Raw genomic sequence first — 53,939 nt, 5'->3', positions numbered from 1 at the left:
TCGGCAAGCTGGCGCGCCCGCCGCGCCGTGCCGTCGGTGTCGGCAATCCTTCGCCTTGCCGCCTCGTCGCTTCTTATCGTGAGACGCGGCGACAAGACCTTTATCGGCTTTGCGACAGGACTGACTGCAACTGTCGGGACATCCGGTGTTCTTGCGGAGTTCATGACTCTCTTCCTTCCATTGCTAGATAAATACAAATGCCGGAGGAATTTTTTCGGAAGTTCTTCAAACAATTTTTGAGGTGCACCGGGACCGTATCATCGTTCTGCGGATAACTATAGAAAAGTAATTTGACGTTGGTAGGGGTAAGAGGCCGAAAACTTCTTGAATAAGTCGTATTTTCAGACTAGAGGTATGAAACCGTTTGGGTCATGCTTGGCCCCGCGGTGTCAGGGATTCTCGGCCCGCCAAACTTATCCAAATCGCCGACACCTGGTACCGCAATGCAGGCTCCGCTTCCGGGGCAGGCCGGAAAGAAACTTCAAGGCACGAGAACTTCAAGGCACAAGCGAGAACTTCGAGGCGCACAAGAATGTCTGCTCGCACCACCCATTCCATAGCGCATTTCGCGGCACCTTTCGTGCTTGGCGGGCTGGATGGCATGCAGCCGGCCGGCGACTATGACATCGACCACGACGAAGAACTGATCGACGGCATGTCCTGGCCTGCCTGGCGCCGCGTCGCCACTTTCATCCATCTGCCGGCAAGGACAGTGAAAAGCGCGACCAGCCAGCTTGTCGCCATTGACCATGCCGAGCTCGACGCAGCGCTTCGGCACGACCAGGAGAATGTCACATGATCCGCTTCCAGCAGAATGCGCGGCGCACGGACACGCCGGCGCATATCTTCACCGTCGGCCAGACCGTCCGCATGAAGAGCCGCACCGGCCTTGCCCAAAAGACCGCGGAGCTGTTCCAGATCAAGAGCCGGCTGCCGGTCAAGGACGGCTCGCCGCAATATCGCATCCGCAGCGATCAGGAGACCTATGAGCGGGTCACCACGGAAGACAATCTCGAACCGGTCGACAACCCGGCCAACTGAGCCGACGCGCCACAACGCTGCTTCACATGCTGATAATGCCGCAGATCCGCATCTCCAACGGGAACGGCGCTGAGCTCTACGCCGGCCCCCAGATGGTGCTTATCCGGCCAGGCTGTAGGTCGGTGCGCTAGCAGGGCCCGTCATCGACGACGCGATAATCCGCCGCGCGGGCTTCGCATTCGTTGGGGAATGTGCGCAGTTCGCCATGGCGACGGGCACAGACTGGGCGGTATTCGCGGGTGCAGAATGTCTGCTCCTCACCGCCACCACCACCGCCGCGGCACTCGCCCTCGCGAATGATGCGGTATCCGGCCCGTTCGGCAAGGCAGGCATTGGCGAAGGTCTGGCGGTCGCCGCCGCGCCGGGCACAGACCGGGTCATATTGCCTAGTGCAGAATTGCGGCCCCGGCCGTGGCGGGCGCGGCCCCGGCCCCTCATCATCCACCACGACGGTGCAGGCTGCGAGAATTGCCGACAGGAACAGGATGGAAAAAACCTGCCGCGGAAAGATTGCCGCAAGAAACCGCATGAATGTTCTCTCCCTCGAAACTCCGGCCCGCACAAATGGTGCCTGGGTCAGGCCGATCCTCGTCATTCCGCTGCCAGATGCAACCCCTGTTTGCAACTGGCGAGCCAGAGCGGTATGCCGGCGCAAGCCAAGACAGCACCTGCCCCGCTTGCTGGACCATGCCTGGGTGAAGTCTGGCCGATGACCGCGCAGCGAACCCGGACTATCGGTGCGATGCGTCGGGATGCGCCTGTTGGGGCCGCCCGCGGCTGTGTCTTGCAAGCATCACGTTTCCGTGCGATAAATTTTGTGTTCGGGCATTTGCGACCCGGAGAGCGGAACGTTTTGGACGACCTTTCCCCGATACTGTGAATCTCTGACAGCCCCGTTTTCGGCGGGGGGTTTTACCATGCGCCAATGCATGACTGCCGAAGCAACCACCGGGACTTGCCCACGGCGCCAGGCGGCGGGCGGAACCACCAAGACTGACACGGGTGAAGGAGTTTCCCCAATGGCCCAGACCGGCACCGTTAAATTCTTCAACGCTACCAAAGGCTTCGGCTTCATCACGCCCGATGGCGGCGCCAAGGATGTGTTCGTCCACATCTCGGCGATCGAGGCTTCCGGGCTGCGCACGCTCGTCGACGGTCAGAAGGTCACCTTCGATGTCGAGCCCGACCGTATGGGCAAGGGTCCGAAAGCGGTCAATCTCCGCGCCGCCTGAACGGCGGCGTTCCGCGCGTCCTTTCGGGGTGTGAGGATGCTGCAAGGCTTTTGAGTGAACTTGAATTCTGTAAAGGCGCGGCGGTTTTCGTCGCGCCTTTTGTGTTCCGGGATGCTTGCCGGCACCCGCAAAACTTTCTCTTGCCGATGGCACTAAAATAAAGGACAAATTTCCGTCCGGGCATTTGCCGGCCCGAGACTGGACTTGTGGGATCAAAGGAGCTTCCCATGCCGCAGACCGGCACCGTCAAATTCTTCAATCACGCCAAGGGCTTCGGCTTCATCACGCCGGACGACGGGGCAAAGGATGTCTTCGTCCATATTTCGGCCGTGCAGGCGTCGGGTCTTCCCGGTCTCGAGGATGGGCAGAAAGTGACATTCGACACCGAGCCGGACAAGCGCGGCAAGGGTCCGAAAGCCGTCAACCTGTCGATCGGCTGAACCACCCCCGGGCAGAATGGACGTGGGCCGGTCTGGCCTGCGGTATTTGCCGCACGCTTGAACCGCCCAGTTAGATGAACCGCCTGGCCAAATTTCGTTCAGCCCCCGTTCAGCCACGGTCGCATATTAATCTTCGTTAAAGCCGGACCGCATCCCCCGAAACGACCCGGGCCGGCACGAAGGAGACTGACATGAACCGAATTTTCAAGACTGCCATCCTGTCCGCCGCGGTCGTTGCGACCACGCTTGCGACCTTGCCCGCGGCCAATGCCGACGAATGGCGCCATCACCGCCGCCACCACGGCCACGGCGACGCCGTTGCGGCCGGCGTGCTCGGCCTTGCGGCCGGTGCCCTGATCGGCGGTGCGCTCGCCAGCCCGCAGCCCCGCTATTACGACCCGGCCTATGATGATGAATACTACAGGCCTGCCCCGGTGCGCCGTTATTACGTGCAGCCGCGAGTGGCCTATGCCGAAAGCTATGCGGAGCCGTGGACCCGCGGCTGGTACGAATACTGCTCGGACCGCTACCGGAGCTTCAACGCCCGTACCGGCACGTTCACCGGCTATGACGGCGAACAGCATTTCTGCACCGCCAATTAGCGGAGGCAGTTTCCCGTCGGAAAAAAGCGCGGTCGCACAGGCCGCGCTTTTTGTTTCCGGCAAGCGGTTTCAGACCAGAAAAGGATTGCTCCGCCGCTCCTCACCAAAACGGCCGCCGGGACCATGGCCGCAGATAAAGCCGATGTCGTCGCCCAACGGCAAAAGCTTCTCCTTGATCGAGGCGATCAGCGCGGCGTGGTTGCCGCCCGGCAGATCGGTGCGGCCGACCGAACCGCGGAACAGCACGTCGCCGACATGGGCGAACTTCGCAGCCCGGCTATAGTAGACGACGTGGCCGGGTGCATGGCCCGGACAATGGAGCACCTCGAACACGTGCGAGCCGAACGAAACGGTCTCGCCTTCGGCAAGGAACCGGTCGGGGACACAGTTGCGCACGGGATCGGTGATGCCGTAGCGCTTTGCCTGGTTCTCGAGATTGGCGAGCAGCGGCCGGTCGGCGGCATGCGGACCGATGATCTCGATACCGAGCGCCTCCTTCAACTCCATGGCCCCGCCGGCATGGTCGATATGGCCGTGCGTAATCCAGATCGCGCCGGCAGTGATCGCATTGTCCTCGAGCGCCGCCAGCACCTTGTCGATGTCGCCGCCCGGATCGACGACAACGCCTTGCCTGTCGTCCATGTCGAAGAGGATGGTGCAGTTCTGCTGGAACGGCGTGACCGGCACGATGCCGGCGTTGAGCTGACCCATATTCGTCCTTTCACGCTGTCGGAGCGCTGCGCGTCCCCTCGAACGCGTCAGGAGAGCTCCAACCTTGAACCAGGCCCTGATGTAGAGACACACGCGAACGGCGTCCACCGCTCCCACAAACGGCAAACGAAATGGGCGGCCGAAGCCGCCCATTTGAAAACCTGAAACGTCAAAGCTTATTTCTTCATCGCGTTCATGACCGCACCGATGATGCCGGTCAGGATGGCGCCGCCGCCGGCACCGCCAACGATATTTGAAATGTTCAACGCGCTGCCGGCCCCTGCCGCCGTGGCGGCGGCTGCCGGATCGACCGAGCCACCCAGCAGACTGTTGAGGATGGCCGCACCGCCGACGCCGCCGACAGCGCCGCCCAGGATTTTGGTAAGCTGCCCCATCGCCGCAGTCTTGATAGCCGCGCCAACCGCCTGACCACCGATGATACCCGTAATCACCTGAATAATGATCGGAAGAAGCGTGTTCATATCCATATTTCCAGTCCCTCCATAGCTGCCAGCCTCCCGGGCCGACCCCATCATGAGACGCCGAATTGTGTGAAAGTCAAATGCAGAAGCGCTTAAATAAAAGGGGCGGCCCGAAAACCGCCCTTACTAGTTAAAAAAGCTGTGACTTTCGTTATTCTGCAGCGATTGCGTGCTTGGGCTGAACGGCCGCAGAATAGTCATTCATCAGCGTCTTGGCGATTTCGCCGACCTCGAATCGGTATGGACCGATCTCCGAAACCGGCGTCACCTCGGCTGCCGTCCCGGTGAGGAAGCACTGCTGGAAGCCTTCAAGCTCATCCGGCATGATGGCGCGCTCGATCACCTCCAAACCGCGGTCCTTGGCAAGGCCGATAACCGTGCGGCGGGTGATGCCGTCGAGGAAGCAATCAGGCTTGGGCGTATGGATCTTGCCGTCCTTGACGAAGAAGATGTTGGCGCCTGTCGCTTCCGCCACCTGGCCACGCCAGTCGAGCATCATGGCGTCGGCATAGCCCTTTGCCTCGGCGGCATGCTTGGACATGGTGCAAATCATGTAGAGGCCGGCCGCCTTCGATTTCGACGGTGCGGTGCGCGGGTCGGGGCGGCGCCATTCGGCCATGTCGAGGCGGATCCCCTTGAGCTTCTGCGCCGGGTCGAAATAGCTTGGCCACTGCCAGATGGCGATGGCGCAGTTGATCCGACTGTTCTGTGCGGAAACGCCCATCTGTTCGCTGCCGCGCCACGCGATCGGCCGGACATAGGCGTCCTGGAAACCTTGCTTCTTCAACAGCGTGCGGCAGGCGTCGTCGATCTCGGCGACCGAGTAGGGTATCTTGAAGCCAAGCAGGCGCGCCGATTCATGCAGGCGTTCGGTGTGGTCGGTCAGCTTGAAAATTTCGCCCCCATAAGCGCGCTCGCCCTCGAATACCGCGCTGGCGTAGTGCAGCCCGTGGGTCAAGACGTGGATCTTGGCGTCGGCCCATTTGACGAATTCGCCGTTCATCCAGATAAAGCCGTCCAGTTGGTCGAAGGGAACGGATGCCATGGTAACCTCCCGCGGGCGGCAGCCCGCACATCATTGTGTCGTTGCGTGTTTCGCCTCGGCCGCTGCGGGCGGCCATTGTCTCAAAGCGTAGGCGGATATTTAAGGTCTGGCAAACTCAGGAAGTTCCGGAAAAAACGGCTTCGCTTGCCTTTTCGTTCGCAATCCGCCGAAAAGCTTGCCAAAAATTACCATCGCGCGGAAAATACGTCAATAGTGCTGACATAATTTCCTGCTTCACACGGAGAAAAGATGACGAGCCACGCAGCCGCAGAGCCGATCAGGACAGCGATCACCGACGAGGACGGCATCGATTTCGCCATCATCGAGTTGTTCTTCTTCGCCTATCGCGACTTTACCTCCGATCCGGACCAGATCCTGGCCGATTACGGTTTTGGCCGCGCCCATCATCGGGTGTTGCATTTTGTCAATCGCCGGCCCGGCCTGACGGTCGCCGAGCTCCTCGATGTGCTCAAGATCACCAAGCAGAGCCTGGCGCGCGTGCTCAAGCAACTGATCGACACCGACCATATCGTGCAATTGCAGGGCCCCCGCGACCGCCGCCAGCGCGAGCTTTATCCGACGGCCAAGGGCCGTGCTCTGGCGCTGGCACTGGCGCGGCCACAGTCGCGCCGCATCCATGCTGCATTGGAAGATTCCGGAGCCACCGAACGCGCCGTTATCGAACGGTTCCTTGAAGCGATGGTAAATCCGGAACTAAGGGCGCAGATCGACATTGTGCCCGCAAAGATGTCAGGGAAAAACCATGGAGACCATTGAGAGGGTTGATCATCCGACAGCACCGGAAGACGACGCGCCGCATCTGCTGGTGGTCGACGACGACACCCGTATCCGCAATCTTCTGAAACAGTATCTGACCGAAAACGGTTTTCGCGTCACCGTCGCCGGAAATTCTGGCGAGGCGAGGCGCAAGCTCGCCGGCCTCGACTTCGATCTGATCGTGCTCGACGTCATGATGCCGGGTGAAAGCGGCGTCGATCTCACCAAGGCGCTGCGGGCCGAGAAAAACGTGCCGATCCTGATGCTCACCGCACTGTCCGAAACCGACAGCCGGATCACCGGGCTCGAGGCCGGTGCCGACGACTATCTGCCTAAACCGTTCGACCCGCGCGAGCTGATCCTGCGCATCAACAATATCCTGCGCCGCGGCGGCCCCGCGACGACGCCCAAGGTCGAACAGCTGGTCTTTGGCCCCTATACGTTCCAGATCGCCAGGCGTGAGCTGAAGCGCGGCGGCGAGGCGCTCAAGCTGACCGACCGCGAGCAGGAAATCCTGGCGATCTTCGCTGCGCGTGCCGGCGAAACGATACCGCGGCATGAGCTTGTCGGCGATGAATCCGAGGTCGGCGAGCGCACGATCGACGTCCAGATCAACCGGCTGCGCCGCAAGATCGAACGCGATCCGTCCAATCCGGTCTGGCTGCAGACCGTGCGCGGTATTGGGTATCGGCTCAGCGTGGAATAGAATGCCGCCGACAGCGGCCCTTTGCCGGGTCCCGGTGAGCGAAAGGACGAATGGCGACCACGCAACTCGAACGGCCGGGAGATGGCGGCTTCAGCGCCCGCGCGACGCGGGCGCTCAAGGCCGTGCCGCGCGCCTGGAACCGTTTCTGGCGCCTGGTGTCGCTTTACATGCCGAAGCGGCTCTATGCCCGCTCGCTGATCATCGTCATCGCGCCAATGATCATGCTGCAGTCGGTCGTCGCCTTTGTCTTCATGGAGCGCCACTGGCAGACCGTGACGCAACGCCTGTCGCAGGCCACGGTGCGCGACATCGCCGCCATCATCGACCTGATAGAGACCTATCCTCACGACGCCGACTACGCCAACGTCATCCGCATCGCCCAGGATCGCATGCAGCTGAAGGTCGACCTCCTACCGCCCGACCCGCTGCCGCCTCCCGGGCCAAAGCCGTTCTTCTCGATCCTCGACGAGATCCTCTCGTCCGAGATCACCCGCCAGATCAACCGTCCGTTCTGGATCGATACGGTCGGCAATTCCAATATCGTCGAGGTCCGTGTCCAGCTCGAGAACAAGGTGCTGCGCGTCTTCGTGCGCCGCAGCCAGGCCTATGCATCGAACACCCATATTTTCCTGATCTGGATGGTCGGCACCTCGCTGGTGCTGCTGATGATAGCCATTCCCTTCCTGCGCAACCAGATCCGGCCGATTCTGACGCTGGCCGAGGCGGCCGAGAGCTTCGGCAAGGGCCGGCCGATGCCGCGCGATTTTCGCCCGCGCGGCGCGGAGGAAGTCCGCCGCGCCGGCTTTGCCTTCATCCAGATGCGCGAACGCATCGAACGCCAGCTCGAGCAGCGCACCGCCATGCTGACCGGCGTCAGCCACGATCTGAGGACCATCCTCACCCGCTTCAAACTGCAATTGGCGCTTGCCGGGACCAAGGCGGCCGATACCCAGGCACTCGACCAGGACATCGACGACATGCAGTCGATGCTGGAAGGCTACCTTGCCTTTGCACGCGGCGAAGCTTCGGAAGACGCCGGTCAGTTCGATCTCGAAGCCTTCTTCGACAAGCTTCGCGAGGAAGCCGCGCTGCGCAAGCGCAAGCTGTCGACCGTGCTTGTCGGCGATCCGCATGTGCACGTGCGCCCCAATGCCTTTGCCCGGCTGCTGTCCAATGTCGTCGGCAATGCATTCCGCTATGCCAAGACGGTGGAGATCAATGCCAATCATGGGCGCGGTTCGCTGCTCGTCACCATCGACGATGACGGCCCGGGAATTCCGCCCGAAAAGCGAGAGGATGTATTCAAGCCGTTCGTGCGGCTGGACGAGGCCCGCAACCTCGACGCCAGCGGCACCGGCCTTGGCCTCTCCATCGCACGAGACATTGCCCGCAGCCATGGCGGCGACATTGTCCTCGAACGCAGCCCGCTCGGCGGCCTTCGGGCGGTGATCAAGGTCCCCGCTTGACGGCAGCGACACCCGGCCTTCATCGGCCCGTCATGAAACCATGGTGAAGAGCGCCAATGAAGCGCGCGATCCTGATTGATTCGGCCCTGCGGCCTCATTTCGACCCCGCGCCTGCCCAGGTGCGCTGGTGCGACGCCCGAGCTGCGGCGTGGTCGCCGCTCAGGCGTCGCGGCGAGGCAATCAAGCTTGCCGCCAAGGGACCGCCATGCGCATCCTGATGGTCACCGACGCCTGGCGCCCGCAAGTCAACGGCGTCGTCCACACGCTAGAGCGTCTCTCGGAGACCCTGAAATCCTTCGATATCGAGACGGACTTCCTGACGCCGAATATCTTTCGCACCCTGCCTCTGCCGACCTATCCCGATATCAGGCTGGCGCTGACGACGCCGCACCGCGTGGCGCAGCTGATCGAGGCACGCAAGGTGGACCACATCCATATCGTCACCGAAGGACCGCTCGGCATTATGGCCCGGCGCTACTGCCGCAACGCCGGCCGCCCGTTCACGACCAGCTATCACACACGTTTTCCGGAATATCTGAGCGCGCGCCTGCCGGTGCCTGAAGCATGGGCCTATCGCTGGCTGCGTGATTTCCACAATTCAGGACAGGGCACGCTGGTTGCCACCCAGTCGCTTGCCGACGATCTTGCGGCCCGCGGCTTCACCAAGCTCCGGCCGTGGACGCGCGGCGTCGACACCGATCATTTTCGGCCGGACAAAAGAAAGGACCTGGGATTTCCCGGACCGATCTTCCTCTGCGTCGGCCGCGTCGCGATCGAAAAGAACCTGCCGGCCTTCCTAGACCTCGACCTGCCCGGCAGCAAGTTGGTCGTAGGCGAAGGGCCGGAATTGGCGAAGCTGAAGGCCAGATATCCCGATGCCCATTTCGTTGGCCATCGTCCGAACGACGAACTGGCCGAGATCTACGCCTCGGCCGATGCTTTCGTCTTCCCCAGCCGTACCGACACGTTCGGCAACGTCATCATCGAGGCGCTGGCCAGCGGCACGCCGGTCGCAGCCTATCCCGTCACCGGACCCATCGATATTGTGGGTGACGGCATCGGCGGCGCGGTGTCGGACGACCTGCGGCAAGCAGCGCTCGCCGCCCTTCACGTCGACCGCGCCGAGGCGCGGCAACGCGCAATGCGCTACAGCTGGAAGACCTGCGCGGAAATGTTCATGGAAACGGTCGAAGAAGCGCTGGGTACCAGGCGTAAACTGGCTGCGTGAACAACAGCGCAGCTAGAACAACCTGCCGCCGTCCGGCACTTTGCGTTCGATTGCCCCAAGCACCACCGCGCCCTCTTCATCGGGAAAGCCGAGCGTCAGCACTTCCGACATGAATGGCCCGATCTGACGCGGCGGGAAATTGATCACAGCGAACACCTGCCGGCCGATCAGGGCTTCGGGCGAATAGTATTTCGTGATCTGGGCCGAGGATTTCTTCACCCCGATCACGGGACCGAAATCGATTTTCAACTTGATCGCCGGCTTGCGCGCCTCGGGAAAAGGCTCTGCCTCGACGATCGTGCCGGCGCGGATGTCGACGCGGTCGAAATCGGCAAAGCTGATCTCGGGTTTTCGCGCGTTGCTCGAAACCATCGACGGTCAGGCGTTTCCGTAGGTTTCGAACAGCACGCCGGCCAACGCATCCTTGGCCGAAGTTCCCGACCAGACGACGAACTGGAACGCCTGGAAATAGCATTCGCAGGCCTCCAGCGCCGACGACAGCAGCACCTCGACCTGCTGGCTCGACGGCTCGACCCCACCGGCCAGCAGCAGCGACTGGCGGAACATGATGGCGCCTTCCTGCTCCCAGAGATCGAAATGGCCAAACAGCATCTGCTCGTTGATCAGCGAAAGCAGCCGCATCACCTCGAGCGCGCGCGCCTCCGGGACCTTGATGTCGAAGGCGCAGGCCAGGTGCAGCGCCTCGTAGTCCTCCATCCAGGAGAATGAAACGTGGTAGTCGGTCCAGCTTCCGGCAACCGAGATCGAGATCTCGTCGTCGCCGGCCCGCTCGAAGGACCAATCGTTGTTGTGCGCCACCTGCTCGATAACATCCACCGGATGGATTTCGCGGGAGAATTCGAGTTCGAGAAGTTCCATGAAATGCTTCCTGTCGTTCTGGGAGCGCCACCACACGCTCCGCGGGAGAGGCACACTCGAACAATTCTGCCTAGAACTCGGACGGCCAGGACTTCGTCAACGCAAAGACCCCGGACCGGACCCCACCGCCCGGCGCATGACCCTGCTCCGAATCATGCAACAAATTCAGTCTATTGATCGGGAGTCGCGTGACCAGCCAAATTTTTCGCACTGCGTCATTCGCATGTGGAAAGGCGCTGTCACAAAGATTCACGCAGTACCGGTAAGCGATTCACGACAAAGCGCTTTTTGCGATCCGGCTTTGTGGAAAAGTTTAACGATTTATTTCTTGTTATTTTTTTGCACGCGGCTTTGACGCAGCCGCAGGCGCTGGTTGACCGGTCAATTCGGCAAGCCTGGCCTCGAGCGCCTCGATGCGAGCGGCGAGGCGGGTGTTTTCTTCCCTGGCCTTCGCCGCCATGTCGCGAGCGGCCTCGAATTCCTCGCGCTGCACCACGTCCATGGAGTTGAGTATGCGCTCGGCCTGGCCCCTGAAGGCGGTCTCCACCTCGCGCCGCACGCCTTGCGCGGCACCGGCTGCGTCGGTCATCAGCTTGGCGAATTCATCGAGAATGCGGTTCGGTCCGGTCGCCATGGCAAATCCTCGCTTGGTCGAATTGACGTAGTGGCGCGCGATTCGGAATGCAAGCATATGCTTGCCTTGACCCCGCCAAAAGCCTGCCGCATGGTCCGCGCCCGAACCTGATTGGGAACCCGGAGACCCTGTTGAGCGAATATTTGCTGCCGCTGGCCGCCCTGCCCTTTCCCAACATCGACCCGGTCATCGTCCGGATCGGACCGCTGGCGGTGCATTGGTACGGCGTCGGCTACATCGTCGGCATTCTGTTCGCCTGGTGGTATGCCAAGCGCCTCGTCACCAACCCAAAACTGTGGCCCGACGGCACCCTGCCGATGAAGCCCGTCGACCTCGACGACTTCATCGTCTGGGCAGCCATCGGTGTGGTGCTCGGCGGACGCACCGGCTACGTGCTGTTCTACGACCTGCCGCGCTACATCGCCAATCCGCTCGATATCGTCGCCGTCTGGCAGGGCGGCATGTCGTTTCATGGCGGCCTGATCGGCGTCATTCTCGCAATGACGCTGTTTTCCCGGTCTCGCGGCATCCGCACATGGTCGCTGTTCGACGTGGTTGCCGCCGGCGTGCCGGTGGGGCTTGGCCTCGTTCGCCTGGCAAACTTCATCAATTCCGAACTATGGGGCCGGCCGACCGACGTTCCATGGGCATTCGAATTCCCCAATGGCGGTCCGTTTGCACGCCATCCGAGCCAGATCTACGAGGCGCTGCTCGAAGGGCTGGTGTTGTTCCTTATCCTGCGCTTCCTCACCCATTCGCGGCTCAAGCTGAAGACGCCGCGCTTCGTCGGCGGCGCCTTCATCGCCGGCTATGGCGCCTCGCGCATCTTCGTCGAATTCTTTCGCGAGCCCGACCAGCAGCTTGGCTACCTCCTTGGCACGAGCTGGCTGACCATGGGAATGGTGCTGTCACTGCCGATGGTGCTGGCCGGCATCTGGGCGATGGCTACAGCCAAGCCGGTGACAAAACCGCAGCCGGCATGACGCGGCTGGAGACCCGCATCGCCGAGCTGATCGGTGCGGTGGGACCGATCCCCATCAGCGAATACATGGCGCTCTGCCTGTTCGATCCGCAGGACGGCTATTACACGACACGCGAGCCGTTCGGCGCCGCCGGCGACTTCGTCACCGCGCCGGAGATCAGCCAGATGTTTGGCGAGCTGGTCGCCATCTGGCTCTACCAGGCGTGGCTGGCGATCGACCGGCCGACGCCGGTCGCCATCGCCGAAATAGGCCCCGGCCGCGGCACGCTGATGAGAGATATGCTGCGCACGCTTTCGCGGCTCGATCCGACGCTTACCGCCAGCGCATCGTTCGCCTTGATCGAGACCAGTCCGCGGTTGACCGAGGTCCAGAAACGAACGCTTGCCGGGACGTCGGCCACCGTCGCCTGGCATGAGGCCGTGGACACACTACCGCAGGCGCCGCTTCTGATTGTTGGTAATGAGCTGTTTGACGCGGTGCCCATCCGCCAGTTCGTCCGCGCCGGAGCCGGCTGGCGCGAGCGGATGATCGGTCTCGACGATGCGAACCGGCTGCGCTTTTTCGTCGGCGCCGGCTCGCTCGACCCGATGCTGCTGCCGGAGGGTGCCGAGAATGCGCCGGAAGGTGCGATCGTCGAGGTGGCGCCAGCCCGCGCCGCCCTGATGGCGGCCATCGCCGGGCGACTTGCCGGATTTGGCGGCGCCGGCCTGTTTCTCGACTACGGTCACCTCCAGCCCGGGATCGGCGACACCTTGCAGGCCTTGCGCAAGCACCGTCATGAGGACGTGCTGGCCAATCCGGGGCGGGCCGATCTCACAGCCCATGTCGATTTCGCTGCCCTCGCGGCAACCGTTCGGGCACACAGCCTCGATGCCCACCTCTCAACGCAAGGTGAATTCCTGCTCAAGATGGGGCTTCTCGAACGAGCTGGCCGGCTCGGCGCCAATGCCGATGAGGCAGCTCGCGAAAAGATCGCGGCCGACGTCGAGCGCCTCGCCGGCCCGCTGGCCATGGGCGAACTCTTCAAGGTGCTTGCCGTCCTCCCCGCCGGCATTGCCGTTCCGCCGTTTCCAAGCATGGATTGACTTTTCGCTGCCGCCTCTCCCACTCTCCCGTCTCCGACTAGCGGCCGACATCAACTGCGCCAGCCTTCAACTGACCAGCCTTCAACTGCGCCCCTTCAACTCGCTTGACGAAATCGCCTATACGGACAACAAAGCCGCCATGCTGAATCAGACCAAACCGGATCCCGTTCGGTCGCCCTTGCTGGAAACGGCGCAAGGCATCCGCCACGGCTACTTCACGCGCGTCGGCGGCATTTCCAGCGGCATCTACCGGGGCCTCAACATCGGCACCGGCTCGAACGACGACCAGACGCTGGTGCGCGAGAATCGCCGCCGGGTCGCCGAATGGATGGGCGTGCCTGCAAACCATCTGCTGACCGCTCACCAGGTTCATTCGCCGGACGTCGTCATTGCCAGGGAGCCTTTTGCCGGCGAGCGGCCCAAGGCCGACGCCATTGTCACCGACCGGCCGGGCATTGCCGTCGGTGCCTCGACCGCCGACTGCGGACCGGTCCTCTTCGCCGACGCCGAGGCGCGCATTATCGGCGCCGCCCATGCCGGCTGGAAAGGCGCTTTCACCGGAGTGCTGGAAAACACCATCGCGGCAATGGAAAGCCTCGGCGCCCGGCGCGACCGCATCGTCGCAGTGCTCGGTCCTTCGATCGGCCCACGGAATTACGAAGTCGGACCGGAATTTGTCACCCGTTTCGTCGACGCCGATGCCGGCAGTGCCCGCTATTTCGCGCCCTCCGCAAATGCCGGACACGCGATGTTCGATCTCAACCGCTACACGGTCGACCGGCTGACCAAGGCTGGCGTCAATGCCGAAGGACTTGGCCGCTGCACCTATGCCGAGGAAGAGCTTTTCTACTCCTATCGGCGCAGCACGCATCGCAACGAGCCCGACTACGGGCGGCAGGTTTCGGCAATCGTTTTGGAGGCTGACTGATGGCGCTGCATTTCGAACGCTCGGAATTCGACGCGCGGCGCGATCGACTGATGATCGAGATCGCCGAAAAGAAGCTCGACGCCGTCCTGCTGTTTGCCCAGGAAAGCATGTATTGGCTAACCGGCTACGACACCTTCGGCTTCTGCTTTTTCCAGTGCCTGGTGGTCAAGGCCGACGGCTCGATGGTGCTGCTGACGCGTTCGGCCGACTTGCGCCAGGCGCGCCACACCTCGATCATCGACAACATCGTTTTGTGGACGGACCGCAACGGCGCCAATCCGGCGGTAGATCTGCGCAATCTGCTCAACGAGCTTGACCTGCTCGGCGCCCGGATCGGCGTCGAATACGACACCCACGGCCTGACCGCCTATAATGGCCGGCGCCTCGACGAGCAGTTGCAGACCTTCGGGCAGATCGCGGATGCCTCCGGCATTGTCAGCCGGCTACGGCTATTCAAGAGCCCGGCAGAAATCGCCAAGGCGGAAAAAGCCGCAAATCTGGCCGACGACGCGCTGGACGCAGCACTGCCGCTGATCAAGCAGGGTGGCGATGAGGCGCTGATCCTCGCCGCCATGCAAGGTGCGATCTTTGCCGGCGGCGGCGATTATCCGGCCAACGAGTTCATCATCGGCTCCGGAGTCGACGCCCTGCTTTGCCGCTACAAGGCCGGTCGCCGCAAGCTCACCAAGAACGACCAGCTGACGCTCGAATGGGCCGGTGTCTTCCATCACTACCATGCGGCAATGATGCGCACGGTGTTGACCGGCAAGGTATCGAAACGCCACCAGGAATTGTTCGATGCCGCCCGCGCCGCGCTACTTGCAGTCGAGAAGGCGATGACGCCCGGTAATACGTTCGGCGACGTGTTCGACGCCCATGCCCGCACCCTCGAAGCCCACAACTTGACCAAGCACCGGCTCAATGCCTGCGGCTATTCGCTCGGCGCCCGCTTCACCCCGTCCTGGATGGATATGCCGATGTTCTATCAGGGTAATCCCGAACCGATTGCGCCGAACATGACGCTGTTCGCCCATATGATCATCATGGACTCCGAAACCGAAACCGCGATGACGCTTGGCCGCACCTATCTGACCACCGAATCCCAGCCGAAGCCGCTGTCCCGCCATGATCTCGACTTGATCGTGCAGTGAATCCATAATGGAGAGAGTGTGAGGGGCGTTCGTCGCCAAGGAGTTTTCAGGCTAATGAGACGATCGCATGTGACGACCGTGTCATTGCTCGTGGCGCTGGCACTGGCGGCCTGCACCAATGCGAAGGACGTTCTCGAACCCTCGGCCATTGCCCCGCAATCGACGCAATCCCTCTCCGGAGCCGGAGGTGCCGCGACGCCCCCCGCAACTCCGGCTCAGCCTGCCGGCACCGCGCAAACTGCAGATACGGCGCAGCCTTCCGCTGCAGCAGCCGTGCCGCCCGCCAAAAGCGCGGCTGCCATTGCGCGGACCCGGCTGCAGGTGGCGCCGATCGTCGGCGCCTCGGTAGAAGCCGCGACACCGCTGACCGCCGAGCTTCAGACACGCGCCAGGCAGCGCGGCATCACCTTGGCCGGCAGCACCGACCAGACCCCAACACATGTGCTCAAGGGCTATTTCTCGACCATGACGGAAGGCAAGGACACTACCGTCATCTATGTCTGGGACATCTATGACCCGGCCGGCAACCGGCTGCATCGCATCAACGGCCAGCAGAAGGCGCCCTCTGTTGGCGGCGGCGAAGGCTGGACGGCGGTCGCCCCGGCGACCATGCAGGCAATTGCCGACCAGACAATCGACCAGTTCGCCACCTGGCTTGGCGGCGGCGCCGGCTGACCTGGAGTATGATTTCCGAAAAGTGAATCCGGTTTTCGGAAAAGACCATCCTCAGACTGAAAGATAGAGCTATCCCCGATTCCGTCGGCATCGAAGTGGACCTATCGCGGCATCGTCAAGCCGTAAGCGTTTATTGAGATTAGCCGGCGGATTCCCATTCACGACGCTTGCAATACCGGCGCGGGCCGCTAAAAGCCCGACTAAGAGGCTGGAGTGCTATCGGAGTCTCTCAATCCTTCGCCAGGAACGGTGCATGAAGCTCTTCGCGGGCAATTCCAACAGGGTGCTGGCCGAATCAGTCGCCCGCTACCTCAACATTCCGCTGGGCAAGGCCAGCGTCAGGCGCTTCGCCGACCAGGAAATCTTCGTCGAGATCCAGGAGAATGTGCGCGGCGAGGACGTCTTCATCCTGCAGTCCACCTCGTTCCCGACCAACGATCATCTGATGGAACTGCTCATCATGATCGACGCCTTCATGCGCTCTTCGGCCAAGCGCATCACTGCGGTTATTCCTTATTTCGGCTATGCCAGGCAGGATCGCCGTGCCTCGGGCCGCACACCGATCTCGGCCAAACTGGTCGCCAACATGATCACGAGGGCGGGCGTCGACCGGGTGCTGACCCTGGATCTCCATGCCGGCCAGATTCAAGGCTTCTTCGACATCCCGACCGACAATCTGTTTTCCGTGCCGGTCATGGCCCGCGACGTAAAGGCGAAATACAAGCAGCTTGCCAATGTCATGGTGGTGTCGCCGGATGTCGGCGGCGTGGTCCGCGCCCGCGCGCTCGCCAAGCGCATCGACGCCCAGCTTGCCATCGTCGACAAGCGCCGCGAGCGCCCCGGCGAATCGGAAGTCATGAACGTCATCGGTGACGTGCGCGGCAAGGATTGCCTGTTGATCGACGACATCATCGATTCGGGCGGCACGCTGTGCAATGCGGCCGATGCGCTGCTTGCCGATGGCGCCACCAGTGTGACCGCCTATACTACCCATGGCGTTTTGTCCGGCGGCGCCATCGCCCGCATCGGCGCCTCGAAACTGCAGGAACTGGTCATCACCGATTCCATCCAGCCGACCCAGGCAGTGCTGGACGCCGCCAATATCCGCGTCATCTCCATCGCCGAACTGATGGGCGAGGCGATCTCGCGCACGGCGACCGAGGAATCGGTGTCGAGCCTGTTCGATTAATGCGTGTCGCGCAAAACTGTGCAGCGGTTTTGCGATAACGACATGCATACAACAAGAACCCAAAGCGCGTCGCATGAGGCCGGTCGAACGCGACGCCCTTCAGGGCTGCGCCTCAGGCCGAGCCGGACCACTTGTTCGTCGCACACCTTCGCCAGCATCACGGGCGCCCCGCATGTAACCGCGTGGCGAGGCTCCCAGCATGCGCTTGAACATGGTGATGAACGCCGGCACGCTGTCATAGCCGAGATCGAGCGCCACCCTCGTGATCGGCTCGCCGTCGGCCAGCCGTGGCAGCGCCGCGAACAGACAGGCCTGCTGACGCCAGGTCGACAGCGACAATCCGGTCTGGCGGTGGAACGCGCGGGTGAAAGAGCGGCGGCTCATGCCGACGATAGCGGCCCACTCGTCGATCGTCGCATGCGGTGACGGTGCCGAGACGAAGCGCCGGCACAGCGTCGCCAACCTTGCATCGGACGGGAACGGAAGGCCGAGCGGCCGTTCCGGCAGGTTCGGGATTTCGTGCAGCAGGAGCTTCATGATCAGTCCGCCCCGCCCCTTCAGCTCGGCGCCTTGCGGCAGCTTTTCCGATTCCACGATCAGGCTGTGCATCAGGTCGGTGATGCCGACGACACGCAACCCGTCCGGCAGGCCGGGAATGGCCTCCGGCATCACATAGACGGACCGCATGCTGACGTCGCCCAGCATCTCGACGGAATGTTCGGTGCCGGCGGGGATCCACATCGCGTGGTCCGGAGGCACCATCCAGCGCCCATGCCGCGTCGTCACCAGCACGACACCGACCAGCGCGTGCAGCAACTGGCTGCGGCTATGATGGTGCCGTGGCACATGGTAGCCGTCCGGATATTCGGTCGGCAGCGCCACTGCCGGCCCGACGGCCTCTTCCAGCCATTGCCAGCGACGCTCATGCAACAGCCCGAGATCGGTGTCGCCCGCTCTGAACATTTCCCTGCCATGCGGCATCAGCTATGGCCCACTTGCGAAACTATTGGACCAAACCACGAAAGAAGTCGCGTGACAAGCAACGTATAAGGCTGCGCCCTATAAGACCGCCTGCGGGAGCGCCCGCCAAAAAGACCACGGAGCCTGCCTTGACCGATACCACAGCAACCGCCGACGCCAAGCCGGCAGCGGCCAGCCACATTTCAGCTCAGGCGACGGCCTTCACCGTCATCCTGGCGGTGAGCTTCTGCCATTGCATCAACGATATCATGCAGTCGCTGCTGTCGGCGATCTATCCGCTGCTGAAGGACAATTACGGTCTCGATTTCTGGCAGATCGGCCTTTTGACTTTTACCTTCCAGGTGACGGCATCCTTGCTGCAGCCGGTGATCGGCATGATTACCGACAAGCGGCCGATGCCTTATTCGCTGCCCTACGGCATGGCTTCTTCGCTGATCGGGCTGGTCGTGCTGGCCTATGCCGGACATTACTCGCTGCTCCTCATCGGCGCCTCGCTGATCGGCATCGGCTCGGCGATCTTCCACCCGGAATCCTCGCGCATCGCCCGCTTCGCCTCCGGTGGCCGGTTCGGTCTTGCGCAGTCGCTGTTCCAGGTCGGCGGCAATTTCGGCCAGGCGATGGGGCCGCTGCTGGCAGCCTTCATCGTCGTGCCCTTCGGCCAGACCAGCATCGCCTGGTTTGCCGGCGGCTCGCTGATCGGCATCATCGTGCTGTGGCAGGTTGGCGGCTGGTACAGCCGCCTGCGCGCCGCACAGGGCACCCGCAAAGCGGCAGGCTTCGTTTCGCCTTTCCCGCGCCGCAAGGTCCTGGGCGCGCTGGCGGTGCTGACCTTGCTGGTATTGACCAAGAACGCCTACATCGCCAGCCTGTCCAGCTACTACACCTTCTATGCCATCCATAAATTCGGCGTTTCGGTGCAGATGTCGCAGGTCATGCTGTTCCTGTTCCTCGGCGCCTCGGCCCTGGGCATCCTGCTCGGCGGCCCGTTCGGCGACCGCTACGGACAGAAGGCGATGATCTGGTTCTCGATCGTCGGCGTGCTGCCCTTCACCCTGGCCCTGCCCTACGCCAATTTCGAGTGGACAATGGTTCTCACCGTGCTGATCGGCCTGATCCTGTCCTCGGCCTTCTCGAACATCGTCGTATTCGCGCAGGAACTGGTGCCCGGCCGGGTCGGCATGATCGCCGGCATCTTTTTCGGCTTCGCCTTCGGCATGGGCGGCATCGCGGCCGCCGTGCTTGGCGTCGTCGCCGACATGAAGGGCATCGATTTCGTCTTCCAGGTCTGCTCGTATTTGCCGCTGCTCGGGCTGCTGACGGTTTTTCTTCCCAACATGAAGGAGGCGAGGAAGCTCAAGGCGGGGACCACGATCGGGTGAAGTTTGGGTTGGACTTCGGCTTCCCCGCCCACCGGGCAGCGCGAAATTCGGTTCTCGACATAGACTTCGAGCCGGTCAGGGCCGCCGCTTAGCGACATCGCGGCCATTGGCTGACACGCTCCGTCATCTGAAACACGCTCCGTCATCTGAGCTTGAAAGCACGCGTCGCCCGCATCAGCCGGAATGCCTGCTCGGCAGCGTTCGCCAGCAGCGTGTCGGCGTCACGGATCGCGTCTTCGAGGGAACACGGTCGGCACAGAATGCTGAAGAAGGCATCGATGCCGATGTCGTGGGTCGCCTCTGCACCTGCTCCGATCGTTCCGGCCAAGGCGATGACGGGCAGATTGTGACGTTTCGCGCGCCGGGCAATCTCGGCTGGTATCTTTCCAAAGCTCGTCTGACCATCCAGGCCACCCTCGGCTGTCATGACGATGTCGGCGTTTGACAGCCGATGATCGAGATCCATATACCGCAGGATCAGGTCGAAGCGCGGATGCAGCCGGGCTCCAGCAAAGGCGTGAAGTCCGGCGCCGAGTCCCCCGGAAGCTCCTCCGCCGACAAGCGGCGTCACGTCGACGCCGAGGTCGCGGCGAACGACGTGAGCGACATTTTCCATGCCCTGCTCGAGCAAAACCACCTGATCAGGTGTTGCACCCTTTTGCGGGCCGAACACCCGAGCGACGCCTCTCTCGCCGAGCAGCATGTTGTAGGGATTTACCGCGACGTCGACACGAACATTCGAAAGGCGATGATCACGACTGGAAAGATCGACACGAGCTAGCGATGAGAGGGCCGAGCCGCTCCCCGAAATGGGACGGCCGCCGCCATCGAGCAGACGCACGCCTAATGCTTGGGCCATGCCGGTTCCTGCATCGTTGACACCCGAGTCACCGCAGCCGATCAGAATTCTTTCCGCGCCAAGATCGAGCGCAAAACGAATCAACTCACCAACCCCATAACTTGTAGTGCGGGTCGGGTCACGCATGTCAGTGGGGACGAGCCGGAGCCCGGCAGCCGCCGCGATTTCCAGAACTGCAGTCCGTTTCTTTCTTCGCCCGAGAAAACCGACATTGGCCGCCACGGGTTGTCCCACCGGTCCCGTCACTGTGACGGAATGCAGCTCGCCATCAGACAATTCAACAAGGGTCCGCGTAAAATCCTCGCCGCCATCCACCATTGGAAGGCCCAGGATCTTTGCTGTCGGAACGGCATTGCGAACGCCGCGCGCCAATGCAGCGATGACATCACGAACGCCGAGGCTCTCCTTAAAGCCGGAGGGTGCGACCAATACTCGAAGCCGTCTTCGTTTCGTCAATCCTTTCTTTTTCGACATTCTACGGCTCTCCAACAAGTTGCAGATGGAGCGTGTTGAGCAGGGCTCCGGTGGCTGGCCACACGGTGACCGCGAACACGACGATGAGGATGAACTGCATCGGCAGCAGGATTGAGCTGAGCAAGGCGAGGTCTTTCGGGCCGTAGCCTTCCTCGTCGACCCCCGCGAAAAGCGCCACCGGTTTCGCGCAGATCGCGAGGGTTTGGCAAAAGCCGGTCGCCGAGACGAGGACAAACATTGCCAGGAGAGGGTCGAGCCGCGCTGTCGATGCGAGCATCAGCGCCGGGGGCAGCAGCACCGAGACACGCGCCGTGCGACTGTGGATCACGAGATGACTGAAAAGCCCAAGCAAGGCTAATAAGGAGATAAGCGCCAACGGACCCAAGCCGGTGCCGCGCAGCGGATCGACAGTCGTCTCGATCAACCACCGATTGAGGCCTGATGCCGTCAGGCCGTCTGCCAAGCAGATCGTCGCCGCCAGAAACAAGAGCAGCTTCCACTCCGCACTCTTGATTGCATCGCCAAACGCCACGGAGCCTACTCTAGGAAGTGTGGCCAAGAGAGCGCCGCCAAGAGCGACAACGGTGGCATCAAGTCCGTGGACAGGTTCGGTCAGCCACGCGGTGACAACCCCGCCGGCGATCCAGAGTATCGGCTGCCGTGCCAATCCGGCACCGCCACTAGTCACCGTCGTTGGCTGCAAAAGGGTCATCCGCCGTTCGACCGGCGACAGGAAAAGCCGGAGCAGGCATTCGACCGAAAGGAAGGTGCTTACGGCCGCAAACGGCAGGCCGAAAGCGATCCATTCCAGATAGCTTACTTTCACACCCGAGAGGCGGCCGACCATTTCGATCGCCAGCAGATGGGCACCGGCGCCGACGGGCGATGCAATGGCCGAGAGCAGGATAACAGTGGGGAACAGCAGCGCGAAGGCCCTTCGCAACCGGGCGCTTCCACAGCGTCCCGCGATCGCCTGAAAGGCGGGGATCATCAAAGCTGCGCGACCTGAGGTCGACGGAATGACGAAGGCTGTGGCGATCATGACGGCCGTCAAGGAATAGGCGATTGCGCGAACCGATCGCATGCGCCCCGTCACGAGGCCGAGAACGCGATCTGCGACCCCACTCGCCTTGAAGGTGGCCGCCAACATGAAGGAGGCAAGCAATAGCCAGATCAACTCATCGCCGAGCGCATGAAACAGCGCGCCTGGATCACGGTTGACCAGCAGCGCCATTGCCAGCCCGGCGGCGATCGCAACGAAGGTGTCGTCGAACGGCGTCAGGGTCCACCCGATGATCGCGACAAGCAGGATCTCGAGCGCTCGCCGGGCGTCGGACGGGAGCGCGGAGAGGCCGAATTCAATGATGGCCACACACAGGGATACACAGGTTCCGATCAGTGCGGCTCGCCATATCGGCCAGAGCACCGGCGGTGTCCTTTCCCGAAGGGTGGCGTCACTGTCGGTCCGAAAATCTACTTGTGCCAACCGAAACCTCGTCTAGTTCGCCGCCAACGTGGCGATGAGGGCGTCGCACACCCTCCGCTCGAACTTAGGAGGTTCCGATTAGACGCTTGCGAGGGCTCCGGTTAGAATTTGGTGAGAGGCATTATCCGATCGCCGGCAGGATTACCGCATGACCGTTCGAGGCCGCATCTTCCTATTTCAAATCGTCATTCTCGCCCTTGTCGGACTGATTTCAGGACTGGCATTCGCAACACTCCAGCTGACAGAGGAATTCGTCCGCCGAATCGACAGCGTCCACGGGCGGTTCGAGGCGCTCGCCGAACTCAATGGGCAAGCCAACAATTACACCGAGCAACTCGCTGAAGTCTTGCTGCTTGGGCCCGAGCAAATGCCGGATTTCGAAGCGGCACGAGAAGCAGTGAAATCCGGATTCTACAAGCTGGAGGGCGCCACTCGCGAGGAACTCGGTGCTCTCGGATATTGGAGCGATAGACGCCAGGAGGAGGCCGAACTCAGATTCGTCGGTCGCGTCAAGGCGCTGTTTGAGGCGATCGATCGGGCCGCCCAGCGACTGTTCAGCCAGCGAACAAAGGGGGATCCAAAGGGCATCGTAGACGCCTTCCGCAACGATGTGGAGCACCGATTAGAGAACGATCTTGAAGAAATGATTGAAGCCGCTTTGCACGATGAGCGCAGGGAGGTTGGAGAGGAACTCGCCGGCGTCCGTGGCGCACAATGGCGGCTGCTGCTGCTGACCGGCGGCTTCGCTGCGTTGCTCATGCTGGGCAGTCTGGGGTTCGGCCTGGTCCTGCGACGATCAATCGCCACACCTGTGCGTGAACTGAACGAAAGCGCCAAAGCCATCGCTGCAGGCAAGCTCGACCATCGCGTTTCCGCGACCGGACGCGACGAGTTCGCTTCCCTCTCGCGAAGTTTCAACAGCATGGCCGAGGCTCTCGAGATCGAACGTGCTGCTCTGATTTCGGTACAGGACCGCTTGGAGGCGGAGGTTCAGTTGCGCACCCGTGAACTGCGGAAAGCCAATGAGCAACTGAGAGCGATCGATAGCCGACGCACACAATTTTTTGCGGAGGCAAGCCACGAACTCCGCACGCCGTTGACGATTCTCCGCGGAGAGGCCGACGTTGCCCTCCGCGGCCAACCGCGTGTTCGATCTTACCGCGAAGCTCTGAGCCGAATCCGCAATTGCGCTGAAGATATGGCTCGCAACCTGGGGGACCTTCTGGCATTCGCCCGCTCCGAAGCTGAAAATTTCAGGTTCTCCTTGCGCAACATCGATACCGGTGAGGTTGTGAAGGCGGCCGTTCAGGAGGCTTCCGTACTCGCAGGTCCCAAGCAGATATCCGTTGACCTGTCGCTCAACCCAGACCATTGCCTCATTCGGGGTGACGCCCAGCGCCTAAAGCAAGCGCTGCTGATCGGCTTCGACAACGCCATAAAGTACTCAAAGCCGTATCAGACAATAGCAGTCGAGATGGCTGAGCGTCATGGAATGCTTGAGATCGCCATCCGCGACAACGGTTCAGGGATCGATGCCAACGATCTCCCGTTCGTGTTTGACCGATATTATCGCGGGCGTGTCGGCGGGAGGTCCGCAGCCGACGGCCTTGGTGTTGGCCTCGCGATCGCCAAGGAGATTATAGACGGGCACAATGGCACAATCGGCCTTGAAGGAATTGAGCCTTCGGGAACCCTCCTCAGAATCAGACTGCCGCTGGTACATCGCACCCATGATTCGAATCCTGATCGTTGAAGACGACCGGCGTGTCTCCGACTTTCTCCGCCGGGGGTTGGAGGCCGAAGGCTTCCACGTGAGTGTCGCGGAGGACGGTCGCGAGGGACTAGCCATTATTCGTACGGATCCATTCGATCTCGTGATCCTGGACCGTCTGCTTCCCTACCTGGACGGCCTTGAGCTGTGCCGGATCGTGCGATTGGAGCAGTGGCTGGTTCTCATCCTGATGCTGACCGCGAAGGAGACAATTCAGGATCGCGTAGATGGGCTCAAGGGCGGTGCCGACGATTACCTGACGAAACCGTTTGCGTTTGATGAACTGGTGGCCAGGATTGACGCGCTGCGCCGACGCCGTCAGGGTGCAGTGGATCGACAATTGCTTCGAGTGAGCCGCCTCAATCTCGACACGAGCGCTCGTCGTTTTGCGGACGGCGACCGGGAAATCAGCCTTACCCGACGTGAATTCGACCTTCTGCATTTTCTCATGCTCAACGCGGGGAAAGTGGTTAGCCGCGAGCGCATCCTCAACAATGTCTGGTCATACAGCTTCGAACCCGGGACGAAGATCGTGGAGGTATACATTCGCTATCTGCGTGCGAAGCTCGGGCCGGATGCATCGGCCAGCATTCAGACAGTTCGTGGGATCGGCTACATGCTGGTCGAGCGGAAGCCATAGAAGGTAGAGCGAAACTCTTTATCGCACCGTTCTCGCCACTCGCTGGAAACCTCCTCTTTCCGCAACGCCGCTTCCACCGCTTGTTTCCGAATAGGTGTTCATCGGCTCCCTTCCATGCTGCCGGCGCGCGCCGTCCACCCGCCGTGGGCATTGCCCCGCCGCGGTTCCCCTTTCCACCCGCCGCGGTTCCCCTTTCCATTTGTGTTCGGGCTTGGGCGGCGACACCGATTTTGGCGGCCGTTAACCGCTTTCGTAATTCACGGCCTCTACCCCCAGGCCTGCAGCCACCCAGTCGGGGAAGCCGCCTTCGAACCGGCGCGGGGCCCAGCCTCGTGCCCTGAGGATTGCCAAGGCGTCGGGCGAAAGAACGCACTGGACTCCACGACAATAGGCGACACGGGTGAAACAAGAGATGCCAAAATGTTGGAGTTCGTTGTTCGTGCGGCCGTCGTTGGAATCGGCGCGACAGCCCTGATGGACCTCTGCGGATGGTTTCTGAAGCGAATGTTCGCGATTCCACCGCTTGATTACGCCTGGGTCGGCCGCTGGATCGGGCACTTTCCACATGGACGTTTTGCACATGCGAATATCGCACAAGCTGCCCGCGTTCGCGGCGAAACCGCCATTGGATACCGCCATTGGATGGAGTGCGCATTACGCGACCGGCATCGTATTTGCCGCAGCGCTGATTGGAGTGTGGGGCCTCGACTGGGCACGGCACCCGACAGTGCTTCCGGCCCTGTTGGTCGGCGTCTGCACCATCGTCGCCCGTTCTTCGTGATGCAACCGGCTTTTGGGATCGGCATCGCGGCTTCGAAAGTTCCCAACCCGCGCACTGCGCGCCTGCGCAGCCTTATGGCCCATCTGTCTTTCGGGGTTGGGCTGTACGTTGCAGCATCGCTTTCGGCATTGCTACTTCCGGCCTGATGGGCCGCCCGCTTGCACCTCGCGCCGCCTTCCGCTATAGAGCCGCCACCCGCGTAGACACCCTTGGAGGCAACGCGGCGGAAGGCCGCCTTCCCGCATGATCCCGAAAAGTGGATTCCGGTTTTCGGACCAGGTCATGCGTTAGCTATGTCGGCTTTCGACGTTTACGGCCCCGGCACGTTGCCGGCCGCGAACGCTCCAGAACAACGCGAAAGGAAATGCCATGAGCCACGATACTTACGAGCTCAAGGCCGAAGCGCGCGAACAGGTCGGTAAGGGGTCCGCCCGTGCAGTTCGCCGCAACGGTAAAGTGCCTGCAGTGATTTACGGCGACAAGCAGCCTCCCCTGGCGATTGCGCTGACCTACAAGGACATCTACTACAAGATCCATGGCGGCGGGTTTCTGACCACGGTCGCCACGATCGATGTCGACGGCAACAAGATCCAGGTTCTGCCCAAGGATTTTCAGCTCGACCCGGTCAAGGATTTCCCTGTCCATGTCGATTTCCTGCGCATCGGCAAGGATACCGAAGTCAACGTCGATGTGCCCGTGCACTTCATCAATGAAGACAAGTCGCCCGGCATCAAACGCGGCGGCGTGCTCAACATCGTGCGCCACGAGGTCGAGTTCCACTGCCCGGCCAATGCGATCCCGGATTTCATCACCGTCGATCTCACCGGTACCGATATCGGCGATTCGATCCACATTTCGGCCGTCACCTTGCCGGCCGGCGTCAAGCCGGTGATCTCCGACCGCGACTTCACCATCGCGACCATTGCCGGCTCCTCGGCGATGAAGCCGGAGGCTGCGGAAGAGACGACTGAAGCGGCTGCGCCCGAAGCGGCTCCTGCCGCCGAAGAGAAGTAACCCCTTCCCGCCCGGAGGCGACGATGCTTGTCTTTGCAGGCCTCGGCAATCCGGGCGCGAAATACGCCAACAACCGGCACAATGTCGGCTTCATGGCGGCGGACGCGATCGCCCGCCGCCATTCCTTTTCGCCTTGGTCGAAGAAATTCCAGAGTCTGATTGCCGAAGGCACGCTTGCCGGCGAAAAGGTGATCCTGATCAAGCCGCAGACCTTCATGAACCTGTCCGGCCAGGCGGTCCGCGAAGCCTTGCGCTTCTACAAGCTCGGCCCTTCGGCGCTAACTGTCTTTTATGACGAGATCGACCTTGCCGCCGGCAAGGTGCGGGTCAAGGTCGGTGGCGGTTCCGGCGGCCACAACGGCATCCGCTCCCTCGACCAGCACGTCGGCAAGGATTTTCGCCGTGTGCGCATCGGCGTCGGCCATCCCGGCGTCAAGGAAATGGTGCACGGCCATGTGCTTGGCGATTTCGCCAAGGGCGACCGCGAATGGCTGGACGTGCTGCTCGACGCAATCGCCGATGGTGCCGGATTGCTTGCCAAGGGCGACGACAATTCGTTCATGAACCGCGTGACGCTGGCGCTGCGCGACAAGCTCACGCCGACGGACGACGACGATCGCCCGCCGCCCAAGGCGCCAAAGGCGCAAAGCCACGTCCGCCAGGCGCGGCCGCAGCAGCCGGCGGCCAAGCTGCCCGAAACCGGCCCGATGGCGGCCATGCTGAAGAAGCTTTTTGGCGGCAAGGACTGAGCCATGGATCTGAATGACATTCAGGAATTGGTCCGTCTCATCAGACAGAAGTATGTTGATTATTTCGTCACCGCTGCCGGCGAACTTGCTCGCAACAGCCAAGGATCGCATGCGACCGAAATCAAGTTTTCGAACGTCGATTCCTTCTATCGAAATTTCATCGCGGTTGATTTCGTCAGTAATGACGGACAGCCAAATCCGCAATTCATCAACAGCGATTCCTATGTGAAATTCTCTCCGGATATTCACGCCGGGATGGGTGGAATGGATGTCCTCATCTCACCTTTCAGGTGGGATGAGGTTCATTTTAAATTCCCTATAAATGAGCTCGACGGCGATCTCTTCGACGAATGGTTTCGCGGCTGGTTCGATATCGATAGCGAGCGTGAAACATCGGAGACCGTCGGAAACGTCATTCACAGTGCGCAATTGCTCGAGGGGCAACTGACCATCGATTTCGGAACCGCTGAGGTCGACGCGTTCTGGCATCTTCTGCAAATACTGAGCAGGTCCGGCGTTCGTTCGTTGGCGATAGGCACCGATGACATCGCGCAGCGTCTGAATTGAATTGCGCCTTGACGATCATCGGGGCTTTCGCCCATAGCCCTGATTAAATTTCGATTTCCCGATAGGACCAGACAAAAATGGGTTTCAAATGCGGCATCGTTGGCTTGCCCAATGTCGGCAAGTCGACGCTCTTCAATGCGTTGACCAGGACGGCGGCGGCGCAGGCCGCCAATTATCCGTTCTGCACCATCGAACCGAATACCGGCGAGGTGGCGGTGCCCGATCCGCGCCTGCAGAAGATCGCCGCGATCGGCAAGTCGAAGGAGATCATCCCGACCCGCATCTCGTTCGTCGACATTGCCGGCCTGGTGCGTGGCGCCTCCAAAGGCGAAGGGCTTGGCAACCAATTCCTCGCCAACATCCGTGAGGTCGACGCCATCGTCCATGTGCTGCGCTGCTTCGAGGATGACGACGTCACCCATGTCGAGGGCCGCATCGATCCTGTCGCTGATGCCGAGACCGTCGAAACCGAATTGATGCTTGCCGACCTCGACAGCCTTGAGCGCCGCATCGTGCAGATCCGCAAGCGTGCCGCCGGCAAGGACAAGGAAGCAGCGACCGCACTTCCGATGATGGAAGCGGCGCTTGAACTGCTGCAGGCGGGCAAGCCCGCCCGCATCCTGCTCAACGGCATCTCGGCTGAGGATCTACGCATCCTGCAGGGGCTGAATCTCTTGACCTCACACCCGGTGCTTTACGTCTGCAACGTCGCGGAAGCCGATGCCGCCACCGGCAACGCGCATACCAGGGCGGTCGAGAAGATGGCCGCCGCGCAAGGTGCCCGCACCGTTGTGATTTCCGCGGCGATCGAGGCCGAGGTCGCCCAGCTCTCGGACGAAGAGGAAATGGAATTCCTGGCAACGCTCGGTCTGGACGAACCCGGCCTGAACAAGGTCATCCGCGCCGGCTACGAGCTGCTCCAGCTCATCACCTACTTTACCGTTGGCCCCAAGGAGACACGCGCCTGGACCGTGCACAAGGGCGCCAAGGCGCCGCAGGCGGCAGGCGTCATCCACACCGATTTCGAGCGCGGCTTCATCCGCGCCCAGACCATCGCCTATGAGGACTTCGTCAGGCTAGGCGGCGAAGTCGCGGCCAAGGAGGCCGGCAAGGCGCGCGACGAAGGCAAGGAGTATGTCGTCCAGGACGGCGACATCATGCTGTTCAAGTTCAACACCTGAACCGGCGAGGGAGCCCAATGGTCACCATTGCCGTCGCTCGATGACAAACTTCAAAGCAGGGTGTCGCAGTGCCTCTTGCGCTGCTTGACGGGCCATCGTGCGGGGTCTAAGGGGCCTCTGCACCGGCCTCGCGCCTCGCCTGCCCGTGTCCGTGCGATGTGACTGACGCGCCCCCTCCAAACGAACGCTCTTTGGCAACAGCAAGGGAGACCCGGCGATGATCAAGGCCTTCGTCGTCGACAATGATCGCCTGCGCCTGGTCGACGATCTCGTGCAAAACAGCGACACTGTCGTCTGGGTCGACCTCTTCAACCCGACAAAGGAAGAAGAGACGACAATCGAGACCTGGCTCGGCATCGCCGTTCCGACCCGCGAAGAGATGGAAGAGATCGAGATCTCGAGCCGTCTCTACGTCGAGGACGGCGCCTACTTCATGACCGCCATTCTGCCTGCGCAGACCGAGGTGAACGATCCCTTGATGTCGCCGGTCACCTTCGTGCTCGCCGGAAGCAGGCTGATCACCGTGCGTTACCACGAGCCGAAGGCGTTCAAGACCTTTCCGCTGCGCGCCGAGAAGGTGGCGACCGGCTGCACCAGCGGCGACACCATCCTGATCGGACTGCTGGAGGCGATCGTCGACCGCCTCGCCGACATTCTGGAGCGCGCCGGCCGCGACGTCGAGGCGATCTCGCGCGACATCTTCGAGGCACGCTCGACCAAGGTTTCCAAGCGCAACCGCGACTTCCAGGAGCTGTTGAAAGGCATTGGCCGCAAGGAGGACCTCGCCTCCTCGATCCGCGACAGCCTAATCTCGCTGCAGCGCCTTGCCGGCTTTCTCGCCCATGCCTCCACGCAAAGCAGGATGAGCAAGGATACCCGCGCTCGCATCAAGACCTTGTCGCGCGACGTGCTGTCGCTCGCCGACCACGCCACGTTCCTGTCGCAGAAGATCAGCTTCCTGCTCGACGCGACGCTCGGCATGATCTCGATCGAGCAGAACGCCATCATCAAGATCTTCTCCGTCGCCGCTGTCATCTTCCTGCCGCCGACGCTTGTCGCTTCGATCTACGGCATGAATTTCGACATCATCCCTGAGCTCAAATGGCACTTTGGCTATCCCTTCGCCATCGGCATGATGGTGCTTTCGGCAATCCTGCCCTTCTGGTATTTCCGCCGCCGCGGCTGGCTATAGGGTCGTCAATACCGCGCTGCGGCTTGGCGCAGCGGGCTGGCGCAATAGAAATTGCTTGACCAAATGCCGCCCTGCCTGCATCCGGGACCCGGACCCGTAGCGATCGTACAATCCTGAACAGGATTTCCAGACCATGACCGCAAAAACCTGGGCTTATGAGGATTTTGTCGAGGGCGCTTCGCTCGACCTCGGCACCAAGCTGGTAAGCGCCGCCGAAATCATAGAATTCGCCAACGAGTTCGATGCCCAGCCGATGCATCTCGACGAGGCCGCGGGCAAGGCCAGCATCCTCGGCGGGCTGGCGGCTTCGGGCTGGCACACCTGCGCCATGTTCATGCGCATGCTGTGCGATGCCTTCCTGCTCGACTCGACCTCCCAGGGCGCGCCGGGCGTCGACCAGGTCAAATGGAAACGGCCGGTCCTGGCCGGCGACCTGTTGACCGGCAGCACCACCGTCCTTGCCAAGCGAGTGTCCAGATCGAAACCCCGCCTTGGCCTGGTGACCATGCGCAGCGAGTTGTTCAACCAGCGCGGCGAAGGTGTTTTCGAGCTCGAAAACACCGTCATGTTCCTCACCCGCGAGGGCAGTGCGTGAGCCTCGACGAATTCTTCTGCATCGGTATCACCGTCACGCTCGGTTCGCATCGATTCGAACCGGAGGCGATCAAGGCGTTCGCCCGCAAATACGATCCGCAGATATTCCATATCGATGAAGAGGCGGCGAGGAACAGCATATTCGGCGGGCTCTGCGCCTCGGGCTGGCACACCGCCGCCACCTGGATGAAATTGAACCTCCAGGCTGGCATAGAGGCAGAGGTCGCCCGCTGGCCCGGTCCCGGGCCGGTGCCCGAATTCGGTCCCTCGCCCGGCTTCAAGAACCTCAAATGGCCCAAACCTGTCTATGCCGGGGAAACCGTGACTTTCACCCGCACCGCGCTGGCCCATCGCCCCATCGCCTCGCGACCGGGCTGGCGGCTGCTGACGCTCCGCTCGGAGGCCTTCGATTCGAGCGGCGACAAGGTCATCGAATTCGAAAGTGCCGTGCTGGTGAAGGTGGAGTGAGCGGAGTTCTTCCCTTCTCTACAAGAAGGGGAGAAGGAAGAAACGCTCAATGCCCCTCAAACCCGATCAGCGTCCTCACCGGTACGCCGAGCGCCTCTAACCTCTCGCGGCCGCCAAGGTCCGGCAGGTCGATGACGAAGCAGGCGGCGAGGATGTCGGCGCCGATCTGCCGCAATAGCTTGACGGCCGCCTCGGCCGTGCCGCCGGTGGCGATCAAATCGTCGACGAGGATTACCTTCTCGCCTGGAGAAACACCGTCTTTGTGCATCTCCATCTCGTCCAGCCCGTATTCCAGGCTGTAGGCGACGCGCACCGTCTCGGAAGGCAACTTGCCCTTCTTGCGGATCGGCACGAAGCCGGCCGAGAGCTGGTGGGCGATGGCGCCGCCGAGGATGAAGCCGCGCGCCTCGATGCCGGCGATCTTGTCGATCTTGAGGCCGGCATAGGGATGCACCAGTTCGTCGATGGCGCGGCGGAAGGCCCGCGCATTGCCGAGCAGCGTGGTGATGTCGCGAAACAGGATGCCCGGCTTGGGATAATCCGGAATGGTGCGGATCGCGGCAAGCAGCGTCTCTTCGAGCGAGGATTTCATCAAGCGGCTCTCCGGGCCTTTCAGATTCGGCTGAAGACGTGAAGGGAATGGGCCAATCGTAACCCGGTGCAGCTAAGTCCGGCTACCGCCATGTGACGCCTGACGGAAAATTGTCCGGCAAAAGGGCCACTCTGCGCCGGCAGCGATGAATCGACATGCCTGCAATGAGAAGGGCGTCTTTCGACGCCCTCGCATTCTCGTAAATCGCAGTGCTCAGTGCGCCACGCCGGCCCACACCTTGCGCTTGGTCAGGTAGACCAGTGCGCCGAACAGCAGCAGGAAGACCAGTACGCGAAAGCCGGTCTTCTTGCGGTCCTCGAGGTGTGGCTCGGCCGCCCACATCAGGAAGGCCGACACGTCACGCGAATACTGGTCGACCGTCTGCGGCGCGCCGTCATCATAGGTTACCTGGCCGTCAGAGAGCGGCTTCGGCATCTTCAGCGACACGCCGGACAGGAAGTACGGATTGTAGTACGTGCCTTCTGGTATGACCATGCCCGCCGGCGGCTGCTGGTCGTAGCCGGTCAGCAGCGAGTGGATGTAGTCGGGGCCGCCCTGGGCATACTGGGTAAAGATATCGAAGACGAAGCGCGGGAAGCCGCGTTCGACCCCGCGCGCCTTTGCCAGCAGCGACATGTCGGGCGGTGCTGCGCCGCCATTTGCCGCCGCCGCCGCCTCCACATTGGGGAACGGCGCCGGGAAATGGTCGGACGGCTTGCCGGGACGATCGAACATGTCGCCGGCATCGTTCGGTCCGTCATGGATCGTATATTCGGCCGCCAGCGTCTTGATCTGCGCATCCGAATAGCCAAGGCCCACCAGTGTACGGAACGCCACCAAATTCATCGAATGGCAGGCCGAGCAGACTTCCTTGTAGACCTTCAGCCCGCGCTGCAGCTGGGCCTTGTCGTAGGTGCCGAATGGCCCGGCGAAGCTCCAATCCATTTCCTCCGGTTCGTGTATCGGGAAATGCGTCGGCGCCGCCTCATTGTGCGCCTCTTCCTGGGCGCTGGCTCCAGTGCTTGCGGCACCCATGCCCGCGGCCAAAAGGCCAAGCAGCGCCAGCGAGGAGAGAATCTTCTTCATGCCAAATCCCCTTGAGATTCTCTGACGCGCCGTCACCGTCTCGAGCATGACCTTGTCCGAGTACCGGTTTCCACTTTTCGGAATCATGCTCAGCCCTTGGTTTCCGGCGCGGTCGTGGCGCCGGCAGGATGTCCACCGCCGCCCTTGTTCTTCTCGAGCACCGCCTCGGTGATCGAGTTCGGCAGCCGCCGCGGCTTTTCGATCAGCCCGAGCACCGGCAGCGCTACCAGGAAGAAGGCGAAGTAGAACAGCGTCGCCATCTGCGCCATGAATACATAGCTGCCCTCGGCCGGCTGCGAGCCCAGCCAGCCGAGCAGGATGGCGTCGGCCACGAACAGCCAGAAGAACAGCTTGTACCAGGGCCGGTAGACTGCCGAGCGCACCTTCGAGGTGTCGAGCCACGGCACCAGGAACAGCATGACAATCGCGCCGAACATGCAGAGCACGCCGCCGAGCTTGGAGTTGATGGGCCCGATATTGAAGGTGATAGCGCGCAGGATCGCGTAGAACGGCAGGAAGTACCATTCCGGCACAATGTGGGCCGGCGTCTTCAGGGGGTTGGCAACGGTGTAATTGTCCGGATGGCCGAGATAGTTCGGCAGATAAAAGACGAAATAGGCGAAGACGAACAGGAACACGATCATGCCGAACCCATCCTTGATGGTCGCGTAAGGCGTGAAGGCGAGCGTGTCGGTCTTCGATTTGACCTCGATGCCGGTCGGATTGTTCTGGCCGACGACGTGAAGCGCCCAGATGTGCAGCACGACAACGCCGGCGATCATGAACGGCAGCAGGTAATGCAGCGCAAAGAAGCGGTTCAGCGTCGGATTGTCGACCGCGAAGCCGCCGAGCAAAAGCTGCTGGATCCAGTCGCCGACCAGAGGTATGGCGGTGAAGAAACCGGTGATGACGGTGGCGCCCCAGAAGCTCATCTGGCCCCAGGGCAGCACGTAGCCCATGAATCCGGTCGCCATCATCAGCAGGTAGATGATACAGCCGAGGATCCACAGCAGCTCGCGCGGCGCCTTGTAGGAGCCGTAGTAGAGCCCGCGGAAGATATGGATGTAGACGGCGACGAAGAAGAACGACGCGCCGTTCGAATGCAGGTAGCGCAGCAGCCAGCCCGAATTCACGTCGCGCATGATCTTTTCGACCGAATCGAAGGCGAGAGTGCTGTCGGCCGCATAGTGCATGGCCAGCACGATACCGGTCAGGATCTGCGCCGCCAACATAAGCGCAAGGATGCCGCCGAAGGTCCAGGCATAGTTCAGGTTGCGCGGCACCGGATAGGCGATGAAGCTGTCATAGACCAGCCGCGGGAGCGGCATGCGGGAATCGAACCAGCGTCCGATACCGGTCTTGGGCGTATAGGTCGAGTGTCCCTCGCTCATCGAAATATCCCTTGCCTCAGCCGATACGGATCTTGGTGTCGGAAACGAATTGAAACACCGGCACCGCCATGTTCTCCGGCGCCGGTCCCTTTCGGATGCGGCCGGCCGTATCGTATTGCGAACCGTGGCATGGGCAGAACCAGCCGCCGAAATCGCCTTCCTGGCCGAGCGGGATGCAGCCGAGATGGGTGCAGACCTGGACCATCACTATCCAGGCTTCCTTGCCCGGCGTGGTCCGGTTGGCGTCGGTTGCCGGCGCGTCGGCCGGCAGGTTGGCATTGCGGGCAATTGGATCCTTGAGTTCGGCGAGATTGACCGCCTCGGCGTCCTTCATCTCCTTTTCGGTGCGGTTGCGCACGACAACCGGCTTGCCGCGCCACTTCACGACGAGCGACATTCCCGGCGTCAGCGAGGAGACGTCGACCTCGACCGAGGCGAGCGCCAGCGTCGAGGCATCCGGGCGCATCTGGTCGATGAATGGCCAGGCAACGGCGCCCGCGCCGACCACTGCGGCCATGCCGGTGGCGACGTAGAGAAAATCACGACGGTTGGGATCCTGGGTGTCGGTTGCGCTCACGGGTGCCTGATCCTTTCGCCTCTTCCGTGCCGGCGGCCGAGCCTTGTTCCCCGCTCAATCGCGCCGGCCCGACAGCGCATGGCGAACAGGCTAGCGAATTCCTCCGGCATTTGGGACTTGGGTTTATGCGTGAAGCCTGTTTTTGTCCAGACGGGTGAAGGCACAAGGGCAGATTGTCGCGGGGGCGTAATTCGCACGGCGGAACGATTGGAAAACAGCAGCAAAACCAAATGGCTGCGTTCGCCTCGACAGCTGGCGCTGGCCCGGTTTATCCTCGGCCTATGGCGCATGTCATAGACCGCGGCAAATGGGCCGAAGCGCCCGACCGCTGGCCCGACCACTGGCAGGGCGAGCTGCAAGGCGGAGCTTACGGCTCCCGCAGCTGCCTGATCTTCAACTACCTGCCCGAGATCGGCGGCGGCCCCAGGCTGCACAGCCATCCCTATTGCGAGATTTTTATTATCCGGACCGGCACCGGCCTGTTCACCGTCGGCGACCGGCAGATCGAGGCCACCGCCGGCCAGATCCTGGTCGTACCGCCGAACACGCCGCACAAATTCACCAATGTCGGGCCCGGCCCGCTGGAAACCACCGACATACACGAGAACGGCAGCTTCATCACCGAGTGGCTGGAATAACGCTTCTCAAACCAGTTCCGGTTCGGATCATGCGCTGGCGCCGAGCCTGGCCAGCACGGCGTTGGGAATGTTGTATTCCCGGATCACCGCGTCGTGCTTGCGAAGGCCGCAGAGTTCGCGCTGGATGAAATACCCGTGCACCGCTTCGGCTGCATCCCTGAGCAGCCGGGCGCGGTCGACATCGTCGCAATTCTCGCGCAGCCTCGTCAATGTTTCCTCGACGCGCCGGCCGGCGCGGCCGAGCGCGGCCGCCTTCTCGCCGAGGATTTCATGGCCAAGCAGGTCCAACGCGCTCTCCTGCGCGCCGGACCGTCCGAAATTCGATGGCATTCTCACCGCCATGGTCTACTCCGGTCTTTAGAAACTACTCCGCCGGCCGGGTCTCGGCCAGCGCGCTCTCCTCGTTGAACAGGAAACCTCCGGACTGCCGCTTCCACAGCCTGGCATAGAGCCCGTCGAGCCCGACCAGCTCGTCATGCGTGCCTTGCTCGACGATGCGGCCCTCGTCGAGCACCACCAGCCGGTCGAGTGCCGCAATGGTCGACAGCCGATGCGCGATGGCGATGACCGTCTTGCCTTCCATCAGCCTTGCCAGATTTTCCTGGATCGCCGCCTCGATGTCGGAATCGAGCGCCGAGGTCGCCTCATCGAGCACCAGGATCGGCGCATCCTTGAGGAAGACGCGGGCGATCGCCACGCGCTGGCGCTGGCCGCCGGAGAGCTTGACGCCGCGCTCGCCGACATAGGCCTCGTAGCCGATACGATCGCGATTGTCGCGCAGACCGAGGATGAACTCGTGCGCCTCGGCCTTCTTCGCTGCCGCGACCACCTCGGCGTCGGTCGCTTCCGGCATGCCGAGCTTGATGTTGTCGCGCAGCGAGCGGTGGAAAAGTGCCGTATCCTGGCTGACGACGCCGATATTGGCGCGCAGCGAATTCTGCGTGACCCTGGAGACGTCCTGCCCGTCAATGGTGATCTTGCCGCTCTCGAGGTCGTAGAGGCGCAGGATCAGATTGACCAAGGTCGTCTTGCCGGCGCCGGACGGGCCGACCAGGCCGACCTTTTCGCCCGGCCGCACGACGAGGTCGATGCCGTTGAGCACGCCGGACCCCTTGCCGTAGTGGAACTCCACATTGCTGACGTTGATGCGCCCGCCGCCGACGACAAGCTCTTTCGCGTCCGGCGCATCGGTCAGGCCGAGCGGCTGTGAGATCAGCGCCTTGGAATTCTCCAGCACGCCGAGGTTCCGCAAGATGCCGTTGAGCTGCATCATCAGCCGGCCGAGCAGCATGTTCAGCCGCAGCACCAAAGACAGCGTGAAAGCCACGGCGCCGACTGTGATCGCACCCTCGACCCAGAGATAAACGGCAAAGCAGGCGATCGCCGTGATCATAATGCCCGACAGCATCGTCAGCGCCATGCGCACGCCGGTCAGCCTGCGGGTGAACGGGCGCAGCGCGTCGAGATAGATGTCGAAGCCGTTCCTGATGTAGCGGTCGTCGCCATCGGCCGAGAACAGTTTCAACGTCTGCACGTTCGAATAGGAATCGACAAGGCGGCCGGTGATCATCGAGCCGGCTTCGGCGGTGGCTTCGGCATGTTTGCGGATTGCCGGCAAATAGCGCCTGGCCAGAAAGCCGAAGGCGGTAATCCAGATCACCACCAGCACCGCCAGCCGGAGATCGAGCCCGGCGACCAGCGCCAGCGTCGTCACCGTATAGACGACCATGAACCAGACCACCTCGATGAAGCTTTCCATCAGATCGCCGGTCGCCTGTCCCGCCTGCCAGACCTTGGTCGCGATACGCCCGGCAAAGTCGTTCTGGAAGAAGGCGTAGGATTGGCGCGAGACATGGCGATGCGCCTGCCAGCGCACCAGATTATAGAAACCCGGCGTGATCGTCTGCTCGTCGACCAGCGCCGACAGGCCGACGACAATGGTGCGGATGACCAGCACCACCGCGATCATGAAGACAAGTTCCGGGCCGGCGGCAGTCCACAGAGCGTGCCAGCTGCGTTCACCGGGAAGCTGGTCGAGGATGTCGACCAGCCGCCCGACGAAATAGAACAGTCCGGCTTCGACCAGTGGCGCGATGCCGCCGATCACCAGCATGGCGAAGAAGGCGATCTTCGCCTGCCCGACATAATGCCAGAGGAAACCCCTGACGCCGGCAGGTGGGCGAAGGTCCGCAGGCTCGCGGAATGGATAGACCCAGTTCTCGAACCAGCGGTAGATGGCAGTCATCATTCGGCGGCTTCACCCTTGGCGATTGCATCGTTGGCGGCTGCATCGTTGGCGGAGGGGCCGTCGTCGAGCAGGAAGCCGCCCGACTGGCGCTGCCAGAGCTGGGCATAGAGCCCGCCGCTGGCAACCAGTTCCTCATGCGAACCTTCCTCGATGACGCGGCCCTTGTCCATAACGACGAGCCGGTCCATGGCGGCGATCGTCGACAGCCGGTGCGCAATGGCGATGACGGTCTTGCCTTGCATCAGTCTGTAGAGGTTCTCCTGGATGGCCGCCTCGGCCTCGGAATCGAGGGCGGAGGTCGCTTCGTCGAGGATAAGGATTGGTGCGTCCTTCAGCATGACACGGGCTATGGCGATGCGTTGCCGCTGGCCGCCGGACAATTTGACGCCGCGATCACCGACATGCGCGTCGAAACCCTTTCGACCGTTAGAATCCGACAATCCGGCGATGAAATCCAGCGCCTCGGCGCGCCGCGCCGCCTCGATCAGCATCTGGTCGCTGGCGTCCGGCCGGCTATAGAGGATATTCTCGCGCACCGAGCGATGCAGCAGCGAGGTGTCCTGCGTGACCATGCCGATCTGGGCGCGCAGCGAGTCCTGCGTCACCGCCGCAATGTCCTGGCCGTCGATCAGGACCTTGCCGCTTTCGAGGTCATAGAAGCGCAACAGAAGATTGACCAGCGTCGACTTGCCGGCACCCGAACGGCCGACGATGCCGACCTTCTCGCCCGGCTTCACCGTCAGCGACAGGCTTTCGATCACGCCCTTCTGCTTGCCATAGTGGAAGCGGATGTCCTCAAAACGGATCTCCCCCTTGGTCACGGCAATATCGTTGGCGCCAGGCCGGTCTTCGACGAGGCGCGGCAGCGAGATCGAGGCGATGCCGTCCTGCACCGTGCCGATATTCTCGAACAGCGTGGACATCTCCCACATGATCCATTGCGACATGCCCCAGAGCCGAAGCACGAGGCCGATGACCAGGGCGACGGCGCCGATCGTCACGACTTGGCCGAGCCACAGCCATAGCGAGATTGCAGTGACCGAAAACAACAGCAGCGAATTCAGGACGTAGAGCAGGCCGTAGAGCTGCGTCACCAACCGCATCGACCGGTAGACTGTATCGAGAAAGCCGGCCATACCGTCCTTGGCGAAGGATGCCTCGCGCCGCGCATGCGAGAACAGCTTGACCGTCTGGATGTTGGAGTAGCTGTCGACGACACGGCCGGTCATGGTTGAGCGCGCATTAGCCTGCTCCTCGCCGACCTTGCCCAGCCGCGGGATGAAATAGCGCAACAGCAGGACATATCCGGCAAGCCAGACGGCAAGCGGCGCAGCCAGCCGCCAGTCTGCCGAGCCGACAATGAACAGCATGCCGAGAAAATAGACGACGATATAGTTGAGCACATCGATGAGCTTGATGACGCACTCGCGCACCGCGAGCGCGGTCTGCATCAGCTTGGTCGCGATGCGCCCGGCAAACTCGTCCTGATAGAAGCTCATCGACTGCTTGAGCAGGTAACGATGCACCTGCCAGCGGATACGCATCGGATAATTACCCATCAGCGTCTGCTGGTTGAGCAGCGAATGGAACCAGACCGTCGCCGGCAGCGCGAAAACCACGATGAAGGCCATCCCGGCCAGCTTCAAGCCTTCGGTCTGCAGGAACGTCTCGCGATTCTGTCCGGACAGCCAGTCGACGATCCGGCCCATGAAGCCGAACATCCACACCTCGGCAAGGGCGATGGCCGTCACCAGTACCGCATCGAGAGCGATGTAGGGCCACGCGCCGCGCGTATAATGCACGCAGAAGGCGATCAGTGTCCGCGGCGGCTCGACCGGCTCCTTGGCAGGGAACGGATCGAGCCTTTTTTCAAACCAGCTAAACATAGAGATGCTCACAATACCTGTTTCCGCTCACGCGGCACGCGAACGGACGGGGTGCCCAGACCGCATGGCGTCAAGGACCGGCGATACGGAATCGTCCGCCTCGCCGGTCCTGCTTCGCGCTATATAGGTTGTCGCGGGCCTTTCGCCGACAGTCTCGTTTGACGATGCTGACGACGTTTTGACGATCCGGATTTTCGCGCTGGTTTTTGCACCAGGCCGGATCAGCCTGATGATCCGGCGCACCAGCGACGGCCGGCTATAGTCCGGAACGGCGCGCGAGAAATCGACGTCCGGCAGCATACCGCGATGCGGACGCCGGCGGGTCTCGGCGTGAACCGCCGACGAGTAGGTCTCGCCGATCAAAAGCGCCCAGGTCGCAGTCTTCCGCTCGTGCAGGCTTCTTGAGCCGGGTATTCTACAGGGATCGAACATCGGTCCGTCCTCCAGTTGAAGATGCAGGTAGAAGGGTGAACCAACCCAGGCCGCGGGCACGCGCGGCGCGGCAAAGGTGGCATCGGTCGAAGCGTGTTCAGGTGGGGCGTTCAGCCCCTTCCACAGCTTGAAAAACATCGCAGGATTCCTTCAAAGGCCGAAAAAGGTTTCGGCGGGAATCGGTGCGATTGAAGTCTAGAAGGTCAGGAGAATCGTCGTACCGAAACCGCCGTCGGGCTGGTAAGCCCACGAGAGGGGTGGTGGATGTGCATGGCCATCATGAATTACCCCTCCGTCGGTTCGGGTTGACAATGCTGGCCGTATAACCGACTTCGCAGAAAATGACCACCCGCCAGTCCAGGAATTTCCGAAACCGCGAGAGCTCTGTGGCTGATCTGCCACTTATTAGAAAGACGCGGAAATGAACGACCGTCTCCGCATCGCGCTCTACCAGCCTGATATCGCCGGCAACACCGGGACAATCCTGCGCTTCGCCGCTTGCCTCGGTCTCGGCGTCGACATCATCGAACCGGCGGGCTTCCCGCTCGGTGACCGGGCGCTGAAACGGGCCGGCATGGACTACCTCGAAATGGCGGCGCTCACCCGGCACGTCGACTGGCACGCCTTCGAGGACTGGCGCAAGCTTGCCAAGCGGCGGCTGGTGCTGCTGTCGACCAAAGCCACGACCCCTTACACCAGCTTCGCCTTCGGCGATGACGACATTCTTCTGTTCGGCCGCGAATCCGCAGGCGTTCCGGATCTTGTTCATCAAGCGGCGAATGCCCAATTGACCATTCCCATGCAAGACGCTGCGCGCAGCATCAACGTCGCGCTTTCCGTCGCCATGGTGGCGGGTGAAGCCATCCGGCAACTCGGATAACGGCACTCCGTCTCCCGTCATCCTGGCCCAGGCGCACATCACCATCTCCTTGGTTTGCAGATCCCGGGTTTCTTCGCTACAAGCTCAACTTAACTTTAGGTCAAGCGAAAAAATCGGAACGGAAAAAGAGGGATGGCACCGGTAACGGAATTGACGGTCGGCCAAGTGGCCATGCGCAGCGGTGTGGCGGTGTCGGCGCTACATTTCTATGAGGCCCGCGGGCTGATCCGCAGCCACCGGACGTCAGGCAACCAGCGGCGCTACGGCCGCGACGTGCTGCGCCGTGTCGCGATCATCAAGGTAGCGCAGGAGGTCGGTATCTCACTGGCCGAGATCGGCACGGCCCTTGCGTCACTGCCTGAGGGCCGGACGCCGACGCGCGAGGATTGGAACTTGCTTTCGACCGCCTGGCGCGACGGGCTCGACCACAAGATCGCCCAGCTGAAGAAACTGCGCGACGGGCTGACCGACTGCATCGGCTGCGGCTGCATGTCGATCGACAAGTGCCCGTTGAGGAACAAGGGCGACCGGCTGGCAAGGGAGGGGACCGGGGCGCGGCGGCTGATTGTTGCATCCTAAATGGAAGCAGTGCGATTATGGTGCGATACGGAAGGGAACCTCAGTGCTGGGACATCTAATCCAAGCAGAAGAAGAGACACAGCTCATCGTGATCTATCGGATCGATTCCGGCGGCATGCCAACGCCCTATACGTCCTTGAGCTTCGATGAGGCGCAGAAAATGGGCTTCGAAAAATTCGGCAAGCTACTTGGTGAGAACCTAATTCTAGATTCTCCAAAATTGCGCGATCTATTTTTGTCGTGACATCCCTTAATCTGCTGCCGGCAACCGTCGTATCGTGAACTCGATCACGTCGCCCGGCCGCTCGAACCAGCTTTCGATCTCGGTCCAATAGGCCTGCTTGGGAAAGCGCTCGAACCATTCCTTCGCCTTGAGACGAGCGTCGGAGCGCGGCAGCACGAAGGTCTCGCGCAGGAAGCCGTCGCGCGGCATGCGCGCGTTCTCGGCGCGCGAACGGTCGAGCCTCTTCTTCAGGCCATCCAGCGGCGGTCTTGCCGGGGTGCGCACGAAAGAACTCCATTCACACTTGACCCTTGCACCCAAGAGATTAGGGATCGCGGCCGGAAAAGACGAGTCATTTGTCGGGCGCGCCCGCAACCGGAGACAGGATTTGCAACGACCCGAGATACCGGCGGGGCTGCCAGCCGACATCGAACAGAAGAAGACGAAGGCACGGCTGTGGTTCGAGACGTTGCGCGAGCGCATCTGTGCCAGCTTCGAGCAGATCGAGCAGGACCTGCAGGGGCCGCAGGCTAGCTGGTCGCCCGGCCGCTTCGAAAAGACGCCGTGGCAACGCGATGCCGGCAAGGGCGGCGGCGGTATCATGTCGATGATGCACGGCCGCGTCTTCGAGAAGGTCGGCGTCCACACCTCGACCGTCCACGGCGAGTTCTCCCCCGAATTCAGGAAGCAGATGCCGGGCGCCGAAGAGGACCCCTCCTTCTGGGCAAGCGGCATTTCGCTGATCGCCCATCCGTGGAACCCCAACGTGCCGGCCGTGCATATGAACACGCGCATGGTCGTCACCTCGCGCCAGTGGTTCGGCGGCGGCGCCGATCTGACACCGGTGCTCGACCGCCGCCGCAGCCAGGACGACCCCGACACGATCACCTTCCACAGAGCGATGCAATTTGCCTGCGAGAAGAACGCGGCGATCGCCGACTACGTGAAATTCAAAGCCTGGTGCGACGAGTACTTCTACCTGCCGCACCGTGACGAGCCACGCGGTACCGGCGGTATCTTCTTCGACTGGCTGCATTCGGATGAGGACAAAGGCGGCTGGGACGCCGATTTCAACTTCGTCCAGGACGTCGGGCGATCTTTTCTCGTCGTCTACGAACATCTGGTGCGCGCCAACTTCAATGACAACTGGACCGATGGCGACCGTGACGAGCAGCTCATCCGCCGCGGCCGTTATGTCGAATTCAACTTGCTTCACGATCGCGGCACCATCTTCGGGCTAAAGACCGGCGGCAATGTCGCCTCGATCCTGTCCAGCCTGCCGCCAGAAGCGAAATGGCCGTAAAATCTCGGTGAGCACGACGTGAGCCGCAATCGGGTCCAAATCCCCAGAATTTGACGGCGAATGTGGCGCAAGACGCGCCAGAAAATATCTTTTTCGTCTAATATATCATTGTAAAGATTGGGCTATTTGTCGCGTCGGGCCGGGAAACGCCGGCGGTTCTTTACTCCCGAGAGCCGCGACCCGACGTGACCGGACGGCCCATGATTGAATCGGGCACCTTTCCCAAGCGGTGCCCGTATTTTCCAGGAGAGCATGCCATGCGCAAGCTTATTATGACCGCAGCCGCCACTGCCGTTCTCGCCTCTGGTACTGCCGCATTCGCTGCGGTCAAGCACACCACCGGCACGATCAAAAGCTTTGATGGAACGGCGATGAGCCTAGTTCTGGATAACGGAGCCACCTTTACGTTGCCCCAGACCTTCAAGGATCCTGGCCTGAAGGTCGGCGAAAAGGTCCGCGTCACGTGGGATATGAGCGGCAAGGATAAAATTGCCGAGGCAGTCAAGATCGTGAAGTGATGTCCTGCCCGCTGGAGCAAGACGAGGTCTTACTCCTGGGTGGCGTAAGAGGGCGGAGCAGCGATGCTCCGCCTTTTCGCAACCCGATCACCAGAGGGCCGCGTGTCGGCTTGGACGCACGGCACTCTAAGGCAACCAAAACCGTTCGATCGTGTTATGCTTAGCTGGCCAGCGTGTAGCCCGGATACCGTACGCGGTTTCCGGATCGCGCAATCAAAGGTCTGGAGCTTCCGTGTCAGTGCGCTGCGCGGCGCTCCAAGGAGGAGATGAGGAGAAGCCGATGAAGGAATTCCATTGCGGGTCGCTCGTACCCGGCTGCGAGTGGCACACACGCGCCGAGGAGGAGGCTGAGGTCATGCGCCGTGCCGTCGAGCATCTGCGCGAGACGCACGGCGAGACGGTGATCCGCGAGACGATGATCGAGGCGATCCGCTCGCGCATCGAAAAGGTCCGCGACGCAGCGTGACGGTCAGGATTCGAGTGCCTCCGCGGCGCGCTTGAGCAGCGCGCCGCGATCAAGCGCAAAACCGGACTCGACCCATTCCTTTTCGAGATTCTTCAACGTTGCACCAAGCTTCGGCCCCGGTGATGCGCCAAGCGTCGTCAGATCGGCGCCCTTGACCGGAAAAACAGGGTTTTGCCATTTTGCAGCGAAGGCAAGCAGGCGCGAGAAGCCGCCGGCTTCGAGCAGTGCGTCATTGTCTTCGACCGCGCGGGCTCGAGCGGAAGCGAGCAACAGCCGCAACCGGTCGACAAAGCCTTGGCGGTCGCCAAAATAAAGCCTTTTCGCCAACTCTCCTTCAGTCGTTTTCGGATCGACGGCAGCCGTGATCGCCCAATTCCGCAGCCGGCTTGCTTCGCTCACGGAAAGCCTCAATCTCTCGGCAAGCGTTTTCATGCGCGCGGCATCCGGCGGCACGATGGATTCCAGCCTGAGCAGCGGGTCCGGCGCCCAGGCCAGGTCCTTCTCGGTCTTGGTCAGCCCGTGGATGGCATCGATGCCCCATTTCTCGCTTTCCGGCAAAACGGCGGTCAGAACGCCGGCCTGGCGCATCCACAGCAGCGCCCGCGACGGATCTGGCGCCGACAGCAATTTCTTCAATTCCCACCAGACGCGCTCGACCGAAAGCTGGTCGAGCCCCTGCTTCAGCCGAGCACAAGCCTTCAACCCTTCGGCATCCGGCCTACCGTCGCCATACCATGCGAAGAAACGGAAGAAACGCAGGATGCGCAGATAATCCTCGCGGATACGGGCTTCCGGATCGCCGATGAATCGCAGCCTCCGCGCTTCGATATCGGCGATACCGCCGACCAGATCGACGACCGTTCCATCGGCTTCGGCATAGAGTGCATTGATGGTGAAATCACGCCGCTCAGCGTCGGCTTTCCAGTCGCGGCCGAACGACACTTTGGCGCGCCGGCCGTCGGTTTCGATATCGGCACGCAGCGTGGTGACCTCATAGGCCTTGCCGTGGCCGACCGCGGTGACTGTGCCATGCTCGATGCCGGTCGGTACCGTCTTGAAGCCTGCCGCCTCGGCGCGCCGGATGGTTTCCTCGGGCACCGTGGTGGTGGCGATGTCGATGTCGGCGACCGGCTGGCCGATGAGCGTGTTGCGCACCGCACCGCCGGCGACACGCGCCTCCTCGCCGCCATCAGTCAGCGCCGCGAGCAGGCGCTGCAGGTGGCGTTCGCCGAGCCACCCGGCCTTGCCCGCGATCGACACTGGATCGCTCACGAATAGAGCCTTTCATAAAGCGTACGGATGATGCCCGCGGTGACGCCCCAGATGCGCTGGCCGCCATAGGGCATCTCGTAATAGAACCATTCGAGGTCGTTCCACATGCGACTGTCTCTGGTGTGGTTGGCGGGGTCCATCAGAAAGCCCAGCGGCACCTCGAAGACGGCATGGACTTCGTCGGAATTCAGCGTCAGGCTGAAACCGGGCCGCACAATCCCGAGCACCGGGGCGATGCGATAGCCGCTGCCGGAAACGTAGTCCGGCAGACGGCCGACGATCTCGATGTAATCCCTATCGAGACCGATCTCCTCGAATGTCTCGCGCAACGCCGCCGCTTCCGGGCTCGCATCGGTTTGATCGATGGTACCACCGGGGAAAGCCACCTGCCCCGAATGGTTGCGCAGCTTTTCGGCCCGCCTGGTCAAAAGGACCGTGGCTTCATGGCCATGATCGACCACCGGGATCAGCACGGCGGCATCGCGCAGCGCCTTGGCCAGCTTCAGCCTGGGATGGCCCGGATTGAAGCGGTGGTCGCCAAAATCGTCGCCGGCATGCGCCAGCGGCTGCGCCGCGACGCGCTGGCGAAACCCGGCAACGGAAAACGGCAACGGCATCACCTGATCCATCATAGGCGGTCCATCATGCGCTCAGCCGTTTCAGTTTCTCAGCCGGCATGATTGGATAGACCTCGCCTTTGGAACGGACGGCAAACATCCTCTTGCCACCGATGTCGATCTCTTCGCCGTGCTCGACCAGCTCGTACATCACCGGCCGTGCCACCAGCGCCTCCAGCCGCCCGCGCACCAGCACATAAGGCTTCAGGCCACCTGTCTCGTCCTCATCGACGAAGCGCAGCGGGTGTCCCGCCCCAGCCTCGACCACGTCGCCGACATTGGTGCGAAAGGTGATGATTTGTCCGTCGCCGGCGCCCGACACGTCCATCTCGACGGCAATGAAGGGCGCGTCGGCGACGCGGATGCCGACCTTTTCCACCGGCGTCACCAGGTAAGTCCTGCCGTCCACGTCCTTGCGCAGCACTGAGGAAAAAAGCTGCACCAGCGGCATCCGGCCGATCGGCGTTCCCAGATAGAACCAGGTGCCGTCCTGCTTGATTTCCATGTCGAGATCGCCGCAAAATGCCGGATTCCAGCGTTCCACCGGCGCCGGCCCCTTACCGGCGCGCGTCGCGCGCGAGACCAGCGCTTCCAGCCCCCGCGCCTCGGTCGCGGCCGTCAGGCTCTCTTCACGATGGTCGGCGGCTTCCGTCATGGTCACGAAATAGTCACTGTTGTTCCGCTTGTCAGCCTAAGTCTGTGATTTAAGTTCATTGCAGGCGCATGCGAAGCCGAATCGCGGCATTCTCTGCGGCACCAAGGTGCCAAGCGGTGTTTCCAACAGAAGGATCGATGCTGCATGAGCGTTATGATCAAGGAAAGCCCAATCAGCGAAAAGGACATGGTGGCGCAGGCCGAGAAAGCGCTGGCCGACATTTCGAGGGTCCGTGACGGCGTCGGCCGGGTCATTTTCGGCCAGGAAAGCGTCGTCGAGCGCACGCTCGTCGCATTGCTGGCCGGCGGCCATGCACTGCTGGTCGGCGTGCCCGGCCTCGCCAAGACCAAGCTGGTCGAAACGCTGGGCATCGTGCTCGGCCTCGATTCGCGCCGCATCCAGTTCACGCCCGACCTGATGCCATCCGACATTCTCGGCTCCGAAGTGATGGAGCAGGATGAATTCGGCAAGCGCTCCTTCCGCTTCATTTCCGGGCCGATCTTTGCGCAACTGCTGATGGCCGACGAGATCAACCGCGCCTCGCCACGCACCCAGTCGGCGCTGCTGCAGTCGATGCAGGAATACCACGTCACCATTGCCGGCGTGCGCCATGATCTGCCGTCACCGTTCCACGTTCTGGCGACGCAGAACCCGCTGGAGCAGGAAGGCACCTATCCGCTGCCGGAAGCGCAGCTCGACCGCTTCCTGATGCAGGTCGATATCCTCTACCCCGAGATCGAGGCGGAGCGCCGCATCCTGCTGGAAACCACCGGTATCGAGGATGCCAAGGCTGAAAACGTGCTGCAGCCGGCGCGGCTGAAGGACATCCAGACGCTCATCCGCCGTATGCCGGTGCCGGAAAGCGTCGTCGAGGCGATCCTCAAGCTGGTGCGCTCAGCGCGCCCCGGCCAGGGCAACGCCGATACCGACAAGCACGTCGCCTGGGGCCCAGGCCCGCGCGCCAGCCAGGCGCTGACGCTGTGCACCCGCGCCCGCGCCCTCTATGACGGCCGGCTGGCGCCGTCGGTCGACGACGTCCGCGCGCTGGCCGAGCCGGTGCTGCAGCACCGCATGGCGCTTACCTTCGCCGCCCGCGCCGAGGGCACCACGGTTCGCGATGTTGTGGCGAAGCTCGCGAAAGGGATTTGATGGCGCGCATCGGTGAAGCGCAGGCACCGGCAGCGACGCGCGATGCGCTCGCCAGAGGCCGGTTGCGGGCTTCGTTGGTGCCGGACCTGCTGGTCGAGGCGCGCCGCATCGTCAACACGGTAATTGCCGGCTGGCATGGCCGCCGCAAGCGCGGTATCGGCGAGAATTTCTGGCAGTTCCGGCCCTATGTCGAAGGCGATTCCTCGCGCATTGACTGGCGCCGTTCCGCTCGCGACGACCACACCTATGTCCGCGACCGTGAATGGGAGGCTGCCCACACGGTGTGGCTGTGGGCCGATCCCTCGCCTTCCATGCTCTACAAATCGACCGGGGCCAGCGTTTCCAAGGAATCGCGCGCCCTGGTGCTGACGTTGGCCATGGCCGAGCTTTTGTCGCGCAGCGGCGAGCGCATTGCCTGGCCGGGCCTGACCGACCCGTTCACCGCCCGCAATGGCGCCGAGCGCATCGCGGCGCAACTGATGCACGCCGGCGACCTGCCGGCAAAGCCCGATCTATCCGGCATTCGCCGGTTCTGCGACATCGTCCTCGTCAGCGATTTCCTCGACCCCGTCGAGGACACTATTGCGTGGCTGGACGTTCCCGCCCGCCACGGCGTGCGCGCCCATCTGGTCGAGGTCGCCGATCCGGCCGAGGAAAGCTTCCCCTATGCCGGGCGCACCGAATTCACCGATCCTGAGACCGGCGACAAGCTGACCGCCGGCCGCGCCGAAATGCTGGGCGAGGAATATCGCCTGCTTTATGCCGCCCGCCGCCAGGAACTGGCCGCCTGGTGCAAACGGCTTGGCTGGAGCTTTACCGTCAATCATACCGATCGCCTTGCCTCCGAGGCGCTGGTGCGCATCCACATGGCGATGACCGCCGAAGGCAGCTTTGCCGGGAGGGCCCGCGCATGAGTTGGCTGCCGCTCTCCTTCGGGGCGCCGATGGTGCTGTGGGGCCTGCTGGCGCTGCCGGTGATCTGGTGGCTTCTGCGGCTGACCCCGCCCAGGCCGCAAGCCGAGGTGTTTCCGCCGCTCAGGATTCTCGCCCGCGTGCTGAGGCGCGAAGAAACGCCGCAGCAGAGCCCTTGGTGGCTGACGCTGCTCAGGCTGCTGATGGCCGCGCTTGTCGTGGCAGCACTTGCCGAACCCGTCTTCAACCCGCGCGAAAAGCTGCCGGCCGAAGGCGCCGCCCTGGCGCTGGTGATCGACAATGACTGGGCAAGTGCCGCCGACTGGGGCAAGCGGGTCGCCACCGCCGAGCGGCTGATCGCCGATGCCAATTCGAACGGCGTGCCGGTGCTCATCGCTTTCACCGCCGAGAAGCCGAATGCCGAGATCGGTCCCTTCGATGCCGCTGCCGCGCTCGACCGGCTGCGCGCGGCAAAGCCGCGGCCGATCCCGACCGACCGCCCCGCCGTCTACGCCCGCGTCGCGTCAGCCCTGGAGTCGCTGCCGGGCGCAAGCGTCGCAGTGCTCGCCGATGGCTTGGCGGCGCAAGGCGACGAAGCCGCCTTCAACACGTTGTTGTCAAAGAACGCGGCACGTGTCGTCTGGGCCGTCTCCGACCGGCTGTCGCTGACCGGCCTGACCGGCGCCGACAACCAGGTCGACGGCTTCGCCCTGACCGCCATCCGCGCACCGGGCGATCCGGCACCTGCACAGGTGACGGCCGGCGCGTTCGACGACAAGGGGCGCCGCATTGCCGACGCGACGCTGACCTTTGCCCCGGGCGGAACCACCGCAACCGGCACGATGGCGGTGCCGTTCGAACTGCGCAACGACTTCGCCTACATCGCGCTCGATGGCGAGCGCCAGGCCGGTGCCGTCCGCGTGCTCGATGAGAGCTCAAAACGCCGCCGCGTCGGGCTGCTGTCGCAGTCCGAGGCTGATCAGGCGCAACCGCTGCTGTCGCCGCTCTACTACATTCGCCGCGCCCTGCAGCCCTTCGCCGATCTCGTCGAGCCGTCGAGCGTCGATCTCGCCGACGCCATCCCGCAACTGCTCGACCAGAAACCGGCGATGATCGTCATGGCTGATGTCGGCACCATTCCGGAACAGGCGCGGCAGAGGCTGGTCGACTGGGTCGACAAGGGCGGCACGCTGGTGCGTTTTGCCGGTTCGCGGCTGGCCGCTGCCGGCAATGACGACGATCTGCTGCCGGTCCGGCTGCGCACCGGCGAGCGATCGCTTGGCGGCGCGCTGTCATGGACGGCGCCGCAGCCGGTCACCGAATTCCCGAAAACCGGTCCCTTCGCCGACCTCGCGCCGCCGACCGAGGTCACCGTTACCAGGCAGGTGCTGGCCGAGCCGACGCCCGACATTGTCGAGCGCACCTGGGCCACGCTTGCCGACGGTACGCCGCTGGTGACCGGGATGAAGAAGGACAAGGGCACCCTCGTACTGTTCCACGTCACCCCCGAGGCGACGTGGTCCAACCTGCCGATCTCCGGCAGCTTCGTCGAGATGCTGCGGCGCATCGTGCAATTGTCGCGCAACCAGGGCTCGGCGGTCGCCAATGCCGAGGCAGCCGCCACGTCGCTGGCACCCTATCGCATGATCGCTGCCGACGGCACGCTGGTGCCGCCGACGCCGGATGCCAGGCCGCTGGTGCCCGGCGCCGGCCCGCTGCCGGTGACGCTGGAAAACCCGCCCGGCCTCTACGGCTCGGAGACGGGAGTGTTCGCTCACAATCTGCTCGGTGGCGACAGCGCATTCACGCCGCTGACCCGGCCTGAAATCACGGTACCGGTCACCACCATCCAGTATGCCTTCGACGAGCAGCACAACCTCAAAGGTCCGCTTGTCACGGCCGCTCTGGTGCTGATGGTGCTCGACACGCTTGCCGTATTCTGGATGGGCGGCCTGTTGTCGCGCCGGCCGCGCCGTGCCGGCGCTGCGGCCACGGCAGCCGTCCTGCTGATTGCGCTCGGCGCTTTGATTGGCCACGCGGACGTCGCGCGCGCCGACGACGCCAAACCGGGAGATACGGAGGCGATCGGGGACATTTCAAAGACCCGGATCGCCTATGTGCTGACCGGCGAGCCGGGTGTCGATTCGATCAGCCGCGCCGGGCTCGAAGGCCTGACCCGCTTTCTTATCGAAAAAACCGCGCTCGAACCCGGAGCACCGGCCGGCGTCGACATCTCGAAGGACGAACTTTCCTTCTATCCGCTGATCTACTGGCCGATCGATCCCTCGGCCCCGATGCCCAGCGAGGCCGCCATCGCCCGCATCGACGCCTACATGCAGCAGGGCGGAACGGTCTTGTTCGACACCCGCGACCAGTTCGCCAATGGCATTGGTGCGGATTCGACCAGCCCGGCGACGGAGCGGCTGCGCGACATCCTCGGCAACCTCAACGTGCCACCGCTGGAGCCGGTGCCGTCGGACCACGTGCTGACCAAATCCTTCTATATCCTTCCGGAGTTTCCTGGCCGTTTTGCCGGCAGCCCGCTTTGGGTCGAGGCATCGCTCGAAGCCAGCAACACCGAGAACCGCCCGGTGCGCACCGGCGACGGCGTTTCTCCGATCATGATCACCGCCAATGATTTCGCCGGCGCTTGGGCCGTCGACGAGAATGGCGACCCGCTATTGCCGACGGTGCCTTCGGATCCGATGCAGCGCATCTATGCGCTGCGTGCCGGCGTCAACATTATGATGTACATGCTGACCGGCAACTACAAATCCGATCAGGTGCACGTCCCGGTGCTGCTCGAACGGCTGGGGCAATAGACCATGAACTGGTCGCTCGCCTTCGAACCGCTCATCACCTGGCCGCTGCTCGCCGTGGTTCTGGTGCCGCTGCTGCTGCTGTCCCTCGCCGGCCTTTGGTTTCGCCAGCGCGGCGCGGTCTTCCGCCTGGCAGCCCTGATTGCGCTGGCTGCGGCGCTGCTCAATCCGGTGTTCCTCGACGAAGAGCGCGAGCCGCTGAAAAGCATCGTCGCCGTCGTCGTCGATCGCAGCCAGAGCCAGGATATCGGCGACCGCACCAAGCAGACTGACGCGGCGTTGGCCGGGCTTCAGCAGCGTCTCGGCCGCTTCAAGCAGTTCGACGTCCGTGTCGTCGAAGCCGGCAAGTCCGAAGCCGCTGACGAGCGCACCGAGACGCGGTTGTTTTCCTCGCTCGAAAATGCTTTCCGCGACGTGCCGCCATCGCGCATCGGCGGCGCCATCATGATCACCGATGGCGAGGTGCATGACGCGCCGTCCGGCGCACCCGACTTCAATGCCCCGCTGCACGCGCTGATTACCGGCAACGAGCATGAGAAGGACCGCCGCATCCGCTTCGAGAATGCGCCGCGCTTCGGCCTCGTTGGCAAGCCGCTCGACATGACCTATCGCGTCATCGCCACCAACAACGAAACCGGCCCGGTCGATGTCCGCGTATCGGTCAACGGCGAGCAGGTATCGGTCGAGCACGCCAACATCGGCCAGGCGATGCCGCTGCAGGTGACCATTCCCAGCGCCGGGCGCAACATTGTCGAACTCGCCATCAACCACGAGCCGGGCGAACTCACCGACACCAACAACCGCGCCATCGCGCTGATCGACGGCATCCGCGAAAATCTGCGCGTGCTGCTTGTTTCCGGCGAACCGCATGCCGGCGAGCGCACCTGGCGCAATTTGCTGAAATCCGACGCTTCGGTCGACCTCGTGCACTTCACCATCCTGCGCCCGCCGGAAAAGCAGGACGGCACGCCGATCAACGAATTGTCGCTGATCGCCTTCCCGACGCGCGAGCTGTTCGTCGAGAAGATCAAGGATTTCGACCTGATCATCTTCGACCGCTATCAGCACCGCGACGTGCTGCCGATCCTCTATTACGACTACATCTCCGAGTATGTCGAAAAGGGCGGCGCGCTACTGATCGCGGCAGGCCCCGAATATGCCGGCGAAAGCTCGATCGCCCGCACGCCGCTGATGTCGGCGCTGCCGGCAATGCCGACCGGCGAGGTCATCGACAAGGCCTTCTATCCGCGCCTCACCGATACCGGCCAGCGTCATCCGGTAACGCGTGGGCTCGACGGCTCCGCGACCGAGCCGCCGCACTGGAGCCGCTGGTTCCGCACCATCGGCGTCGAGAACCCCGAGGGCGAGGTGGTGATGAAGGGCGCCGACAACCGGCCGCTGCTGCTGCTCGACCGCAAGGGCGAAGGCCGCGTCGGCATGCTTCTGTCCGACCAAGGCTGGCTGTGGGCGCGCGGCTTCGAGGGCGGCGGCCCCCATGTCCAGCTCTACCGGCGCATCGCCCACTGGCTGATGAAGGAGCCCGAACTCGAGGAAGAGCGGCTGACCGCCGACGGCCGCGGCATGGTGCTTGAAATCCGCCGCCAGACGATGAGCGACGACCCCGGCCCGGCGCAAGTCATCACGCCGTCCGGCAAGGCACTGATCGTCAGGCTCGAGAAATCCGAACCAGGCGTCTTCCTCGGCAGCGTCGAGACCAACGAAATCGGTCTCTATCAGGTCGGCAATGGCGACCTGACGGCATTGGCCCATGTCGGGCCGGTCAACGCCCCGGAATTCACCGACGTCGTCTCCACCGAGAACCGGCTGAAACCACCGGCTGAGGCAACCGGCGGCAGCGTTCGCCGGCTGGCGCCGGCCTCAGCACTTGGCACTCTCACCAGCACCGTCACGCTGCCATCCGTAGTCCCGGTCCGTTCCTCGGGCGCTGCCTCCGGCGATGATTGGATCGGCCTGCGCACCACCGACGACAGCGTACTCAAGGCCGTCTCGCGCGTGCCGCTGTTCGGCGGCTTCCTCGGCCTCGGCCTGCTGCTTCTGGCGATGGGCTCGATGTGGTACCGCGAAGGGCGGTAACGCGGTTTATCCTTCTCCCCTTGTGGGAGAAGGTTGATTGGCGCGCAGCGCCAAGACGGTTGAGGGGTGTTGGACGGAGTGCCGTCGTTGCCAAGCTGGAACACCCCTCATCCGACCGCGCTTCGCGCGGCCACCTTCTCCCACAAGGAGATCTTTGCACAGAAGCCGATCAGTGATTCTGTTGTGAGGTTGGAGCAGGGAGATTCGCGATGG

The 53,939-nt window shown here is 62.6% G+C and carries 60 protein-coding genes (1 of these 60 running past the window's edge); 37 read left to right on the top strand and 23 right to left on the bottom strand.

Going from position 1 to position 53,939, the window contains the following annotated elements; genetic code table 11:
• Positions 1-164, bottom strand: the 5' portion of a protein-coding gene (locus NKH33_RS20010; protein ID WP_023678406.1) for a hypothetical protein. The gene continues 19 nt to the left of window position 1, outside the view; 164 of the gene's 183 nt are visible here — the first part of the coding sequence; it begins with the start codon at positions 162-164; the stop codon falls past the left edge of the window.
• Between the two features lie 368 nt (positions 165-532).
• On the opposite strand from NKH33_RS20010, the gene NKH33_RS20005 reads away from it, so the two are divergent.
• A complete protein-coding gene (locus NKH33_RS20005) occupies positions 533-799 on the top strand; it encodes a hypothetical protein (RefSeq protein ID WP_352469759.1) in 267 nt (88 codons plus the stop codon).
• Positions 796-1,041, top strand: a complete 246-nt coding sequence (locus NKH33_RS20000; protein ID WP_023678408.1) for a hypothetical protein — start codon at positions 796-798, stop codon at positions 1,039-1,041. Before NKH33_RS20005 ends, NKH33_RS20000 begins: the two co-directional genes overlap by 4 nt.
• Positions 1,042-1,168: 127 nt before the next feature.
• Here the strand turns inward: NKH33_RS20000 and NKH33_RS19995 are convergent, their stop codons facing one another.
• Positions 1,169-1,570 (bottom strand): Kazal-type serine protease inhibitor family protein, encoded by a 402-nt coding sequence (locus tag NKH33_RS19995; protein WP_023678409.1) that lies wholly within the window; start codon positions 1,568-1,570, stop codon positions 1,169-1,171.
• Positions 1,571-2,060: 490 nt separating this feature from the next.
• On the opposite strand from NKH33_RS19995, the gene NKH33_RS19990 reads away from it, so the two are divergent.
• The 3 genes from NKH33_RS19990 to NKH33_RS19980 all read left to right on the top strand — a co-directional run bounded on the left by NKH33_RS19990 (position 2,061) and on the right by NKH33_RS19980 (position 3,315).
• Positions 2,061-2,273, top strand: a complete 213-nt coding sequence (locus NKH33_RS19990) for a cold-shock protein (RefSeq protein WP_006202520.1) — start codon at positions 2,061-2,063, stop codon at positions 2,271-2,273.
• Positions 2,274-2,500: 227 nt separating this feature from the next.
• Positions 2,501-2,713, top strand: a complete 213-nt coding sequence (locus tag NKH33_RS19985) for a cold-shock protein (protein ID WP_006202521.1) — start codon at positions 2,501-2,503, stop codon at positions 2,711-2,713.
• A 191-nt stretch (positions 2,714-2,904) separates the two neighbouring features.
• The gene (locus NKH33_RS19980) at positions 2,905-3,315 is read left to right on the top strand and encodes a BA14K family protein (protein ID WP_023678410.1); all 411 of its coding nucleotides are present in this window, start codon (positions 2,905-2,907) and stop codon (positions 3,313-3,315) included.
• A gap of 69 nt (positions 3,316-3,384) precedes the next feature.
• Here the strand turns inward: NKH33_RS19980 and NKH33_RS19975 are convergent, their stop codons facing one another.
• The 3 genes from NKH33_RS19975 to NKH33_RS19965 all read right to left on the bottom strand — a co-directional run bounded on the left by NKH33_RS19975 (position 3,385) and on the right by NKH33_RS19965 (position 5,553).
• A complete protein-coding gene (locus NKH33_RS19975) occupies positions 3,385-4,026 on the bottom strand; it encodes an MBL fold metallo-hydrolase (protein WP_352450491.1) in 642 nt (213 codons plus the stop codon).
• Positions 4,027-4,202: 176 nt separating this feature from the next.
• Positions 4,203-4,514 (bottom strand): hypothetical protein, encoded by a 312-nt coding sequence (locus NKH33_RS19970; protein WP_352450492.1) that lies wholly within the window; start codon positions 4,512-4,514, stop codon positions 4,203-4,205.
• Positions 4,515-4,659: 145 nt separating this feature from the next.
• Positions 4,660-5,553 (bottom strand): branched-chain amino acid aminotransferase, encoded by an 894-nt coding sequence (locus NKH33_RS19965; protein WP_352450493.1) that lies wholly within the window; start codon positions 5,551-5,553, stop codon positions 4,660-4,662.
• 249 nt (positions 5,554-5,802) lie between these two features.
• On the opposite strand from NKH33_RS19965, the gene NKH33_RS19960 reads away from it, so the two are divergent.
• The 4 genes from NKH33_RS19960 to NKH33_RS19945 all read left to right on the top strand — a co-directional run bounded on the left by NKH33_RS19960 (position 5,803) and on the right by NKH33_RS19945 (position 9,730).
• Positions 5,803-6,330, top strand: coding sequence for a MarR family winged helix-turn-helix transcriptional regulator (locus tag NKH33_RS19960; protein ID WP_352456926.1), 528 nt, complete (start codon positions 5,803-5,805; stop codon positions 6,328-6,330).
• On the top strand, positions 6,317-7,036 hold the full coding sequence (locus NKH33_RS19955) for a response regulator (RefSeq protein ID WP_023678415.1): 720 nt from the start codon (positions 6,317-6,319) through the stop codon (positions 7,034-7,036). The genes NKH33_RS19960 and NKH33_RS19955 overlap by 14 nt, the downstream gene beginning before the upstream one ends.
• A gap of 50 nt (positions 7,037-7,086) precedes the next feature.
• Positions 7,087-8,502 (top strand): ATP-binding protein, encoded by a 1,416-nt coding sequence (locus tag NKH33_RS19950; protein ID WP_352921130.1) that lies wholly within the window; start codon positions 7,087-7,089, stop codon positions 8,500-8,502.
• A gap of 205 nt (positions 8,503-8,707) precedes the next feature.
• Positions 8,708-9,730, top strand: coding sequence for a glycosyltransferase family 4 protein (locus NKH33_RS19945; protein WP_352850315.1), 1,023 nt, complete (start codon positions 8,708-8,710; stop codon positions 9,728-9,730).
• Between the two features lie 12 nt (positions 9,731-9,742).
• Here the strand turns inward: NKH33_RS19945 and NKH33_RS19940 are convergent, their stop codons facing one another.
• From NKH33_RS19940 to NKH33_RS19930, 3 genes are all read right to left on the bottom strand, one after another.
• The gene (locus NKH33_RS19940; RefSeq protein ID WP_352850314.1) at positions 9,743-10,102 is read right to left on the bottom strand and encodes a tRNA-binding protein; all 360 of its coding nucleotides are present in this window, start codon (positions 10,100-10,102) and stop codon (positions 9,743-9,745) included.
• 6 nt (positions 10,103-10,108) lie between these two features.
• On the bottom strand, positions 10,109-10,609 hold the full coding sequence (locus NKH33_RS19935; protein WP_023678420.1) for a type III secretion system chaperone family protein: 501 nt from the start codon (positions 10,607-10,609) through the stop codon (positions 10,109-10,111).
• Positions 10,610-10,940: 331 nt separating this feature from the next.
• Entirely contained in the window at positions 10,941-11,243 is a 303-nt protein-coding gene (locus NKH33_RS19930; protein ID WP_352469829.1) for an accessory factor UbiK family protein, read from the bottom strand.
• A gap of 131 nt (positions 11,244-11,374) precedes the next feature.
• Between NKH33_RS19930 and lgt the strand changes: the two genes are divergently transcribed.
• The 6 genes from lgt to NKH33_RS19900 all read left to right on the top strand — a co-directional run bounded on the left by lgt (position 11,375) and on the right by NKH33_RS19900 (position 17,254).
• The gene (gene lgt, locus NKH33_RS19925) at positions 11,375-12,226 is read left to right on the top strand and encodes a prolipoprotein diacylglyceryl transferase (RefSeq protein ID WP_352772597.1); all 852 of its coding nucleotides are present in this window, start codon (positions 11,375-11,377) and stop codon (positions 12,224-12,226) included.
• Positions 12,223-13,311: a class I SAM-dependent methyltransferase gene (locus tag NKH33_RS19920; RefSeq protein ID WP_352921127.1), complete on the top strand. Its 1,089-nt coding sequence runs from the start codon at positions 12,223-12,225 to the stop codon at positions 13,309-13,311. Before lgt ends, NKH33_RS19920 begins: the two co-directional genes overlap by 4 nt.
• A 139-nt stretch (positions 13,312-13,450) precedes the next feature.
• Positions 13,451-14,239 (top strand): peptidoglycan editing factor PgeF, encoded by a 789-nt coding sequence (pgeF, locus tag NKH33_RS19915; protein WP_352469752.1) that lies wholly within the window; start codon positions 13,451-13,453, stop codon positions 14,237-14,239.
• A complete protein-coding gene (locus tag NKH33_RS19910; RefSeq protein WP_023678425.1) occupies positions 14,239-15,390 on the top strand; it encodes a M24 family metallopeptidase in 1,152 nt (383 codons plus the stop codon). Before pgeF ends, NKH33_RS19910 begins: the two co-directional genes overlap by 1 nt.
• A 54-nt stretch (positions 15,391-15,444) precedes the next feature.
• Positions 15,445-16,065 carry a hypothetical protein gene (locus tag NKH33_RS19905; RefSeq protein ID WP_023678426.1) on the top strand — a complete coding sequence of 207 codons (621 nt, stop codon included), beginning with the start codon at positions 15,445-15,447 and terminating at the stop codon, positions 16,063-16,065.
• 253 nt (positions 16,066-16,318) lie between these two features.
• Entirely contained in the window at positions 16,319-17,254 is a 936-nt protein-coding gene (locus NKH33_RS19900; protein WP_254819191.1) for a ribose-phosphate pyrophosphokinase, read from the top strand.
• Positions 17,255-17,353: 99 nt separating this feature from the next.
• Here the strand turns inward: NKH33_RS19900 and NKH33_RS19895 are convergent, their stop codons facing one another.
• Positions 17,354-18,235 (bottom strand): AraC family transcriptional regulator, encoded by an 882-nt coding sequence (locus NKH33_RS19895; RefSeq protein WP_352770932.1) that lies wholly within the window; start codon positions 18,233-18,235, stop codon positions 17,354-17,356.
• 128 nt (positions 18,236-18,363) lie between these two features.
• Between NKH33_RS19895 and NKH33_RS19890 the strand changes: the two genes are divergently transcribed.
• The gene (locus NKH33_RS19890; RefSeq protein WP_352469748.1) at positions 18,364-19,614 is read left to right on the top strand and encodes an MFS transporter; all 1,251 of its coding nucleotides are present in this window, start codon (positions 18,364-18,366) and stop codon (positions 19,612-19,614) included.
• 142 nt (positions 19,615-19,756) lie between these two features.
• On the opposite strand, the gene NKH33_RS19885 is transcribed toward NKH33_RS19890, so the two are convergent.
• Entirely contained in the window at positions 19,757-20,947 is a 1,191-nt protein-coding gene (locus tag NKH33_RS19885) for a glycerate kinase family protein (protein ID WP_352819922.1), read from the bottom strand.
• Between the two features lies 1 nt (position 20,948).
• Positions 20,949-22,319 carry an SLC13 family permease gene (locus NKH33_RS19880; RefSeq protein WP_352819921.1) on the bottom strand — a complete coding sequence of 457 codons (1,371 nt, stop codon included), beginning with the start codon at positions 22,317-22,319 and terminating at the stop codon, positions 20,949-20,951.
• Positions 22,320-22,581: 262 nt separating this feature from the next.
• Between NKH33_RS19880 and NKH33_RS19875 the strand changes: the two genes are divergently transcribed.
• The 10 genes from NKH33_RS19875 to NKH33_RS19830 all read left to right on the top strand — a co-directional run bounded on the left by NKH33_RS19875 (position 22,582) and on the right by NKH33_RS19830 (position 31,390).
• Entirely contained in the window at positions 22,582-24,186 is a 1,605-nt protein-coding gene (locus tag NKH33_RS19875; protein WP_352469745.1) for a sensor histidine kinase, read from the top strand.
• Positions 24,164-24,844 carry a response regulator transcription factor gene (locus NKH33_RS19870; protein ID WP_352921123.1) on the top strand — a complete coding sequence of 227 codons (681 nt, stop codon included), beginning with the start codon at positions 24,164-24,166 and terminating at the stop codon, positions 24,842-24,844. The genes NKH33_RS19875 and NKH33_RS19870 overlap by 23 nt, the downstream gene beginning before the upstream one ends.
• 420 nt (positions 24,845-25,264) lie before the next feature.
• Positions 25,265-25,771, top strand: a complete 507-nt coding sequence (locus NKH33_RS19865) for a DUF2938 family protein (protein ID WP_352819919.1) — start codon at positions 25,265-25,267, stop codon at positions 25,769-25,771.
• Positions 25,772-25,994: 223 nt separating this feature from the next.
• Positions 25,995-26,639 carry a 50S ribosomal protein L25/general stress protein Ctc gene (locus NKH33_RS19860; RefSeq protein WP_352469743.1) on the top strand — a complete coding sequence of 215 codons (645 nt, stop codon included), beginning with the start codon at positions 25,995-25,997 and terminating at the stop codon, positions 26,637-26,639.
• A gap of 23 nt (positions 26,640-26,662) precedes the next feature.
• Positions 26,663-27,388 carry an aminoacyl-tRNA hydrolase gene (pth, locus tag NKH33_RS19855; RefSeq protein ID WP_352921120.1) on the top strand — a complete coding sequence of 242 codons (726 nt, stop codon included), beginning with the start codon at positions 26,663-26,665 and terminating at the stop codon, positions 27,386-27,388.
• Between the two features lie 3 nt (positions 27,389-27,391).
• On the top strand, positions 27,392-27,955 hold the full coding sequence (locus tag NKH33_RS19850; protein WP_352921118.1) for a hypothetical protein: 564 nt from the start codon (positions 27,392-27,394) through the stop codon (positions 27,953-27,955).
• A gap of 77 nt (positions 27,956-28,032) precedes the next feature.
• Entirely contained in the window at positions 28,033-29,136 is a 1,104-nt protein-coding gene (ychF, locus tag NKH33_RS19845; protein ID WP_352469740.1) for a redox-regulated ATPase YchF, read from the top strand.
• 217 nt (positions 29,137-29,353) lie between these two features.
• Positions 29,354-30,328 carry a magnesium/cobalt transporter CorA gene (gene corA, locus NKH33_RS19840; RefSeq protein ID WP_352469737.1) on the top strand — a complete coding sequence of 325 codons (975 nt, stop codon included), beginning with the start codon at positions 29,354-29,356 and terminating at the stop codon, positions 30,326-30,328.
• 133 nt (positions 30,329-30,461) lie between these two features.
• The gene (locus tag NKH33_RS19835) at positions 30,462-30,923 is read left to right on the top strand and encodes a MaoC family dehydratase (RefSeq protein WP_352921116.1); all 462 of its coding nucleotides are present in this window, start codon (positions 30,462-30,464) and stop codon (positions 30,921-30,923) included.
• Positions 30,920-31,390 (top strand): MaoC family dehydratase, encoded by a 471-nt coding sequence (locus tag NKH33_RS19830; protein WP_352921114.1) that lies wholly within the window; start codon positions 30,920-30,922, stop codon positions 31,388-31,390. The genes NKH33_RS19835 and NKH33_RS19830 overlap by 4 nt, the downstream gene beginning before the upstream one ends.
• 46 nt (positions 31,391-31,436) lie before the next feature.
• Here the strand turns inward: NKH33_RS19830 and NKH33_RS19825 are convergent, their stop codons facing one another.
• The 4 genes from NKH33_RS19825 to petA form a co-directional block, all read right to left on the bottom strand.
• Entirely contained in the window at positions 31,437-31,982 is a 546-nt protein-coding gene (locus tag NKH33_RS19825) for an adenine phosphoribosyltransferase (RefSeq protein ID WP_352469734.1), read from the bottom strand.
• Between the two features lie 213 nt (positions 31,983-32,195).
• Positions 32,196-33,068 carry a cytochrome c1 gene (locus NKH33_RS19820; RefSeq protein WP_352541009.1) on the bottom strand — a complete coding sequence of 291 codons (873 nt, stop codon included), beginning with the start codon at positions 33,066-33,068 and terminating at the stop codon, positions 32,196-32,198.
• A gap of 89 nt (positions 33,069-33,157) precedes the next feature.
• Positions 33,158-34,459 (bottom strand): cytochrome b, encoded by a 1,302-nt coding sequence (locus NKH33_RS19815; RefSeq protein ID WP_352541008.1) that lies wholly within the window; start codon positions 34,457-34,459, stop codon positions 33,158-33,160.
• Positions 34,460-34,475: 16 nt separating this feature from the next.
• Complete coding sequence (gene petA, locus NKH33_RS19810) at positions 34,476-35,036, bottom strand: ubiquinol-cytochrome c reductase iron-sulfur subunit (protein WP_352921111.1); 561 nt, start codon at positions 35,034-35,036, stop codon at positions 34,476-34,478.
• A gap of 281 nt (positions 35,037-35,317) precedes the next feature.
• Here petA and NKH33_RS19805 point away from each other — a divergent pair, with 281 nt between their 5' ends.
• A complete protein-coding gene (locus tag NKH33_RS19805) occupies positions 35,318-35,674 on the top strand; it encodes a cupin domain-containing protein (RefSeq protein WP_352819963.1) in 357 nt (118 codons plus the stop codon).
• Between the two features lie 27 nt (positions 35,675-35,701).
• On the opposite strand, the gene NKH33_RS19800 is transcribed toward NKH33_RS19805, so the two are convergent.
• The 4 genes from NKH33_RS19800 to NKH33_RS19785 are packed head-to-tail and all read right to left on the bottom strand — an operon-like array spanning position 35,702 to position 40,378.
• Positions 35,702-36,016, bottom strand: coding sequence for a DUF6665 family protein (locus NKH33_RS19800; protein ID WP_352819916.1), 315 nt, complete (start codon positions 36,014-36,016; stop codon positions 35,702-35,704).
• Positions 36,017-36,038: 22 nt separating this feature from the next.
• Positions 36,039-37,922 carry an ABC transporter ATP-binding protein gene (locus NKH33_RS19795; RefSeq protein WP_352819915.1) on the bottom strand — a complete coding sequence of 628 codons (1,884 nt, stop codon included), beginning with the start codon at positions 37,920-37,922 and terminating at the stop codon, positions 36,039-36,041.
• A complete protein-coding gene (locus tag NKH33_RS19790; RefSeq protein WP_352921109.1) occupies positions 37,919-39,808 on the bottom strand; it encodes an ABC transporter ATP-binding protein in 1,890 nt (629 codons plus the stop codon). Before NKH33_RS19790 ends, NKH33_RS19795 begins: the two co-directional genes overlap by 4 nt.
• A gap of 27 nt (positions 39,809-39,835) precedes the next feature.
• On the bottom strand, positions 39,836-40,378 hold the full coding sequence (locus NKH33_RS19785) for a hypothetical protein (RefSeq protein ID WP_352469727.1): 543 nt from the start codon (positions 40,376-40,378) through the stop codon (positions 39,836-39,838).
• 283 nt (positions 40,379-40,661) lie between these two features.
• Here NKH33_RS19785 and NKH33_RS19780 point away from each other — a divergent pair, with 283 nt between their 5' ends.
• From NKH33_RS19780 to NKH33_RS19770, 3 genes are all read left to right on the top strand, one after another.
• Positions 40,662-41,120: a tRNA (cytidine(34)-2'-O)-methyltransferase gene (locus NKH33_RS19780; RefSeq protein WP_352541004.1), complete on the top strand. Its 459-nt coding sequence runs from the start codon at positions 40,662-40,664 to the stop codon at positions 41,118-41,120.
• 132 nt (positions 41,121-41,252) lie between these two features.
• Complete coding sequence (soxR, locus tag NKH33_RS19775) at positions 41,253-41,699, top strand: redox-sensitive transcriptional activator SoxR (protein WP_352541003.1); 447 nt, start codon at positions 41,253-41,255, stop codon at positions 41,697-41,699.
• Positions 41,700-41,742: 43 nt separating this feature from the next.
• Positions 41,743-41,943: a hypothetical protein gene (locus NKH33_RS19770; protein WP_352819913.1), complete on the top strand. Its 201-nt coding sequence runs from the start codon at positions 41,743-41,745 to the stop codon at positions 41,941-41,943.
• 6 nt (positions 41,944-41,949) lie between these two features.
• Here NKH33_RS19770 and NKH33_RS19765 read toward each other — a convergent pair whose 3' ends face one another.
• Positions 41,950-42,207, bottom strand: coding sequence for a hypothetical protein (locus NKH33_RS19765; RefSeq protein ID WP_023679487.1), 258 nt, complete (start codon positions 42,205-42,207; stop codon positions 41,950-41,952).
• 103 nt (positions 42,208-42,310) lie between these two features.
• Between NKH33_RS19765 and hemF the strand changes: the two genes are divergently transcribed.
• From hemF to NKH33_RS19750, 3 genes are all read left to right on the top strand, one after another.
• Complete coding sequence (hemF, locus tag NKH33_RS19760) at positions 42,311-43,225, top strand: oxygen-dependent coproporphyrinogen oxidase (RefSeq protein WP_352819912.1); 915 nt, start codon at positions 42,311-42,313, stop codon at positions 43,223-43,225.
• Between the two features lie 257 nt (positions 43,226-43,482).
• The gene (locus NKH33_RS19755) at positions 43,483-43,743 is read left to right on the top strand and encodes a DUF1344 domain-containing protein (protein WP_352541000.1); all 261 of its coding nucleotides are present in this window, start codon (positions 43,483-43,485) and stop codon (positions 43,741-43,743) included.
• Between the two features lie 280 nt (positions 43,744-44,023).
• Positions 44,024-44,209 (top strand): DUF1059 domain-containing protein, encoded by a 186-nt coding sequence (locus tag NKH33_RS19750; RefSeq protein ID WP_023679490.1) that lies wholly within the window; start codon positions 44,024-44,026, stop codon positions 44,207-44,209.
• A 3-nt stretch (positions 44,210-44,212) separates the two neighbouring features.
• Here the strand turns inward: NKH33_RS19750 and NKH33_RS19745 are convergent, their stop codons facing one another.
• From NKH33_RS19745 to NKH33_RS19735, 3 genes are read right to left on the bottom strand one after another with little or no spacing between them, the layout of a single operon-like run.
• Positions 44,213-45,481 carry a CCA tRNA nucleotidyltransferase gene (locus NKH33_RS19745; protein ID WP_352819911.1) on the bottom strand — a complete coding sequence of 423 codons (1,269 nt, stop codon included), beginning with the start codon at positions 45,479-45,481 and terminating at the stop codon, positions 44,213-44,215.
• Positions 45,478-46,110 (bottom strand): CoA pyrophosphatase, encoded by a 633-nt coding sequence (locus tag NKH33_RS19740; protein WP_352541101.1) that lies wholly within the window; start codon positions 46,108-46,110, stop codon positions 45,478-45,480. The genes NKH33_RS19745 and NKH33_RS19740 overlap by 4 nt, the downstream gene beginning before the upstream one ends.
• Before the next feature lie 13 nt (positions 46,111-46,123).
• The gene (locus NKH33_RS19735) at positions 46,124-46,753 is read right to left on the bottom strand and encodes a DUF1285 domain-containing protein (RefSeq protein ID WP_352683969.1); all 630 of its coding nucleotides are present in this window, start codon (positions 46,751-46,753) and stop codon (positions 46,124-46,126) included.
• 144 nt (positions 46,754-46,897) lie between these two features.
• On the opposite strand from NKH33_RS19735, the gene NKH33_RS19730 reads away from it, so the two are divergent.
• From NKH33_RS19730 to NKH33_RS19715, 4 genes are read left to right on the top strand one after another with little or no spacing between them, the layout of a single operon-like run.
• Entirely contained in the window at positions 46,898-47,902 is a 1,005-nt protein-coding gene (locus NKH33_RS19730; RefSeq protein WP_352450525.1) for an AAA family ATPase, read from the top strand.
• Positions 47,902-48,816 (top strand): DUF58 domain-containing protein, encoded by a 915-nt coding sequence (locus NKH33_RS19725; RefSeq protein WP_352540998.1) that lies wholly within the window; start codon positions 47,902-47,904, stop codon positions 48,814-48,816. Before NKH33_RS19730 ends, NKH33_RS19725 begins: the two co-directional genes overlap by 1 nt.
• The gene (locus tag NKH33_RS19720; RefSeq protein ID WP_352819910.1) at positions 48,813-51,635 is read left to right on the top strand and encodes a DUF4159 domain-containing protein; all 2,823 of its coding nucleotides are present in this window, start codon (positions 48,813-48,815) and stop codon (positions 51,633-51,635) included. The genes NKH33_RS19725 and NKH33_RS19720 overlap by 4 nt, the downstream gene beginning before the upstream one ends.
• Before the next feature lie 3 nt (positions 51,636-51,638).
• Positions 51,639-53,726 carry a hypothetical protein gene (locus NKH33_RS19715; RefSeq protein ID WP_352770908.1) on the top strand — a complete coding sequence of 696 codons (2,088 nt, stop codon included), beginning with the start codon at positions 51,639-51,641 and terminating at the stop codon, positions 53,724-53,726.
• Positions 53,727-53,939 lie beyond the last annotated feature (213 nt).

The organism is Mesorhizobium sp. M1182, from assembly GCF_040318335.1.
GTDB lineage: Bacteria > Pseudomonadota > Alphaproteobacteria > Rhizobiales > Rhizobiaceae > Mesorhizobium.
Note: the sequence above shows the minus strand (reverse complement) of the source record. Positions and strands in the feature narration are given on the sequence as shown.

What these genes read in the sequence shown, in the direction of transcription:
- corA (WP_352469737.1), top strand. Translation starts at nt 29,354, where the DNA reads ATGATCAAGGCCTTCGTCGTCGACAATGATCGCCTGCGCCTGGTCGAC.
- NKH33_RS19960 (WP_352456926.1), top strand. Translation starts at nt 5,803, where the DNA reads ATGACGAGCCACGCAGCCGCAGAGCCGATCAGGACAGCGATCACCGAC.
- NKH33_RS19940 (WP_352850314.1), bottom strand. Translation starts at nt 10,102, where the DNA reads ATGGTTTCGAGCAACGCGCGAAAACCCGAGATCAGCTTTGCCGATTTC.
- NKH33_RS19875 (WP_352469745.1), top strand. Translation starts at nt 22,582, where the DNA reads ATGACCGTTCGAGGCCGCATCTTCCTATTTCAAATCGTCATTCTCGCC.
- NKH33_RS19985 (WP_006202521.1), top strand. Translation starts at nt 2,501, where the DNA reads ATGCCGCAGACCGGCACCGTCAAATTCTTCAATCACGCCAAGGGCTTC.
- NKH33_RS19850 (WP_352921118.1), top strand. Translation starts at nt 27,392, where the DNA reads ATGGATCTGAATGACATTCAGGAATTGGTCCGTCTCATCAGACAGAAG.
- NKH33_RS19970 (WP_352450492.1), bottom strand. Translation starts at nt 4,514, where the DNA reads ATGGATATGAACACGCTTCTTCCGATCATTATTCAGGTGATTACGGGT.
- NKH33_RS19860 (WP_352469743.1), top strand. Translation starts at nt 25,995, where the DNA reads ATGAGCCACGATACTTACGAGCTCAAGGCCGAAGCGCGCGAACAGGTC.
- NKH33_RS20000 (WP_023678408.1), top strand. Translation starts at nt 796, where the DNA reads ATGATCCGCTTCCAGCAGAATGCGCGGCGCACGGACACGCCGGCGCAT.
- ychF (WP_352469740.1), top strand. Translation starts at nt 28,033, where the DNA reads ATGGGTTTCAAATGCGGCATCGTTGGCTTGCCCAATGTCGGCAAGTCG.
- NKH33_RS19815 (WP_352541008.1), bottom strand. Translation starts at nt 34,459, where the DNA reads ATGAGCGAGGGACACTCGACCTATACGCCCAAGACCGGTATCGGACGC.
- NKH33_RS19995 (WP_023678409.1), bottom strand. Translation starts at nt 1,570, where the DNA reads ATGCGGTTTCTTGCGGCAATCTTTCCGCGGCAGGTTTTTTCCATCCTG.
- NKH33_RS19870 (WP_352921123.1), top strand. Translation starts at nt 24,164, where the DNA reads ATGATTCGAATCCTGATCGTTGAAGACGACCGGCGTGTCTCCGACTTT.
- NKH33_RS19750 (WP_023679490.1), top strand. Translation starts at nt 44,024, where the DNA reads ATGAAGGAATTCCATTGCGGGTCGCTCGTACCCGGCTGCGAGTGGCAC.
- NKH33_RS19720 (WP_352819910.1), top strand. Translation starts at nt 48,813, where the DNA reads ATGAGTTGGCTGCCGCTCTCCTTCGGGGCGCCGATGGTGCTGTGGGGC.
- NKH33_RS19835 (WP_352921116.1), top strand. Translation starts at nt 30,462, where the DNA reads ATGACCGCAAAAACCTGGGCTTATGAGGATTTTGTCGAGGGCGCTTCG.
- NKH33_RS19975 (WP_352450491.1), bottom strand. Translation starts at nt 4,026, where the DNA reads ATGGGTCAGCTCAACGCCGGCATCGTGCCGGTCACGCCGTTCCAGCAG.
- NKH33_RS19800 (WP_352819916.1), bottom strand. Translation starts at nt 36,016, where the DNA reads ATGGCGGTGAGAATGCCATCGAATTTCGGACGGTCCGGCGCGCAGGAG.
- NKH33_RS19755 (WP_352541000.1), top strand. Translation starts at nt 43,483, where the DNA reads ATGCGCAAGCTTATTATGACCGCAGCCGCCACTGCCGTTCTCGCCTCT.
- NKH33_RS19795 (WP_352819915.1), bottom strand. Translation starts at nt 37,922, where the DNA reads ATGATGACTGCCATCTACCGCTGGTTCGAGAACTGGGTCTATCCATTC.
- NKH33_RS19780 (WP_352541004.1), top strand. Translation starts at nt 40,662, where the DNA reads ATGAACGACCGTCTCCGCATCGCGCTCTACCAGCCTGATATCGCCGGC.
- NKH33_RS19865 (WP_352819919.1), top strand. Translation starts at nt 25,265, where the DNA reads ATGTTGGAGTTCGTTGTTCGTGCGGCCGTCGTTGGAATCGGCGCGACA.
- NKH33_RS20005 (WP_352469759.1), top strand. Translation starts at nt 533, where the DNA reads ATGTCTGCTCGCACCACCCATTCCATAGCGCATTTCGCGGCACCTTTC.
- NKH33_RS19825 (WP_352469734.1), bottom strand. Translation starts at nt 31,982, where the DNA reads ATGAAATCCTCGCTCGAAGAGACGCTGCTTGCCGCGATCCGCACCATT.
- NKH33_RS19885 (WP_352819922.1), bottom strand. Translation starts at nt 20,947, where the DNA reads ATGTCGAAAAAGAAAGGATTGACGAAACGAAGACGGCTTCGAGTATTG.
- NKH33_RS19740 (WP_352541101.1), bottom strand. Translation starts at nt 46,110, where the DNA reads ATGGATCAGGTGATGCCGTTGCCGTTTTCCGTTGCCGGGTTTCGCCAG.
- NKH33_RS19950 (WP_352921130.1), top strand. Translation starts at nt 7,087, where the DNA reads ATGGCGACCACGCAACTCGAACGGCCGGGAGATGGCGGCTTCAGCGCC.
- NKH33_RS19895 (WP_352770932.1), bottom strand. Translation starts at nt 18,235, where the DNA reads ATGCCGCATGGCAGGGAAATGTTCAGAGCGGGCGACACCGATCTCGGG.
- NKH33_RS19785 (WP_352469727.1), bottom strand. Translation starts at nt 40,378, where the DNA reads ATGTTTTTCAAGCTGTGGAAGGGGCTGAACGCCCCACCTGAACACGCT.
- NKH33_RS19905 (WP_023678426.1), top strand. Translation starts at nt 15,445, where the DNA reads ATGAGACGATCGCATGTGACGACCGTGTCATTGCTCGTGGCGCTGGCA.
- NKH33_RS19955 (WP_023678415.1), top strand. Translation starts at nt 6,317, where the DNA reads ATGGAGACCATTGAGAGGGTTGATCATCCGACAGCACCGGAAGACGAC.
- NKH33_RS19990 (WP_006202520.1), top strand. Translation starts at nt 2,061, where the DNA reads ATGGCCCAGACCGGCACCGTTAAATTCTTCAACGCTACCAAAGGCTTC.
- NKH33_RS19790 (WP_352921109.1), bottom strand. Translation starts at nt 39,808, where the DNA reads ATGTTTAGCTGGTTTGAAAAAAGGCTCGATCCGTTCCCTGCCAAGGAG.
- NKH33_RS19715 (WP_352770908.1), top strand. Translation starts at nt 51,639, where the DNA reads ATGAACTGGTCGCTCGCCTTCGAACCGCTCATCACCTGGCCGCTGCTC.
- NKH33_RS19945 (WP_352850315.1), top strand. Translation starts at nt 8,708, where the DNA reads ATGCGCATCCTGATGGTCACCGACGCCTGGCGCCCGCAAGTCAACGGC.
- NKH33_RS19980 (WP_023678410.1), top strand. Translation starts at nt 2,905, where the DNA reads ATGAACCGAATTTTCAAGACTGCCATCCTGTCCGCCGCGGTCGTTGCG.
- NKH33_RS19965 (WP_352450493.1), bottom strand. Translation starts at nt 5,553, where the DNA reads ATGGCATCCGTTCCCTTCGACCAACTGGACGGCTTTATCTGGATGAAC.
- pth (WP_352921120.1), top strand. Translation starts at nt 26,663, where the DNA reads ATGCTTGTCTTTGCAGGCCTCGGCAATCCGGGCGCGAAATACGCCAAC.
- NKH33_RS19930 (WP_352469829.1), bottom strand. Translation starts at nt 11,243, where the DNA reads ATGGCGACCGGACCGAACCGCATTCTCGATGAATTCGCCAAGCTGATG.
- soxR (WP_352541003.1), top strand. Translation starts at nt 41,253, where the DNA reads ATGGCACCGGTAACGGAATTGACGGTCGGCCAAGTGGCCATGCGCAGC.
- NKH33_RS19910 (WP_023678425.1), top strand. Translation starts at nt 14,239, where the DNA reads ATGGCGCTGCATTTCGAACGCTCGGAATTCGACGCGCGGCGCGATCGA.
- pgeF (WP_352469752.1), top strand. Translation starts at nt 13,451, where the DNA reads ATGCTGAATCAGACCAAACCGGATCCCGTTCGGTCGCCCTTGCTGGAA.
- NKH33_RS19725 (WP_352540998.1), top strand. Translation starts at nt 47,902, where the DNA reads ATGGCGCGCATCGGTGAAGCGCAGGCACCGGCAGCGACGCGCGATGCG.
- NKH33_RS19820 (WP_352541009.1), bottom strand. Translation starts at nt 33,068, where the DNA reads ATGAAGAAGATTCTCTCCTCGCTGGCGCTGCTTGGCCTTTTGGCCGCG.
- NKH33_RS19730 (WP_352450525.1), top strand. Translation starts at nt 46,898, where the DNA reads ATGAGCGTTATGATCAAGGAAAGCCCAATCAGCGAAAAGGACATGGTG.
- NKH33_RS19920 (WP_352921127.1), top strand. Translation starts at nt 12,223, where the DNA reads ATGACGCGGCTGGAGACCCGCATCGCCGAGCTGATCGGTGCGGTGGGA.
- NKH33_RS19935 (WP_023678420.1), bottom strand. Translation starts at nt 10,609, where the DNA reads ATGGAACTTCTCGAACTCGAATTCTCCCGCGAAATCCATCCGGTGGAT.
- NKH33_RS19805 (WP_352819963.1), top strand. Translation starts at nt 35,318, where the DNA reads ATGGCGCATGTCATAGACCGCGGCAAATGGGCCGAAGCGCCCGACCGC.
- NKH33_RS19735 (WP_352683969.1), bottom strand. Translation starts at nt 46,753, where the DNA reads ATGACGGAAGCCGCCGACCATCGTGAAGAGAGCCTGACGGCCGCGACC.
- NKH33_RS19900 (WP_254819191.1), top strand. Translation starts at nt 16,319, where the DNA reads ATGAAGCTCTTCGCGGGCAATTCCAACAGGGTGCTGGCCGAATCAGTC.